Genomic DNA, 57,671 nt, shown 5'->3' on the forward strand with positions numbered 1-57,671 from the left:
ATCGCGGAAGCGCGCGATCTCGTCAAGCTGCGTTCGAAAGACGCTGCTGCCTGGATCGATGTCGAGGCGGCGCGGGGCTGGGCGGTCGGGCTCGTGCTGCTTGCGGATCGCGGTTCGACATTCGGGCCGGACACAACTGCGTTAGGGTGGAGGTGGGATGTCGAGCTCTCTGATGTTCTCGGTCGTCATTTCTTCCTCACACTTCCCGCCGCCGACCAGGACATGCTCCTGAAGCTGAACTTGTTGCCCGAAATCAGCGCCGAGCTAGCGGACGTGATGATAGGTTCGAGCGAGGCGGGAAGGTTGCTCGACAGACTCTACAGGCGGCAGTTGCTCGTCACGCGTACAGAAAGCAGCCGTGATATCTTTCACCTGCATGACCTTTTGCGGGAGTTCCTCGACCGACGTTTCGCGCAGTACGTCTCCAAGGAGGAGCAGAAGTCGTTCAAACGGAGGGCGGCGAAGGTGCTTGTGGAAGCCGGCCGGCATGATGACGCGATACCCCTTGCACTGGATGCTGAGGACTTCGTCTGGGCAAGCGAGCTCATGCTGACCCGCGCGGAGGCCGTGCTGGCGCAAGGACGCCGCGCTACCTTCATCGAATGGACCGGCCGGTTACCAGAAACGTTGATGAACGGCTGGCATTTCTATTGGCTTGGTGTAGCCCATATGCCGGATGACGCTGCGGCGGAGCGCTGGCTTTCAAGGGCATGGCAGGCGTTTGGTCGGACCGACGATCTGAGCGGCCTTTGTCTCACGGTATCACGTGCGGTGCTGGTCAAGACAGACAGTTGGCGGACCTACGAAGGTCTTTCCGTGTGGACCCGTCGAGCGTCCGAGATCATCGAACGCGGCCTTCCGGAACTTCCGCCGGTAGAAGCGATGCTCGTGCGCATCGGCATGGTGCGTGCTCTGAACTTCGCCGAGGAATACTATCGCAGCAGCACAGCCGGACAGGTGCTTGAAGCCCAACTCCTGGAGCGGTTGACCAGAAATCCCGAGCAGGATCCGAGCTTATTGCGGTTGCTTGCGAGCGAATCGCTGATCGAGCATTCGGTGTCGACCATGGATGCCGATCTGTTCACAAAAGCTGTCGACAGCGTCGTTGATGATTTAAGCGACAAGAACGTGCTGCCATGGGTTCTCGGCATGTGGCTGGTCGCCTTTGGAGCCAAGAGCGGCCGCTATTTTCCCTACAAGAGAAGGGACTTTCCCTATCCGTCGGCCGAAGCCGCGCTGCGAGCGGCGATCGCGATCGGCGAGCGCGATTCCCTCAGAAGCGTGGAATTCGGGGGACTTTATCATCTTCAGATGCAGATGAAGTTCCGTAGCGATTTTGCCGAATTCCACAAAGTGGTCGGGCGTCTGGCCGAGATCGCCGACAGCCGTTTCACCACGCAGGTAGCCGTTGTCGCCGACTGCCACGCGACCTTATACGCGAGGCAAGGCGACTTCACGGCAGCCTACCGGGAGTGCGAGCGCTTCATGGCGGCCATCGAGGCCGCGAACGAGCCGATGGTCGAGCGCTGGCCACATTACATTACAAAGTTCCAGGTGCTCCTTGCGGACAGGAAGCCGCAGGACGCCGCTGCTCTGCTAGTGGACCTTCTGCCGCGGCTGGACGGCGGTGCTCGCAAGCGGACCGAGATATGCATCTTGGCCGCGACGGCGCTGGAGAGTTTTTGGGACGACGATCCGCACTATGGCGACCGTCTGAAGGCCTTCCTGGACGAACTCCGCAGCACGAACTGGCCGATGGTGCTTCTCAACCTTCCTGAGCTGCTCGGCGAACTGCTTGGCGATGCGCTGGAGCGCGGCATCGAGCCCGAGCTCTGCCGGTCGCTGATCCGGGAACGCCTGCTGGAAGTGCCGCGGCAGCGGCCCGCGGCCTGGCCATGGCCGCTCAAGGTCTACGTTCTCGGAGGCTTTCGGCTCGAACTCGATGGAAATCCTCTCCATCTCGGTGCCAAGCCACCGACGAAAGCCCTCGACATTCTGCGGGCGCTGGCGATCTCGAAAAATAACACCTGCTCGCTGGAGACTCTTCAGGACTGGCTGTGGCCCGATCTCGACGGCGATAAGGCGCGTGCGGCATGCGAGCAGGCACTTCATCGGCTTCGCAAGCTGCTGGGACGGACGGACCTCATCGTGCAGCGCGAAGGCAAGCTTCGCGTGGCATTGGACAAGGTCTGGGTCGACCTCGCCGACTGGGAAGCACGGCTCAAGGCTGTCGCGACAGCCAATGGAGAGGCGGTTGGAATACGTCCGGACGCGGAGGCGCTCTTCCTGGCATTCCCCGGTCCTTTGTTCCTGCACGAGCGAGTCAGTTCTTGGTCGCTCGCTGCCGCTGAGAAAGTGCGTCGCGATCTGATCGATCTCGGGTTGAGGCTTGGCCAGCGGCTGGAGACGACCAACAACTCCCATGGGGCGCGTTCCATATATCTTAGGACGTTGGACTTTTATCCGGATGCCGGCCCCATCTGCAAAGCGCTGATCAAGGAGCGACTGGCGCGCCATGATTTCGAAGGCGCGGTTGACGACTACGCACGCTACGAGCGGGCACTGCGTGCTGCCGGAGAGACAGCGGCGGCCGAAATACGCGCCCTGGTCGAACCCTACCTCATACGGCAGACAGGCTGACAACGATGCGCATCGCCTTTTAGCCAAACCCGACCTCATCTTCCTCTAGACCATGATGTTTGCGGCCAGGACAAGGGCTGCGAGGATCAGAACGACGCCCGCGATCGCGTCCATCCGTTTGCGGTAGATCGGGTGGTCGAAGCAGCGGGACAGGCTTACGCCGGCCAGGCTCCAGCCATAGAACTTGATCGCGGAAGCCGCGAGGAACCCGGCTCCGAATCCCGCCTGTTCCTCGCTGCCGTAGCTGAAGGAGAGAACGCCGACGAGAAACATCGCCTCGAGCCAGACCAGCGGATTGAGCCAGGTGACGACAAGCATCGAACCGATCGCTTGGAACCGCGACTTGCAATGTGCCGTGACAACCTGCGTCCTGGATGTCCGGCTAATTTTGTGCAGGGTTCTCGCCCCCGACCATGCGAGAAATCCGGCGCATACCGCCTGCAGAATACCGGAGAGCGTCGGATGGTGCGTCAGCAGCGTTCCAAACCCACCAATGCCCATAGTAACCAGCGCGATTTCAGAGACGTAGCCGGTGGAAGCGACTGCAAAGGGGTGGCTGCGCGTTAAGCCCGCCCGGATAAGCGTGAGGTTCTGCGGACCGAGGGAAAAGATGAGCCCGAGGCCGAACACGAAGCCGGATGCCACTGCCGGCGACAACAAACCGTCGGCGGTCATCGGCCGGTATCCCTGCGCCACCGGACAGGCAGCCTGGTGTGCTGCCGCTCAACAGACCCTGGCCTTCCCGTTCGCGGACCCTTCTGCATCTCTTGCCTCCCACCCGTTCGGTTTACCGAGGCTCGCGCACCGGCAGACGTTACAAACGCGGCCGGATCGCTCGCCTCACGATGCGGCGCAATGTGGAAGGCAAGCGCATATGGATCACTTACGGAACAAGCGGGCATTCCAAGGCACGCCAGGCGGAAGTCGGCGATCTGCACGTAGCCTCTAGCACCAACCGTCTCAACGCGACGCACCGCCCGGAATATCTCCTCAGCCACTTTTGGAAGGCGCGGAGTGCGGCGGCCCCTACGCCATCAGCGGCAAGGATCGCTATAGCTGCACCAACCGCAAGAAGCGCCTGCCGATCGACGAACTGGACGGACAGCGCTGCACGAACAGCAAGACGATCAAACGCCAGGAGCTTGGGGACCGCGTCCTCAACTGCCTACCGGCGGCATTCTTTTCGAAGGCCTCGTAGCCATAACGCGTTTCCGCTGCAATGCCGTAGCGCTTGAAGTCATCGGGCATGGCAAAGTTCGGATCGGTGGAACCGAAATATCCGTTGAAGTTTTCCTCGCAGGTCAGGTAGGTGCCCCACGGCGTCTTGCCGGCGCCGCAGTTATTGAAGGTCCGAGACGGCCGGTGCCGTTCGGATCGGGTTTGGATGAGATCCGAGCCGGCGGCCGGACCAGAGATTTTCGTCGGCGTTACATGGGTAATGCGGCGGTTGAACGGGCTGTCGAGGACGATCTCCCAGCCGTTGTTCCCTTCGGTGACTTCCATGACGGTGACGCCCTGCAGGTTCTGCAGGATCTTCACATCATCGGCGCAAAGGGCTCCGAGTTTCCTCAAAGCCCTTTGATATTACTCGTAAGCTTTGGTTGCGGGGGCCCGAATACACCGAGACTTGTAGGCGGTCGGTCCGAGCGCGTCTGAGGCGTAAGGCGATTTATGGAACACCTGGAACTAGGCCGACACGCCGCTCAAGCTCGGTTTTTTCCGTCTAGGTTGACGCCACGATGAAAAGCGGAGGGAATGGAAATAGAGCGGTACCATAATCTTGTACTCGATAATGCTGTTGGAGCTGCGAAGATCTGCAGGTATCGCGCGCAGATCGAAACAGTTCAGTCAAGCCAACCGCCGTCGAATGCATCCGTCAACAGCGCGCGAACGGCCGGTTCGGTGACAGGCGCCGGATTCCAATAGGGATTGGACACCGCCTGGGCGGCGGCTTCGCCTATACGCTCGCCCGGCATTCCGATTGCAGCAAGAGACAGCGGCGCACCGATCTCCCGGGTGAGGTTCCGGAGTCCGGTTGCGGCATTGTCCACACTCAGCGCCCGCGCCACTTTTGCGGCCGCTTCGGGTGCAGCCTGCATGTTGTAACGCATCGCGTAAGGCAGGATCACGCTGTGGGTTTCGGCATGCGGCAGGTCGAACATGCCGCCCAGCGTGTGGCAAAGCTTGTGATGAAGCGCCATGCCGACGCAACCCAGGCAGATGCCGCAGAGCCATGCACCATAGAGAGCATCTGAGCGGGCCTCAACGTTCAGGCTATCACGGACAATCTGCGGCAGCGCTCGCGCCAGCGCGCGGATCCCGTCCTCTGCCATCAGATTGGTCACCGGGTTGCGGTCGCAGGCGTAGAGTGCCTCGACCGCATGTGCAATCGCGTTGAGGCCGCTGACCGCTGATAAATGCACCGGAAGTTCCAGTGTGAGCGAGACGTCGTAGATAACCGTTTCCGGCAGTACGCGCATGTCACGGAGCGTGACTTTGCGGCCATCTTCGGTCTGCCCGAGAATGGGCGTCATTTCCGACCCCGCATAAGTCGTCGGCACGATGAGCTGCGGCAGATCCGTGCGAAGCGCGATTGCCTTCGAAAGGCCGGTTGTCGAGCCGCCGCCGATTGCGATCAGACCATCGGCACCGGTTTTCTCGACATACTTCATTGCCTCCTGCGTAACCTCGACAGGCGTATGCATGACCGCGCCCGAAAAGATCACGGCCTGTGTCCCGATCAGGTCCGCTACCCTTTCCGCCTCGCTGTTCTGATGAGGCGTGGAAAGGACCAGCGGCCGGGACATGCCGAGCCGCTTCACCTCATCGGCAAGCTGTTTGAGCGTGTCGGTACCGAAAATCACGCGCGTTGCCAATCCGTTGTAAACGAAGTCCTTCATCTCAGGTCTCAGCCCTTTTTGTCAGCACGAAGTCCCAGTCAACCTGCCAATAGGGGGCCTTGAGGCCCTCGTCCTCACCCACGCCGTCCTCCTGCCGCGTCCGGAAATCGGCAATGAGACTCTCCTTCACCCCGAACACTGCATCCTGATCCAGATATTGGCAATCCGGGGGGAAGATGTGGGTGACAACGGGATCGTAACCCTCGGCGCTGACGATGAAATGGATATGCGCCGCGCGGTTCGGATGCCGGCCGAGGCGCCCCAGCAGCTTGCCCACCGGCCCGTCGTCGGGGATCGGATAATAGCGCGGTTTGACGGAACGAAACCGATAGCCGCCCTCCCCGTCCGTAGTGAAGACGCCGCGCAGATTCCAATCCGGCTGCGTGCCTTTCTGCTGGACGTCGTAGAAGCCGTCGTCATTGGTCTGCCAGACGTCGATCAACGCGCCTTCGATCGGATTTCCATCGGTGTCCCTGACAAAGCCACCGACCACGAGCGGCTCACCTTTGCCGTCGAGACAGATGTTCGTCCCCCGCGCATAACGCGGTGCCTCCGGCACGTAGAACGGACCGAGAATGGTGTTCTCCGTCGCGCCCGAGGGGCGTCGATGGTTGATCGCATCGACCAGCATGGACACACCGAGCACATCCGAGAGCAGGATGAACTCCTGCCGCCACTCATTGCACATCTGGCCGGTCCTGGTGAGGAACTCGATCGCCGCCAGCCATTCCTCATGCGTCGGCTCGATCTCCTTCACCGCGGCATGAAGATGACGCACGATGGCCGACATGATCTCACGCAGGCGGGGATCGATATCCCCGCCCATACGCGTATTGACGGCCTCGACCGAGTTTTCCTCGGTGAAAAGCGGATAGTTCGTCGCGACCATCTTGCCCTCCCTCATATCCCGAAGAGTAGCTTGGCATTGGTCCGGCCGATTTTCGCCCGATCGGCCTCCGAAATCGTCGTGGTATCGAACCAATCGGCGGCGTGATCGATGTTCTCGAAGGGCCAGTCGGTCGAGAAGAGGATCCGGTCGGCGCCGATTTCCAGCATTGCATCGATGAGCGTCTGGGTACGGAAATTCCCTGATGTCGTGATGTAGAAATTCTCGTTGAAATAGTCGGCGATGCGGCGCTTGGCCGGATATTTCGGCGGCACCTTGACCCAGGCATTGCGGTGGTCGATGCGCCACATCATGTAGGGAAGGCCTTCGCCCATATGGCCGAGGATGATCCTGAGATTGGGATGCTCGTCGAACAGGCCCGATCCCATCAGGCGCAATGCATGGACCGCCGTTTCCTGGGCAAAGGCCCAGGTCGGGCCCATCAGCCAGGGGTGGCCCTCATAGATCCGGCTGTCCTGCGGCAGGGGATTGCGCGGATGCAGGTAGAACGGCACATTGAGGGCGGCGACCGTCGCCCAGAAGTCGCGATATTGCGGCAGGTCGTAATAGAGAAGCGCATCGGTATCCGCGCGCTGGCTGAAACCGTTGACCAGCGCGCCGACGAAGCCCAGCTCCTTGACGCAGCGCTCAAGTTCCCGGGCGGCCGCCTCGGGGTCCTGCAGCGGCAGGGCAGCAAAGGCACGAAAGCGGTCAGGACGCTTGGCACATTCTTCGGCTAGCGCATCATTGGCGCGGCGGGCGATATCGATGGCGCGTCCCGTCTCGGCGATGGCCTGAACCGCCGGCGCGTTAAGCGACAGGATCATGGTTTCGATGCCGTGCGCGTCCATCAGTTTCAGGCGCTTGTCCTGAATGTCGAGCAGCCGCGACTGAAGCTCGGTCCAGTAATCGCCCGGTACGAACCCGGCCGAATCCATCAGCGTTTCCGGAATGGCGAAATGTTCCTCGAGCGCGATTTTGCCTTGCATGTCTCTCTCCCCGTTCTTGTTTCAGTATTGGCCCTTCGGCTCGAGGCCGAGCATATGCTGGCCGACCATTGTGCCGACGGCATCCCAGTTCATGCTGATATGGCGGCCGACGGCATTGGCATCCCGCCAGGCCCGTTGCACCGGATTGTCCATGTTGAGGCCAAGTCCGCCGGTGGACGCGTTAAGCGCCTCCACGGCTCGCAGCGCCAGGTTGACCGCAAAGGATTGGCCGCGGCGGCTCAGCAATCTGTCCTCGATCGTGAATTCGCTGCCTGAACCTGCCAGTTCCTCGGCCCGCGCCACGTCACGCAGCAGGATCTCGCGTGCCGCATCGACGCTGGCCGCGGCTTCCGCCACCCGGAGCTGGATCGTCGCAAATTCCGCCATGCGGCTGTTACCGCCGGCGACCGCCCCGCGAGTGACTCGGGCGCCGGTGGACGCGACATAGCTCTCCAGTGCGCCCTTTGCCGCGCCGACGGCGGCGGAGGCGAGGCAGGACGGAATGCCGGTCAGAAGCGGCATGTTGAAAAGACCGGTTTGGGCATAGAACCTTGCGCCCGGCGTGCGACCGCTTGTGGCATCCGGGAATGTGAGCACGCGATATTTCGGCACGGTAACATTGCTGAGGATCAGGGTCTTGGACCCCGTTCCCGCCAGCCCCGCCACATCCCAGGTGTCCTCGATTTCATATTGCGTCGCGGGCACGAGCAGGAAGGCGGGAACCGGCTTCCGCTCGCCCTCGGCGGGGAGGATGGCGGCGCAGAGCGACCAGTCGGCATTCTCGCAGCCGCTGGCAAAAGCCCAGCGGCCGTTCAGCCGATAACCGTCTTCGGCGGCCTCAGCCATGGAGGTCGGCGCATAGGAACCGCAGAGAAGCGCATCCGGGTTTTCGCCCCAGACATCATCCTGCGCGGCCTTGGGAAACATGGCGAGCAGCCATTGATGTGCCGACAGAAGGCCCGCGACCCACCCAGTCGAGGCGCAGGCCGAGGCAAGTTCGATATTGGCGTCGACAAGCTCTGAAAAGGGCTTCGGCACGCCACCATAGGCGGCCGGCTTGACCGCATCGAAATAGCCGGCCTCGCGTAGCGCTGCGATATTTTCCGCCGGCACCCGGCGCGCCCTTTCGGTCGCCAATGCCCGGTCCCTGAATGCCGGCAGAAGCGGCAGGACCCGGTCCTTCAGGGAACCGCCGCGCATGATGCGGGCCAGGTTTTCCCCGCCGCTTTCGATGAACTCGAGTTTCATGATCTCCTCCTTCGTCTTCCGCGATCAGGCTGCCGGCTGCGAAACGCAGTAGCGGGCGTCCTCGTAGATCAGCGGTATGGTGCTGGGGGCCACGGTCGCGTGAACGACCTGACCAATGAAAAGCGTGTGGGTGCCATAAGGCACGGCAGCCATGCGGCGGCAGACGACATTGGCGTTCGCACCGTCGAGAAGCTGCATGCCGGCCTCGTGCCGCCGCCAGTTCGCCAGTCCGAAGCGCGCATGCGGCTCGACTTTGCCGGCGAATGCCTCAGACAGCGGCCGCTGAGCGTGACTGAGCACATTCACCGCGAAATCCGGCTGACACAGCAGCATTTCGTGCAGGAGGGTCCTGTTGTTGAGGCAGATCACCAGCGACGGCGGATCCATGGAAACGGAGGTGACTGCCGTGACTGTCATGCCATGGTCGATACCGTCCTTTACCGCCGTGATCACGGTGACCGTCGCTGGAAATTTTCGCATCGCGGCACGAAAATTCGCGCCGACCACTCCATCGGATAAAATCTGCATGATCTCTCTCCCATTCCTTTTTTCCAACTATTTGCATTTGCAATTATTGTCAATGCAAATATTTTCTTAGCCGTAATGGACGAGACCGTAATCGGACAACCGGTCGACGCATTTGAGGTCCCCGCCGAAGATAATTTTAATCGGCATCAGATTTTCTCTTGCAATATTTGCATTTGCAATCTTTTATTGTTGTAGGCATCGGGCGGGAGAGGACTGTCGGACAAGCGTGCCTTGCGCGCCGTTCACAAACCCGATGACGAAGGGGGAGTCTTTGATTTTTGGGCTTCAGCCTTTTTTCAAAGCGAGATCACGGAGGAGGAGCCATGTCTTCGCAGGAAATGAGCGCCATGGTGGCGCAAACCAAAAGTACGGCAAGTGTCATTGCCATGTGCGGCTTCATGATAATGTTCGACGGCTATGACTTAGTCGTCTTCGGTGTCATTGCACCCGCGCTGCTCACGCAGGTGGAATGGGCCCTGGATCCGTCTCTCGTCGGCCGCGCCGCCGCCTTGACCCTGTTCGGCATGCTGCTCGGTGCTGCAATCGCCGGCACTCTCGCCGATCGCATTGGCCGGAAGAAAGTCGTTCTCGGTAGCCTCGCCAGCTTTTCCGTCATGATGATCGCAAGCGGGCTTGCTCCGAACTTCCCGGTCTTCGCAGGCACGCGCTTCCTGAGCGGGCTCGGGCTTGGCGCGCTTCTGCCGACAGTGACCGCACTCATTCTCGAATTCTCACCCACCAAACGAAAGGCGCTGGCCAACTCGCTGTCCTTTATGGGCTATCTGCTGGGCGGCATTCTCTCGGGTATTCTTGGCATGCTGATCCTGCAGCATTACGGCTGGCGTCCCCTGATGATCATCGGCGGCGCGCCTTTGCTGGCACTGCCGTTCCTGATCAAGTCACTGCCTGAGTCGCCCGACTGGCTCGCCGCCAAAGGCCGCCGTGCCGAGGCTGACGCAATCTGCGATACTTTCGGCCTGGAACGGGTTCTGCACCAGCCGACCACCTCTGGAAAGCAGGGTATCCTGGCGCTGTTTGCGGAAGGGCGGCTTGCGCTGACGCTGAACGCCTGGGGGATTCATTTCTGCTCCCTGCTGCTGACCTTCGGCATGGTGAACTGGCTGCCAACCATCATGAACAAGATGGGTTACGACATCAGTTCGGCGCTGCTGTTTGCGATCATGCTCAATGTCGGCGCCGCCATCGGTATCGTCATTGCCGGCCGGATTGCCGATAGGGGCCATGTGAAGATGACTGTCGCCGTATTGTTCGCGATCGGCGCCGCAACGATCTACATGCTTACGCTGAAGCAGGGCGTTCTCATGTACGCACTTGTCGCTCTTGCCGGCGCCGGTACAATCGGAACCCAAATCCTCTCGAATGTTCTGGTCGGCCGCTTCTATCCTGTCCAGATCCGCGGAACGGGCCTCGGCTTTTCGCTCGCGGTCGGCCGGCTGGGTGGTATCGCCGGACCGCTGATCGGTGGCGCCGTGCTGCAGCGAGGGCTCGCACCGGAGTGGAACTTCTACATCTTCTCGATAACGGCAGTGGTTGGCTGCGTTTTGACGGCCCTCACCTTCCTGCATGTGACGACCGAGAAGGGAAGTGTCATCGCGCACTGACCGGCAGGAATACCCGCGATCATAGCCGGCCTCGATGAGGCCGGCTTTCATTTGCCCGGACGAACGCGACATTTGATTGCACATGCCCTCGGCTACGGCTATTCAGTGCAGATGCAATAATTGCGAGCGAAAATGTCCTATCGATTTACCGGATCTCTTCCCTATCTTCTCAATCGCGTCGGCGTGCGCATGGGCGAGCTTTTTTTGGAACGGCTGCACGATTTTGACGTTACCTTGCCCATGTACCGCGTCCTGGCCATCCTGAAGCAGGAGGGCCCGCAAAGGCTGACAGATCTGAGCCCCATGGTTACGGTCGAAATCTCCACCCTGTCGCGTCTGGTCACAGTGATGAAGAAGAAAGGACTGGTGTCGCGCACCCGGCCCGACGACGGGCGCACGGTTTCGATCATGCTTACGCCCTCGGGCGATGCGCTCGTGCAGAAGTTGATGCCGCTCGCAGCAGAGTTCGAGGCGGTCGGCGTCGAGACATTCAGCGAGGCTGAAGTGGCCTGGCTGAAATCGGCGCTGAAGATCATCCATACCAACCTGGACAAGCTCGAAGCACGCTGACGTGCCGAGGTGGAAACTATCCTAGGCCGGTCCGATGGCGGGAGGCGGCGCGAGGGCAGGCAGGGCACCACCTTCGGCGCTTAGTTTGCCTACGCCCTTTCCGCTGAGCCAACCCGCGAGGTCGCGGGCGGTCCCCCTGACGATTATTGCTGGCGCCTGGCCCATGATCAGTGGGGCGGCCCGATCGGTCGCGACCAGCGCGAACCCGGAAGCCGTCGCGAGGCCTGGTCGAGGATCAGGAAATCGACGAAATCCGCCGGCATATCCGCAAACCGGCCGCCAGAATTCAGATCGATGGCAAGAAGCCAGAGCTTGCGAGCCCGCGTCAGTGGCGTATCGCGCAGTTGGGTCTTTCGTCCTGTGGTGTCGGCCACCGAGCGGCCCCAGTCTTCATTGCTCAAATCGCGCCATTCGACATTGAGATGAACCGCAGAATGGTCGAAGAGATAACGCAATGCCCGCGAGGGCTGGGTAATGCCGAATTCGAGATCGTCGGCGGCAACGTCGAGATTGCGCGGAAAAGGTCCGGCCTCGCCGGCCCTTCCCCAAGCCACGAATTCGCTCAGGAGACGCGCATGGTAACCGGCATAAGCGACAAGCCGCCGCCGGCTGAACCCTTCCACGACGCTAGGTTCGTCAAGAGCGCGATCGGAGAGATCGTTGAGCAAGCGGGCGAAATAGGCCGTGCCGCGTCGAGCCCAGTCCAGCGCTTGCGAGGGCGCGAGCGCTGCGTCATGTCGCGCGCCGCTGCCCTGCCTTTCGCGCAATGCGATCCGGGCCTCCTCCAGCGTCTGGCTCATGTTTCGGCCATTTCGACATGGCTACGCATGAAATTCAGTCGCTCCATGATCGGCGCATCGGAAAAGCGGAACAGGTCGAATTGCGTTTCGGCTTGAAGCGACCAGGGAATCCAGGACGGGATCACGAAAATATCTCCGATATCCAGCTTATGCGTAACACCGCCGATCACGGCCGCGCCCTTACCGTCGAAGACCTGGAACACGGTCGAGCCCACCTCGCGGCGCGGCGGCGTGTCGGTGCCCGCGCGCAAGCGGTGGAATTCGCAGCGGATGGTCGACATGACATCGCCTCCGGTCGTGGGGTTGACGTAGCGGATGGCAGCATGACCTTGCTCGACGGTCGCGGGCTGGCCTTCTTCCTCAAGAAGCAGCTGCTCTGTCAGCGCGCGGTCCGTATGTTCCCAGCGATAGGCGCCGATCGGCGAAGCAACCGTATCCCGCAGGCCCGACAGCGGGCGAAGGCCCGGATGGCACCAGAGCCGCTCTCCCCGCGAGAAGCGCGGCGTCGCGTAGTCCGTCACCCGGTCGGAACCGAATTCGAAGAAGCCTACATCGTTCTGTTGCGCAAACGGAATATCGAGCCCGTCGATCCAGGCCATCGGCTTGTCGGTATCGTTGTGATGGCCGTGAAAATGCCAGCCGGGCGTCAGAAGCAGGTCGCCCCGGCTCATGCGTACGGGATCGCCGTTCACCACCGTCCAGACGCCTTCGCCTTCGACCACGAAGCGGAAGGCGTTTTGCGCATGGCGATGCTCAGGCGCCGTCTCACGCGGGCCGAGATACTGGATCGCGGCCCAGAGCGTGGGGCTGACATAAGCATGTCCACCAAGGCCCGGATTGGCAAGGCCGATGGCCCGCCGTTCGCCGCCACGGCCCACGGGCACCAGGTCCCCCGATGTCTGGGCGAGCGGCAGGAGATCGGCCCATTTCCACACATGCGGGACAGCCTTGGGCTTCGGATGACGCGGCATGAGATCGCCGAGCTGTGTCCAGAGCGGCATCAGATGCATCGCCTCGAAGCCCTCATACAGCGCGCGCAATTCCGGCGTATCATCAGGCTGCATCGCATTGGCCGGCTTGCCGTGGATCTCATCATGCATGGCATATCCTCCGTTTCACGGTCTCAGGCCGCATCGGGTTGCCGGGGCGGCGCGGCGTTGCTGAACGCCGGTATTGTGTCGAGGCGCGCGAAAATCCGTTGGATGGTCGGCCAGGCCGACGTGGCGATCCCGAAGCGCTGATTGTTCCAGACCTGCGCATAAAGGCAGATGTCGGCGAGGCCCGGCACGTCGCCGTGGCAGAAGGCGCCGGTGCGCGGATGGCAAGCCAGCATCGTCTCAAGCGCGTCGAACGTCGTCGCCACCCAATGGGTGAACCATTCCTTCTGGCCATCCTCGCTCGCGCCGAAGCGGTCGGCGAGATAGCCGAGCACGCGCAGATTGTTCAGCGGGTGGATTTCGCAGGCGATCATATAGGCAAGCGCACGCACCCGTGCCCGCCCATCCGGATCGGTGGGCAGCAACGCGGGCGTGGGATGCGTCTCCTCCAGCCATTCGATGATGGCGAGCGATTGCGTCAGAAAGCTTGCGTCTTCCCGCTCCAGAACAGGCACGAGACCCTGGGGGTTCATCGCCAGATATTCGGGCTTTCGCGTATCGCCACGGCGCAGGACATAGGGGACATAATCATAGGCCAACCCCTTGAGATTGAGCGCTGCGCGCAGCCGCGTCGATGTCGAGGAGCGGAAGAAATTGTGGAGCTTGAGGACCATTTTCAGTCCCTCGGCCCGATCGTGGTGGAAATCTCGCCCAGACCCTTGATGCTCACGGTGCAAACATCACCCGGCACCAGCGGACCGACCCCGGCCGGCGTTCCCGTCATGATGAGATCGCCGGGCGCAAGCGCGATCGAATGCGAGAGATAGGAAATGACTTCCGGAACCGACCATATCAGTTCGGCCAGATCCGCATCCTGCTTGACCACGCCATTGACCGCAAGCCGGATCGACCCCTTCGCGGGATGCCCCGTCTCCGATACCGCATGCACCGGGCCGATAATGGCGGAGCGGTCGAACGCCTTGCCGAAATCCCAGGGCCGGCCCACGTCACGCGCGGCCAATTGTAGGTCGCGCCGCGTCAGATCATTGCCGACAGCATAGCCCCAGATGTGATCGAGCGCGTCCGCCTCCGCTATGTTGCATCCACCCTTGCCGATCGCCACGACCAGCTCGGCCTCGTAGTGGAAATTCTCGGTCTGGGGCGGATAGGCCACGGTTTCACCGGAATCGACCACGGCATCCGCCGGCTTGCTGAAGAAGAATGGCGGCTCCCGGTCAGGGTCCTTGCCCATTTCGCGCGCATGCGCCTCATAATTGCGGCCGACGCAGAATATCCTGCGTACCGGAAATCTGGCATCCGATCCGGCGACGGCGACGGTGGGGGTGGCAGGAGCGGGTAGGACCAGGGTCATCTATCTTTCCTTGTTGGTTGCAGTTCTGGCTCCGCGGTGATCCGCGGAGCGTTTGGGCTTTCGCCTATGTTTGCGGCTTCAATCCCGCCCGGCTTCCATGATCTTCTCGCCCAGCAGCACGGGCGCCGTTACATGCGTCGAATGACTGCCGGGCATGCTGACCAGACGGTAGAGCCGAGCTTTTCCGAAAGACGCGGATGGAAGGGTAGCGACTGCGGCAGCGACGCATCTTCCGTGCAGTGCAGGAAGGACTTGCCGATCATGAGCTCCGCCGGGTTCTTCGAGAGCCTGATCCTGTCGTTCATCGTGTTGAAGGGCTGGGCGTTGAGGCTGTCGAAGAGCGACTGCGCCTGCTCCTCCGTTCCGTCGTTGATGAAGGCTTCACGCAGGATCGGATAGGGAAACAAAACTTCGCCGGTCTCGCCGGCAAGCTGCGGAAACAGCGCCTGATAATGCGGCGGGCACATATCGATCAGGCTTTCGCCATTGTTGGGCACGAGGGCGCTGAAATAGACGAGACGACGCACACGTCCCGGACCCAACCGGTCGGCTGCCCCGGTGATGGCAATGCCGCCCCAGCTGTGGCCGACCAGAACCGCGTCCTGAATGTCGTTTTCCTCGAAGAACGCCACGAGGGAGTCGATCGCATCGTCCAGTGTCACGGCCTTGCGGTCGTCTCCCGGCCGGTTGCCCTTCAGCGTCGGGCAGTGGACGGTATGCCCGGCTGCGCGAATGGGCGCGGCGCAAGCCTCAAAATGGCTGCCATCATGACATGCGCCATGGACAAGTACATACGTTCCCATGGTCTCCCCTCCTCTGGTCATACGCTTCAAAGTCCGATTGCAGCATCTTGCCGCACCGGCATCGCAGCCAGTGCCTGGCGATCGATCTTCCCTGTTCCGGTCTTCGGCAGGTCGGCGACATAATCCACGATGCGCGGATATTTGTAGGGCTGCAGCCGCGTCTTCACATAGGCGCGCAACGCATCCGACTGCACTTCAGTCGCGGCGCGCCCCTCCCTCAGCCTGATCACGGCCCGCAGCGTCATTCGGCGGTCTTCGAGTTGATGGGCCATGACCGCGCATTCATGGACATCGGGATGCTCGTTGAGACAGCGTTCAACCTCAAGCGGCCAGACCCATTGGCCCGAAACCTTGATAAGCTCGTCGGCGCGGCCCTGGAAATAATAGTAACCGTCAACCTCGATGAAGCGGTCGCCGGTATAGATCCAGTCGCCCCGCATCGTCTCCTTCGTCTTGTCGGACCGGTTCCAGTAAGACGGAGCGGAAGAATCGCCCCGCACGAACATGACGCCCTCCTCTCCGGGCTCTGGCACCCTGCCATCCGGCGTCTCGAGCCGGATTTCGTAGCCCGGCACCCGCGCGCCGGCCGAACCGATGCGGTGATCGGAAAGGCTGTTCGAGAGGTAGATGTGAAGCAGTTCGGTCGACCCCAGTCCCTCGGTCGGACCATGGCCGGTCAGACTTTTCCAGGCGTCGTAAATATCCTGCGACAGGATTTCCGCCGCCGACATCGATTGCCGGAGCGAACTCAGATCGCGCGTCCCGACATTTTCCGTCCGCGCCAGCGCCGTATAAAGCGTCGGCAATCCGAAGAGCACCGTCGGCCGGTATTTTTCGATCATGTCGAGCACCGCGTCGGGCCTCGGCTGGCCCGGCATCAGAAGCGTAGTCGCGCCGATCGAAAACGGGAATGTGAGGGCGTTGCCGAAGCCATAGGCAAAGAAGATCTTCGGGACGGAGAAGCAAATGTCATCCTCGGCGAGCTTGAGCGCATGCTTGCCAAAGGAGGCCTGCGTATAGGCCATGTCATGGTGGAGGTGGACGATCCCCTTGGGCCTCCCCGTCGAACCCGAGGAATACATCCAGAAGGCCATGTCCTCTGGCCCGGTATCGGCGCAATCGAGCGTGTCGGGCTGCCCAGCAAGAAAGTCCGCCGCCGCGATGCGCCCTTCACCATCCGCCGCGCCATTGACGATCACCACCCGCTCGAGCGTCGTGCCGTGTAGCGCCTCGCCCTCAAAGCGCCTCGCAAGCGCTGCTTCGCACAGCGCGATCTTCGCGCCCGTGTCCTGAAGGAAGAAATTCAGCACATCGGCCGTGGTCTGGGTGTTGAGCAGGACCGGCACGAAGCCAGCTCGGACTGCTCCGAAGAAGGCAGCCGGATAGACAGGCGTGTCGTCGAGGAAGAACGGAATCCGGTCGCCACGCTTAAGCCCAGCGGCGATGAAGGCATTCCCCCAGCGTGCCGCCTCGGCCACCAACTCGGCATAGGTCAGCGATCCCGCCGGGCCGATCAGCGCAAGCTTGTCCGGATTGCGGAAGAGATTGTCCCAGAGGATTGAAGAACAATTCGGATGGTCCTCCCGCCTGAAGCCGACCTCCGTAGCACCCGCGTTATCGTGGCCGACGGGATCGACGATATTGCCGCCGCCCTTCTCCGCATCGTATCTTGCCATGAAGCCGGGAGCCATCCGGCGCAGCCTGTCCATATCGACACGGCCCGAGCGCATCAGATAGTCGAGCCCGAAATCGACCGGCGACAGATCCATCTTGGCGGCAAAATTCTCATACCATGTGGCGGACGTGTTGGCGGCATCGACGATCTTCCTGGCAATCGGCTGGCGCTCCGCCTGATAGGCAGCCAATGCCTCTTCGACATCGTCGTGAGACGAGAGTGCCCGGACAAGCGCGATGGCATCCTCCATGGCAAGCCGCGTGCCGGAGCCGATGGAGAAGTGGGCGGTATGAGCGGCATCCCCGAGAAGCACGTGACGGCCGACTACCCAGTTTTCGCACCAGAGACGAGGAAACTGCCGCCAGGTGGACTTATTGGTGATCAGCGGCGCGCCATCAAGAAGATCGGCGAAGATCGCCTCGCAGGCCCGCGCGCTCTCGGCCTCGTCCATGGCCGCAAAGCCATAGGCCTGGAATGTGGCGTCGTCGCATTCGACGATGAAGGTACTGCGATCGGGCTGATAGCGGTAGTGATGCGCATTGAACGCACCCCTCTGCATTTTCACGAAAGTCTGGGTCAGGGTGTCGAAAGGCCGTTCCGTGCCGAACCAGGCAAAATGATTGCTGAAATGCTCGATCGTCGGCGCAAAGTCCGCCTGGTTGGACCGCCGCACCAGCGAGTTCAGCCCGTCGGCGCCGATGATCAGGTCGGCCTGCACTTCGTCCAGCGATTCGATCAGATGTGAAAAACGGATTTCGACGCCGAGGGCTTCTGCGCGCTTGCGCAGGACCTCGATCAGTTCCAGCCGCCCGATGGCCGAGAAACCGACGCCATCGAGGACGGCCTGCCCACCGGGAAGGTTCAAGGTCATGTTGCGCCAGCGCTCCATGGCGGGCGTGACGAGATCATGCGTTTCCGGATCATCCGCCTTCAGGAAATCCAGCGCCTGATCGGAAAAGACTACACCGAATCCGAAGGTCGCACCTTCAGGATTCTGTTCCGTCACGCGGAGGCGCAGATGCGGCATGGCACGCCGCAAGAGGATTGCGGTGTAGAGCCCCGCAGGGCCTCCCCCCAGTATCTCCACGCTGGACAGTTGCGACATGTTTCCTCCCAAAGTCACTCGACAGTTCCCGATCCTGATGATAGATATTTTTCCACACAGTGCAACTAGTTTCATACAGTGGAAAAATGAGAAGCGTACATGTGCTTGAATATTCGGTGAGTTTTGGCGACTGCGATCCGGCGGGGATCGTTTTCTACCCCCGGACCTACGCTTGGTTTGACCGCGCCTTCCACGACTGGTTGCGTAACTTTGGGGGCCATGGAAAAATCTGCCAAACCCTCGGCGCGGTCGGCATCGGCCTCCTGGAAGCAAAGGCACAGTTCCGCAGGCCTATGCGCGACGGCGACCGGCTTCGCATCGCGCTTTCCATCGAGGAGTGGGGCCGCAAAACCCTGCGGCTCGGCTATGAGATCACGGTAGCAGGCGAGGTCGCGGCTGTGGGCGGCGAGGTCCGGGGCCTGTTCAAGCCGGCGGGCGATGCTATTGTCGCCAGCGAAATAGAGGTACTGCGCATATTACTAGGTGAAGATGGATAAGGACGACGAAAGCGATCGCCAGTCCGGCGGCATCCAGTCGCTGGACGCGGCGTTGAAGCTCTTGAGCGCGATGGGCGGCTATCTGCGTCCGATGTCGCTGTCGGAACTCGCGCGCGACTGCGGCATGCCACCGAGCAAGGTGCACCGCTATCTGACGTCATTCCTAAACGCGGGCCTGGTCGTTCAGGCTGGCAAGTCCGGCAAATACGATCTCGGTGAAGGCGCGATCGCGCTCGGTCTTGCGGCGCTCGCCCGGCATGACTTCGTCAATCGTGCGTCCGACGCTCTTCCGGAGCTCTGCCTCGAATCCGGCCTGACCGTGCTTCTGTCGGTCTGGGGCACGCATGGTGCGACCGTCGTCCGCTGGGAGCGCGCCGCCACGCCCACGGTCACGTCGATGGGCCTCGGCACCATCCTGCCGCTTCTTAACTCCGCGACCGGACGGGCCTTTCTCACCTGGGCTCCGCCGGCGCCGCTTCAGGCGATCCGCGAAGCGGAACTACGCGCCGCACGCAAGGCATCATCCACCGTGAACAGCCAATTGCGAACGGAGCAGGACATCGACAGAATGACCGAGACGTTCCGAATGCGTGGATTCTCATCAGTGGAAGGACGCTTCATTCCCGGCCTCGTTGCGATTGCCGCACCCATCCTCGATTGGCAGGGTAGAGCCCAATGCGTGATCACCCTCATAGGCACGGACCCCGCAGTGACGGAGCCGGGTTCCGATGCTGTGCGGAAGCTCATAGGATTCTGCGAGAAACTATCCTTTTCGCCGATAATCACCGGCTGACGGGCCGCCCCAAATACGCCTTCCGGGGCCGCGACGGCGTGATCCAGGCCCTGGCGCCGGCACACATCGTCGAAAGCGGTTCTGCCGACAGAACGACTGCTTGCCTATATTGCAGTCTCCAAATACCCTGGCGGTCTTCGCTTTACCGGCAGGAGGCGATCTACCTGCGCGACGGCATCCAATCAGCCGGTCGTTGATAGTGCAGTGGATGGGGCATCTGAGCGGCAGCGTATCGTGTGGGATCGCAGTTTCGGCCGCTACAGCCTATAGCGTGGTTGCGGGGGGCAGGATTTAATTATTACTTGCGCTCGCCGCAAGTAATAATGGTTGCAGGCTTTGAGACGCGAAAACTCCCTTGTTTATCAACGCATTTCAGAGCGCATCTCAACGTTTAGCAGCGATGCCAGCCGTTCTTGGAGGGTCGGAGGGCGTCAATCGTGCCGCTGGTCCGCGTAGAGCGCCTCGATCCTTGCAATCTCGTCTTCTGTCAGCGCGGCGAATTCCTTCTCCCGCGCCCGCTTCGAGAGCGTCCCGCCATTCTGATGCAGGAAGCGGAAAAGAAGATCGAGCAGACGATCCGGCATGTCGATCATAAGCGACAGGCCGGCCCTGAACCCGTCATAGGCCCTCAGGAACCTGGCCTCCTCCGGCAGATCTACATCGATCGTACGCGCCACGCATTGGAAGAGAAACTCCGCATGCGGCGTCGCATCAAAATAGCGGTAGAAATCCGCGGTGTCGTTCAACACCTCGACATTTCCCCGGTCGGTCGGCCTCCAGAGGACATGGGCCAGCAAACGCCGCGAGTAGCTTTCTAGTACGCGGCGATACTCATCGATGCGGTCGAGGATGACGGCTGAGACAGGAAAGACCAGCCCGGGCGGATTGAAACCACGCTCGGCAAGCACATGATGGATGAGATAGCGGTGCAGGCGGCCGTTCCCGTCCTCGAAAGGATGGATATAGGCGAATCCGAAGGCGAGCGCGGCAGCGGCAAGGACCGGATCGAGATGCCGGGCCGGCCCCTGATCGAATGCGGTCAACCCGTCGATCAGGTCCGGCAGGTCCTCATGCCGGGCGCTGATATGGTCGGGGATCGGAGCACCGCTCACGCGGTCATGCTCACCGACGAACCCGCCTTCCTGACGCAGGCCGAGGTGAACGAAGCGGGCATCCCCAATGACGATGCGCTGCAATCGCTCCAGTTCCATGCGGTCCACTGGGCGGCGCCCCGCCTCGCCAATAACCTGGCCCCAACGCTGGATGCGGTCTTGAGGCGGGTCTTCGCCCTCGATCTGGAAACTGGATCGCGAGTCCTTGAGCAGGAGGAATGCGGCGGTGCGGGCCAGAAGGTCTGCCGGAACCTCAGCGATCACGCGACGGGCTTCCTCGCCCAGATTCCGGGCGACGAAGTCATCCAGCTCCGGCGTGCGGAAAATCATCGGACACCAGGCACGTGTTCCGGGCAGATTGTTTTTCACACGATGGCGTGAAGAGGTCTCACCCTCCGATGTCCATTGCTGTTCAGGATCGACGACAAGGGCATAGGTGCCGCGGGTGGCGTTGGGCAGATCGAGCGGCTGATCGAGCAGCCATTCGTAGAGGAACCAGAGCCGTCGCGCATAGGCCCCGGTCGGGGCCGCGCGAACGATCTCGACGATGGCTTCCGGACCCGTCGCGCGAAAGAGCATTTTCAGGACAGCGAGATCCAGCCCCTCGTAGCGCAACGCAAAGGTCAGGTGGCCGGTCAGACTGGCTTCGGGCTCATGGCGGGGCGTATAGAGTTTCCAGCCCTCCGCCTGATAGACCTTATGTCGGGGGCCAATCGCAGCGAGGGTGATGGGGATCGGCACGGCCAGATCGAAGGCGTCAATCAGAGCGGCATAACCGGCCGGGATAGCCGTTTTCGGCAGCCAGCGGCCGTGAAGAACGCTGACTGGCCCTGAAAACGGCTTCTTCTGTCCCTGTTCCATGATTTTCGATGCTCGCGCCTGAGAATCCATACTAGGGAAAGCATCACCTGAAAAACAATTATAGGCAATGAATTTTGATGACTATGGCGCACGTGCGTGATTTTTGATTCTCGCACGCTTGATAGGTCTCACGGTAATAGCAGCAGGCCGGTCGGGGATTTCATCTTAACTTGCAGCAACCATGGGTGCCCTGCCTATGCGGGTATTGCTGGCGGCTAGGAACCGTCTCGGGCTTTTCACACCCCCCATCTGCAGGGAGACCCCGCAGCGCGCCCCTGAGAGGGAGGTGGCTTTACAAGATCGGACAGGCGAAGTGACTGCGAGGCTACCCCAGTCGTCCCATCCCATTGAGTTGCTCCGCCAAGCGGTCCTTGAGGGGACACGCGGTATCGCCCATTCGGCGATACATCATGAAACGAACATCTGGTAACAACGGCATGACAGGGATGAAGTGGCCGTCGATCGTAGTGCCTTAGCGCACTGGAGCGCAGTATTCGGCTATTGTGGGATACTGTAGCGTAGGAATTGGTAGCGTAGGAATTGGTTGCGGGGGCTCGCAACCAACGATTCCTGCGATTGGTCCAGCGGTGCATACGCTGCGATGCCTTGAACGGAAACTCACTGCCGACCGTTATCGATAAGGTTCGCCTAGAGGGACCTAACCGGATAGCCCGCTCGGTACTGACGGAGAACCTCGCCATTCTCGCCTATATCGCGCACGAAAGCCGCACGCTCATCCCCAGGGAAGGCGTTACGTGCTGGCGCGCGCTTGAGGCTCTTTCCTTCATGGCTTCCGAAATCCATGGAACCAAAGCCATTCTTCAAAAATTTCCCTGAGCCAGAAAAGGAGAGAGCTCGCGAAACTCGAACCAAACACTTTGCCTCCATTGCCGACCATTCGGGGAGCGCGCATCCGGTCTCGCGCGCGAAGAACTTCGCAAAATTGGTGGCCTCGCCGAAACCCAAGCGTTCGGCAATGAGGTAGATTGGCAGGTCAGCGTGATCTTCGCCAGCATGTCCGCTCCTCATCGTATTACAACCGCCTGATGAAAGCGATCGATGATCCTATGTCCGGAAGCCGAAGGGCCATAATTTCATCATCGATCGGCGATCGAGAGGACCAGCGGTAGCTCGTCATATGAGCGTCACCGGCGGCTAGTTTGGCTTATCTGCGCGTTCGAGTTACCGAATGCCCTTGAATCTGTACATTCAGAAATCCCGTTTCTAGGCTCATGCAAATAATGCGGCCTAATCCCGCGCCAGTCAGCGAGGTATCGTCGTTGCATGAACGGCGACGCTGAAGATCAACAGTTGGCTGATCGCTTGACCGCAGCATTTTCCGTGAACCCCCGCTGCCAGCGACGGTGCTGACGCGCGCAACTCCATCGTCCTTCAGGGATTTCACAGCCTGCTTATTCAGGGAGAACACGCATGATAAAAATTCTGGCTTTTGTCGCCTCCACTGCTCTGGTTCTTCTGTCAACCATAGCTCCCGCCGCTGCGGAGGGAGATGCAGCCCTGGGGCAAAAAGCGTTTCAGCGCTGTTCCGCCTGCCATTCGACCACAGACCAGAAAAAGGTGGGGCCCGGTCTCGGCGGCGTCGTTGGGCGCGCCGCCGGCTCTGTGGAGGGCGTCCGCTATTCGGCGGCCATGAAGGCGTCCGGATTGGTGTGGGACGAGGCGACCTTGGATCGATTTCTCGCAGCTCCCCGCGATGTGGTGCCGAAGACCACAATGGCCGTGAGCGTGCCCAAGCCTGAGGATCGGCAGAACATCATCGCTTATCTGAAATCGATATCGCAGTAGGTTGCCTGGCTCTTTGCGGCTTGGCGGCGGCCCGCCTAATGCATTGGGGAAAAACACTGAACCTGCTCCGGGTCCGCGCGATCTACTCCGCTTTCGCAACGCATTCAGAAACCGCGTTTCTAAAGTCATGCAGTGCGCTTCATCTAATCCGGCGTTGCCGAACAAGCTATCGTCGTTGCGGAGAGCGGGCTCCCGACCGAAAGCACCATGGCTCCGGAGGTCGGTGTCGGCAGTCGAGACTGCTGGTACTCGCGGCCGGCTGACCCCCGGGCACCGAGCATATTCATAGGAAGTATAGGAGAACCGACCAGCCATGATCACACTGAATATCAACGGCCGTCAGCACGAGGTCGATGCCGATCCGGAAACCCCCATACTTTGGGTCCTGCGCGACACGCTCGGCATGACCGGTACCAAGTTCGGATGTGGCGCCGCGCTTTGCGGTGCTTGCACCGTGCATCTCGACGGAGAGGCCGTCCGCTCCTGCAGCACCCCTCTCTCCGCTGCCGAGGGCATGAATATCACCACGATCGAAAAAACGACCGACGGCAGCGACCGCGTCGGCGCCGCCGTGCATGCGGCTTGGGTCAAGCACGACGTGGCTCAGTGCGGTTATTGTCAGAGCGGTCAGATCATGAGCGCCACGGCGTTCCTTGCATCCCTGCCAAAGGGCAAGCAGCCGACTGCCGCGGAGATTGATACCGCAATGGAAGGCAACATTTGTCGCTGCGGCACTTATGTCCGTATCCGCGCCGCCATAGCCGACGCTGCCAGCACTCTCGTCTAAAGGAGACGCCATATGTTGCCAAACACAGACTATAGCGAATTGCCTCGTGCACTGCAGCACATGCTGGAACGAGGCCGTTCAACAGTGGTCCAAGCGATGCCACGCCGAAGCTTTCTGAAGCTGACGGGGTCTCTCGGCTTGGCTGTCGGCGTTTTCCCTCACTTGGCCGCCGCGCAGGCCACCGGCACGACTGAGGCAGGTCTGAAGCCGACCGAGCAGCCCTCTGCATTTGTTCAGATTGCGCCCAATGGCGAGGTTACGGTCACAATCAACCGGCTGGAATTCGGTCAGGGCGTCCAAACGGCGTTGCCCATGATCCTTGCCGAAGAACTCGATGCGGACTGGAGCCTGGTCCGCAGCCAGCTCGGCACCAATGACACGGCCTATGTCGATCCGGCCTTCGGCATGCACCTCACCGGCGGTTCGAACACGATTAAGAACAGCTTTACGCAGTATCGCGAACTGGGTGCGCGCGTTCGTGCCATGCTGCTTGCCGCCGCGGCGGACCGCTGGAACGTGGATGTTGCCACGCTGCGAACCGAGGCCGGTGCGGTTCTCGCCTCCGACGGACGCAAGCTCGGTTATGGAGAGCTTGCGGAGGCGGCCATGGCCTTGCCGGTGCCGCAGAAGATTGCGTTGAAGGATCCGAAGGATTTCCGCATTATCGGCAAGCCCACACAGCGATTGGACGCAAAAGCCAAGAGCAGCGGCCAACAGAGTTTTGGCATCGACTTCAAATTATCGGGACAATTGACGGCCGTGGTGGCTCGCCCTCCGGTCTTCGGCGCCAAAATTGCCTCCCTTGACGACAGTGCAGCGCGCGCCATCAAAGGCGTGAAGGCCGTCCTGCGCGTGCCGCTGGATCGTGGCGCAGAGGGCGTGGCGGTAGTGGCCGATGGATATTGGCAGGCGTCACAGGGCCGGGATGCCCTCAAGCTTGAGTGGGACACATCGAAGGTCGAAAAGGTCGACAGCGAACAGTTACTTGCACAATACCGCGAGATGGCCGCTCGCCCCGGCCCGCACCAGTTCGATGCCGACATGGCGCCATTGGAAACCGCACCGCTCAGTCTGGAAGCTGAATTCGTGTTCCCGTATCTCGCCCACGCGGCGATGGAACCGCTGAACTGCACGGTTCAGCTTTCCGACGATCGCGCCGAGATCTGGATGGGGAGTCAAAGTGCCGGGCTCGATGCCGGCGCTGCCGCAACCGTGCTCGGCCTCAAGCCGGAACAGGTCGTGGTTAACGTGCAGACGTCGGGCGGCGGGTTCGGCCGGCGCTTTTCGAGCAGCAGCGACACCATCGTCGAGGCCTGCCAGATAGCAAAGGCTGCCAAGGCGGCGGGGCTCGACGCGCCGGTTCGAACGCTTTGGAGTCGCGGGGACGATATGAAGGGCGGTTACTACCGTCCGCTGCACCTGCACCGTGCCCGCATCGGCTTTGACAAAGAAGGCAACGTGCTGGCATGGGATCACAGCATCGTCGGCCAGTCGATATTGACGGGAACCGTGTTCGAGCAATTCATGGTGAAGAACGGCATCGATGCCGCCACGACCGAAGGGATGCGGAACCCCTACCCGCTTCCCATGCGGCTGACAGTGCATCATCCTGTTGTCAACGTGCCGGTTTTGTGGTGGCGCAGCGTTGGCTCCACCCACACGGCTTTCGTGATGGAAACCTTGCTTGACGATATAGCGCGTGCAACCGACCAGGACCCGGTCGCCTATCGTATGAAGATGTTCGGCAACGACCATCCTCGTCATCGCGATGCACTGCAACTCGCCGTAGACAAGAGTGGTTACGGCTCCAAGACCTTGGCCGAAGGTAGGGCCTGGGGCGTAGCCGTGCATGAATCCTTTGCGTCGGTGGTCGCCTACGTGGTGGAAGCCTCCGCTGTCGATGGGCAGCCGAAGCTGCATCGGGTCACGGCCGGGGTTCACTGCAATCTGGCCGTCAACCCTCGAACCGTTGAAGCACAGGTCCAGGGCGCGGCGATCATGGGCTTGTCGACATGCCTTGAGGGCTCGGAAATCACGTTTAAGGACGGTGTTGTGGAGCAAAGCAATTTCAGCGAATTCACGGTGGCAAGGATTACTGATGTGCCGGAGTTCGATGTCCACATCGTTCCAAGCGCGGATGCTCCGACAGGCATGGGCGAGCCCGGCTTGCCACCCCTGGCGCCTGCATTTGCCAATGCCATCTCGCGTCTGACAGGCAAGCCGGTGCGACAGTTGCCTTTCAACCTCGCTTAGACGCAGATTTGACGGGCTTAATCCGGTCCTGTGCGCCGCTGAATGTAGCGTGCCGCACCGGGCCGAGATGCGCTTCAATTGGGTGGCGTCTCTAGCATCGAGGACTGAAGCGATTCTGGAATCAGCGATCAGGAGCCGCTGATCTCGCGGATTTCCGAAGATCAGGAAAGGCAGGACCTCATATCTATCGGGAACCGCCCAATTCGGATGAGGCCCCACAACTCATCGCCACTACCAACCTCAGGCGCAGGTATCGACGAGTTCCATCTGCATCTCGTTCATTTCGCCCGCCGTGAATCGTGATCTTCGCAAAGGCAGTCTCGATCTCCCGTAAACCAGAGCGCGAAAGATCGACACGTAGAGCGCCCAAATTCTCCTTCAGGTGACCGACGTTGCGGGTGCCTGGAATGGGAACGATGAACGGCTTCTGCGCTAGCAACCAAGCGAGCGCAATCTGCGATGGCATTGCATCCTTTTTTACGGCGAACTCCTTCAGAAGCACGACGACAGGCATGTTGGCAGCCATGTTTTCAGGGGTGAACCGCTCGAAGGTAGCGCGAATGTCCGTCTTCTGATCGAGCTGCGTGCCACCATCCATCTTTCCTGTCAGATAGCCCATGCTGATCGGCCCCCACGGGACAAAGCCGATGCCCAGCTCTTCGCATGCGGCGAGAACGCCGGTTTTCTCCGGGTCTCGTTCCATCAGTGAGTATTCGGTCTGGACCGCCGAGACCACCTGGACGGTGCGCGCCTTCCGGATCGGGGCCACGCTTGGTTCGGAAAGCCCGAAATGCAGCACTTTGCCTTGCTGAATGAGTTCCTTGACGGTGCCCGCAACGTCTTCGATCGGCACATTCGGATCGACGCGATGCTGATAGAGGAGATCGATACGATCGGTTTTGAGATGCTTCAACGAGGCTCCACAACCCGCCTGATGCGTTCAGGGCGGCTGTCCAAACCGATGGTGCCGTCGATCGCAAAACCGAACTTCGTTGCGATTTTGACTTCATTGCGGATTGGCGCAAGAGCCTCGCCGACCAGTTCCTCGCTGGTATAGGGACCGTAGACCTCAGCGGTGTCGAAGAGCGTCACGCCGTTTTCGTAAGCGGTGCGAAGGGTTTTGATCCCTTCGGAGATATCGGCCGAAGGACTATAATTGGCGCTGATGCTCATCGCACCCGCACCGAGTTCAGAAACCTCAAGCGTTCCGAGTTTGCGCGTTTCCATGTTCGATCCTATCTTCTGATTGGTTGCTTTTGCCTGCCTCGAAGAGGCGGCCAAGATCATCGGAGCGGACGGCAAGGCAGCGCTTGCAATGGCGGTCGCCTTCAGAAAGTCTCGCCGGCCGATACCGGGTTGGCTGGGAGTTCGTTGCTTGTTGTTGTTGTCGTTCATGGTCAATCTCCTGAAGGTTGGCCTCGGCCGCAGGGGCCGCGGCCCGTAAGACGGCGAGGTCTTGAACGGTGAAAGCGCCTTGGCTCTCGATGACCCGGACGGAGATAGTGACCGAACCCCATCGGATTAGGCTGCATTCACTGCATGACTTTAGAAGTGGGATTTCTGAATGGCTGGGCGGAGCGCTAGCCTTTGAAGCGGAGCGCCTCGACGAGCAGCGCGAACGCAGCCGTATGCTGACGTCGGCTCGGGTAATAGAGATGATAGCCGGAGAACGGCTGGCACCAGTCGTCAAGAACGCGGATCAGCCGGCCGTCTTCGATGTACTGCGAGACCTGGCTTTCAAATGTGTAGGCAAGCGCCAACCCGTCCAAAGCAGCGGCCTCCAGCATTTCGCCGTCGTTAATGATCAAAGGGCCGTTCATCCTGACTTGAAGCTCTTCCCCGTCGCGCTCGAACTCCCAGGCATACAGCCCTCCCCCGGTGGTCTGCCGATAGCTTACCCCCCGATGCTCGCCGAGATCACGGGGTGTCTGCGGGATTTTGCGGTTCGCGAAGTAGGATGGCGATCCGACGACGGCCATGCGGAGATCGGGGCTAATCCTGACGGCCACCATGTCTTTCTGGACCTGTTCGCCGACGCGGATACCGGCGTCGAACCGGCTGGCCACGATATCGGTCAGGCCCTCATCAACACTAATCTCCACGTCGATATCGGGATACTCCGCCAAGAACTTCGTGATGACAGGCCAGAGCACGGTTCGGGCGGCATGCCGGAATGTCGTGATGCGGATAGTGCCGGCCGGTTTGTCGCGAAGTGCGGTGACGGCGGCGATCTCGCTTTCGATGTGTGCAAAGGCCGGGCGAAGGCTTCGCAGCATGCGCTCGCCGGCATCGGTCAGTGACAGGCTTCGTGTGGTGCGGGAGATCAGCCGCACCCCCAGCTTCTGCTCCAGCATCCTGACCGAGTAGCTGACAGCGGACTGTGAAAGGCCGAGTTTGGCGGAGGCGCGCGTGAAACTACCGGCCTCGGCGACTGCGATGAAGGCTGCAAGTTCGCTGAAGTCACCGTGTCTCATTTATCAACCCCATTTCTAACTTCATGCAGATTATAGCGGCTAATCATCGTTTGTCTTCATCGCTATCTGTCACTCACAAACCCCTGAAACGGCTAGCAAGAGACACAATTGCTCATGGAAGCCACCCGCAAAATCTTTGAACCGTTCGTCTTCGCCAATGTGCTCACGCTTCGAAACCGGGTCGTCATGGCCCCAATGACGACGTGGTCAGCGAATGACGATGGAACTGTCTCGGATGAGGAAGTTTCATATTATCGACGCAGGGTAAACGGCGTCGGCCTCGCTCTGACGGGCTGCACGCATGTCTTGCCCAATGGCATCGGCTTCACGGGCGAATTCGCTTCTTATGACGACAGCTTCACGCCAAGTCTGCGGCGCCTGGCGGAAGCCGCCAAGAGCGGCGGCGCGCCAGCGATTCTTCAGATATTCCACGCTGGGAACAAGGCTGTGCCGGAGCTTATCCCGGACAGGGACGTGGTCAGCGCCAGTGCGCTCGAAGTTCCTCCTGGCCCGTTCAATCCAGGCGGGGTCACTACACGAGCTCTGAGCCATGACGAAATCCTCGATGTGATTTCCGCATTCGGCGAAGCAACGCGCCGCGCCATCGAAGCGGGCTTCGATGGCATCGAACTCCATGGTGCCCATGGCTTCCTGATCCAGAACTTCTTCTCGCCGCTCTACAACCAGCGCAACGACGAATGGGGAGGCACGCTGGAAAACCGGATGCGGCTGCCGCTCGCCGTAGTCCGCGAAGTGAAACGGGTGATAACCACATGCGCGACGCGCCCGTTCCTTTTGGGATACCGGGTTTCGCCCGAGGAACCGGAACAAGGCGGCCTTCGCATAAACGATACCTACGCGCTTATCGAGCAGCTCATCGATGGCGGGGTGGACTACCTCCATGCATCGCTGTCGAATGCACTCGAAGCCAAGCCGGTCGAAGCTAGCGGTGATCGGACCATCGCCGAGCTGATCGCCGCCAGAGTTGCGGGGCGCGTTCCAGTCCTTGCCGCTGGTCAGGTCAGAACGCCTCAACAGGCGGAGCGTGCCCTCGATCTCGGCCTTTCACTTGTGGCTGTCGGCCAATGGCTGGTGATCAACCCGGATTGGGTCGAACTTTCACAGAGCGGCAAGGACAATCTGATCGAGACAGAGATCAGGACCACGACGATCCCGGAAATCGCGCTTCCCGCCAAGCTCTGGGGCGTCATCGAGGCAGCCGCCGGCTGGTTCAAGATCAACGATGATCATGAGGCGCGGCGGCGGAAGGCCACCGCATAGAGCGTCGTACACAACTCACAATCAAGGAGAATGCGATGAGCAAGATTTGGATGATCACAGGCGCCGGGCGCGGCATGGGGCTCGATTTCGCCAAGGCAGTCCTGGCTGCCGGCGACAAACTCGTCGCGACCGGCCGAAATCCGCAGCGCGTTGCCGAGGCCATCGGTCAATCGGAAAACCTGCTGGTCGTCACGCTTGACGTGACAAAGCCTGCCGATGCGGACTCTGCTGTCAAAGCGGCCCTTGAACGCTTTGGTCGCATCGACGTGCTGGTCAACAATGCCGCGAACTTCTACGCAGGCTATTTTGAGGAATTGACGCCGGCCCAGATGGATCTACAGCTGGCCAGCAATCTCATCGGCCCCATGAACGTCACACGGGCCGTACTGCCGGTGATGCGCAAGCAGGGATCCGGCAAGATCATTTCGATCTCGTCGACGGCCGGCTTGCTTGGCTTTGAATTCTGCAGCGCCTATTCTGCCTCGAAGTTCGCCCTCGATGGCTGGATGGAATCGCTGCAGCCGGAAGTGGCGCCGTTTGGTATTGAAACGATGGTCGTCAATCCGGGCTTCTTCCGCACCGAGCTGCTGACCGACGAATCCACCCAATACGCCCCGCAGTCTATGAGCGCCTACGATGAACGGCGGGCTCAGCACCTCGCCTTCTGGAAGTCCGCCAATGGCCAGCAAAGCGGCGACCCCGCGAAGCTTGCCCAAGCGCTGATCACGCTTGTCAATCAACCGGAGCTGCCCCGCCGGTTCATTGCCGGAGCTGATGCTATAGGTATGGTGGAGCAGAAAATCGCGCTGCTTCAGCAGCAGATCGATGCCTACCGGGAACTTTCAAGTTCGCTTGCCTTCGACCTGAAGGCTTAGGTTTTCCTTCGCGGGGCGTCAGGAACGCCCCGCACGCCGCGATATTTTCAGATGGTGCAACAGGCTTCCATGCGCGCTATTTGGCGTTGCGTTCGCCTAGTGGTCGCCACTATGCTCATCCTCGCGATGTCAGGGACGCGTCAGCCAGTCGGCAAAAATGCGGGCGAGTCGCCGCTGGCTGCCGGATTTGGGATAGGCGAGATAATGACCGATATAGCGGTTATCGCGACAGATCCGCTGGAGAGGGCGGACCAGCTTACCGCTTTCCAGTTCGCGCCTGGCCAGCACGTCGGATTCGAGCGCGATGCCGAGCCCGTTAACGGCAGCATCGACCGCTAGGAAGCTGCGATCAAAGCTCATCGACGGAGAAGGTGGCGGTCCGAGGTCGTTGGCTTCGAACCAGTCGATCCACTGTATGCGCTTGAGATCGCTTCTGATCAGCGGCTGGTGGATCAGGTCGCGCGGGGATTTGATCTGTCGCGCGAGTTCGGGCGCGCAAAGCGGCGAGACGATCTCTTCGGAAAGCGGGATGACGATCAGGTCTTCGCGATTCAACGGTTCGCCGTAGACGACGTCGGCATCGAAGAGCCCATCGACGAAGCGGGCATAGTTCGTGCTGGCGGCCACCCGGACCTCTATCCCAGGATTCTCCTTGAGAAACTGCGGCAGGCGCGGTGACAGCACCTGCGCCGCAAAACTGGGAGCGCAGTGGAGGCGCAGCAATTGCGCCTTGTTGGATGAAATCTGCTCAACACCGCGCCGCAATTCCTCAAACGCGTTCGAAGCATGGTTCAACAGTGTCTGCCCGGCGAGAGTCAGCGAAACTCTGCGCGTCGTGCGCTCGAAGAGAGCCACGCCAAGATCGCGTTCCAACCGCACAATCGCATGGCTGACCGCGCTCGGCGAGAGGTTAAGTTCTTCGGCTGCCGCCCGGAACGAACCGAGCCGGGCGGCGGCCTCGAAAATGCGCATGGCGGACAGTGAGGTCATCTGCAGCATGGGATTAGTGAAACAGATTCACCCATAGATGTAAACTTCACGTTTGTCGCGGCGATCCTCTTCCGTCAGAAATCTCGTCATGGATGGTGATCCATTCGGCGGTATTGCCAGATGCCGGGGAGGCATCGGGAGGAGAACGAGATGCTGTTAAAGGGAAAGACCGCGGTCATTTCGGGCGCGGCGAGCAAACGTGGTATTGGCCGGGCTACGGCGGAGCTTTTTGCATCACATGGCGCACGCGTCGCCATTCTCGACATCAACGCCGAGGAGGCGAAGGCAGCCGCGGGCGACCTAACGCCCGTCGACCAGGGTGATCATATTGGCCTGCGCTGCGACGTTGCCGATCGTGCCTCCTGCGCATCCGCAGCCGGCGAGGTTCTCGCGGCCTTTGGCGTGGCGAATATCCTCATCAACAATGCCGGCATCACCCAGCCGGTAAAGACGCTCGAAATCTCCGACGCGGACTGGCAGCGCATTGTCGCCGTAAACATGACAGGCGTCCTCAATCTCAGCCAGGTCTTCATCCCCAATATGCGCGATAACGGCGGGGGGGCGATTGCCTGCATGTCGTCAGTTTCGGCGCAGCGCGGCGGGGGCATTTTTGGCGGCCCGCACTATTCCGCCGCCAAGGCCGGCGTCCTCGGCCTCGCCAAGGCCATGGCGCGGGAGTTCGGTCCAAACGGCATTCGCGTCAATTGCGTGACGCCCGGTCTCATCCAGACCGATATCACCGGCGACAAGCTTTCGGCCGAAATGCGCGCCGATATCATAAAGGGCATCCCGCTCAGCCGGTTGGGCGACGCGGGCGACGTGGCCAACATCTATCTCTTCCTCGCATCCGATCTCTCCGCCTACGTCACCGGCGCGGTCATCGACGTCAATGGCGGCATGCTGATCCACTGATCCGCGCGCGAAGAGTCTGACAAGGATAGGAAGAGAATGGTCCAGATCGGTCACAATATCAGTCTTCCCGAACGGGCCCGGCGCATTCGTCGGCACGCCCTGCGCATGGGCGAGGTTCAGGGCCAGGGCTATATCGCCCAGGCGCTTGGCATTGCTGACGTTCTGGCGGTCGCCTACTTCCATGCGACGACCTACAGGCCGGAAGACCCGGAATGGGAAGGGCGCGACCGCTTCCTGCTGTCGATCGGCCATTACGCCATCGCGCTTTATGCGGCACTGATCGAGGCGAAGATCGTACCGGAGGATGAACTCGAGACCTACGGCACGGATGACAGCCGCCTGCCCATGTCAGGCATGGCCGCCTATACGCCGGGCATGGAAATCACCGGCGGATCGCTTGGCCACGGCCTCGGCATTGCCGTCGGCATGTCGCTCGCGCTCAAGCGCAAGGGCTCACGTTCCTTCGTCTACAACCTGTTTTCCGATGGCGAGCTCGACGAGGGATCGACTTGGGAAGCGGCGATGTCTGCCGGATCCTACAAGCTCGACAACCTGATCGGCATCGTCGACGTCAACCAGATGCAGGCCGACGGTCCGTCGCTCGGCGTCCTCAACTTCGAGCCGCTTGGGCCGAAGTTCGAGGCCTTCGGCTGGTTCGTCCAGCGCGTCGATGGCAACGACATTGATGCGCTCGTCGAAGCCTTCGACAAGGCGCGCCATCATTCTGAGGCGCAGCCCAGAATCATCATCTGCGATACGAAAATGGCCAAGGGCGTGCCTTTCCTTGAAGCGCGTGAGCGCAACCACTTCCTGCGCGTGGAACCGCATGAATGGGCAGAGGCGATCCGGATCATCGACGCGGGAGCAACGGCATGAGACGCTCGAAATACGAACGCCCGACGCATCTGATCGGCAACGCCGACAGGCCACGGCTGACGACGTCGGCGATGATCGCCTCCATTGCCGGAGCCAACCAGCCCACCCGGCCCGCACCCTTCGGCCACGCGCTCTCGGCGCTGGCGGAAAAGGATGACCGCATCGTCGGCCTTTCGGCGGATCTCGCAAAATATACCGACCTGCATGTCTTCCGCGCAGCCCATCCCGACCGCTTCTATCAGATGGGCATGGCCGAGCAGTTGCTGATGATGTCGGCTGCCGGCATGGCGCGCGAAGGCCTGCAGCCCTGGGTCACGACATACGCCGTCTTCGCCTCGCGCCGGGCCTATGACTTCGTCTGCCTGGCGATTGCCGAGGAGATGCTGGACGTCAAGATCGTCTGCGCGCTGCCCGGGCTCACCACCGGCTACGGCCCCAGCCACCAGGCGACCGAAGACATCGCGATGTTCCGCGGCATGCCGAACCTCACCATCGTCGATCCCTGCGACGCGAGCGAGATCGAGCAGGCGGTGCCCGCCATCGCCGCCCATCGGGGTCCGGTCTACATGCGGCTTCTCCGCGGCAACGTGCCGCTCGTGCTCGAGGAGTACGGTTATCGGTTCGAGCTGAGCAAGGCGAAGCTGCTGCGCGACGGCAGGGATACGCTGATCATTTCGTCGGGCCTGATGACGATGCGCGCGCTCGAAGCGGCCGAAGAACTCCGCAAGGACGGTGTCGATGCCGGCGTGCTGCACGTTCCCACGATCAAGCCGCTCGACGAAGCCACGATCCTTGCCGAATGCGCCAAGCAGGGGCGGCTCGTCGTCGTCGCTGAGAACCACACTGTCATCGGCGGTCTCGGAGAGGCGGTCGCCGCCACCTTGATGCGCTCGAACGTACGCCCCGCCGCATTCCGGCAGATCGGGCTACCGGACGCCTTCCTCGAAGCGGGCGCCCTGCCGACCTTGCACGACATGTACGGCATATCGACCGCGAAGGTCGCGGCTCGAATCAGGGGGTGGCTAGACAGCTAAGTCACAGGGTCGCCGCGTTGAGGAGCGCGGCGGGCCGCAACAGTTCCAAGTGGAGGAGAAAAGATGAAATTCGAGATCAACAGACGCCAGTTCCTGGCAGCGTCGTCGGCCGTGCTGGCTGCCCCGGCGATCGTCACCATGGTCCGGCCCGCGCGCGCCGGCACGACGCTGACCCTTGGTCACGGCGCCGCACCAGGAAATCCGAGAACAGTCGCCGCGGCGAAGTTCGCGGAATTGGTAGCCGAGAAGACGGCCGGCCGCATCAAGGTCAACGTCGCCGGCGCGGAAACGCTCGGCAGCGATTCGGCGATGCTGACAAGCCTGCGCACGGGCGCTCTCGATTTCACCGCCAACAGCCAGGGAGCCACATCTGCGCTCGTTCCTGAACTTGCAGCACTCGGCCTCCCCTTCCTGTTCGAGAACACAGCGAAGGCGATGACGGTTCTCAACGGCCCGGTTGGCGGCGAGCTCGTCAAGCGCTTCGAAGCCGTCGGCGTGGTGCCGCTTGACTGGTGGGACAATGGCATCCGCCACCTCACCAACTCCAAGCGCAAGGTCGCCGCACCCGCCGACGTGAGCGGCATGAAAATCCGCACGCCGGCCGACCCGATGACGATGGACATTTTCAAGGCCCTGGGTGCCGCGACAGAGCAGATCGCCTTCGGCGAGCTCTATGTCGCCCTGCAGCAGGGCGTGGTCGACGGACAGGAGAATCCGCTCGCCAATATAGACAGTTCCAAGCTCTACGAAGTCAACAAACACATCAGCCTGACCGGTCATAAGTGGGAATCGACGCCGTTCCTGATGTCGCAGGTCGCTCAGGCGCGACTGGGCGGTGACCTTGAGGCGGTAAAGGCGGCTGCGAAGGAAGCCGGTGAGCTCCAGCGCAAGCTTTCCGCCGACAAGGACGCCGGGGTGCTCGCAGCGTTCCGGAGCAATGCAGCAATCGAGGTCACCGAAGTGGACCGGCAAGCCTTCGCCAAGGTAACCGCTTCGGTCGCCGAGACCTGGAAGCAGAAGCCTTTCGGAGATTTTGTCGCCCAGATCGAATCCGCCACCAAAGGCTGAGGCCTTTCTCAACGGGAGCACCCCATGAAAAGCCTCTCAAGTCTCATAGAAGCCGCGGCGCGGGCCATCGTCTGGTTTGCGCGGCAGGTCGTCATCTTCAGCGGGATAGCGCTGATGGTCTTCATGACGGCGAACGTCTTTGCCCGCTATGTGCTGACCGGGGGAGGCTTTTCTTTCGCTCAGGAGCTGCCGGTGCTGATCTTTCCATGGTTCATCCTGGGCGGCATCGTGCTCGCCGCCCATTCCGGCGGCCATATGGCCGTCGAATGGATCTACGACAAGCTGCAAGGCGGTGCCTGTTCCACCGCCTTCGTCCTCGCCAATGCCGTCAGTGCCGGAGCTTTTCTGGTGCTCGGTTATCAGGCCTACCGGGTCGGCGAGATCGCTGGGATCGAACACAGCCCGGTCTTCCAGCTGCCCAATAGCATGGGGTATTTCGCTCTCGCCATAGGTTCCGTGCTCGTGGCGATCGTTACGCTCGGCGTTGTCCTGCGCGTGCTGCGCCTCGGTTGGGAGTACCGGACGAACACCGAGAGTGGTGAGGTGGCGCTATGACCATCTTGATGATCATCGTCTTCTGCGTGCTGATGATGATGGCGGTGCCGGTCGGCTACGCCCTTATCATCTCTGCCGGCGTCGCGGTCCTGTTCAACGGCTATCTGCCGCTGTCGATCGTCGCGCAGCAGATCTATGACCAGACCCAATCCTTTCCGATGCTCGCGTTGCCGTTCTTCATGCTGGCCGGCACGCTGATGCTCGGCGGTGAGCTCGGCCGGCAACTGCTGGAGCTGGCATCGCATACGATGCAGCGCTGGCGTGGCGGACCCCTGTCGACCACCGTCGTTTCGTCCGTCGTGTTCGGCGGCGTGTCCGGCTCGGCGGTGGCCAACGCCAGTGCGCTCGGCTCCGTGCTCATCCCGTGGCAGAAAAAGCATGGTTTTCCACCCGCGCTTTGCGCCGCCAACAATGCCACGTCGGCCGTCATCGACGTCCTGATCCCGCCGTCGATTCCGATGATCCTCTTTTCGCTGGTGAGCGGCGTCAGCGTCGCCAACCTCTTCGTCGCCGGCATCCTGCCGGGCATCCTGATGGCCGCGAGTTTCGTCTTCGTCTGCTGGTTCATTTCGGTGAGACGGGGTTATGCCGCACAGGCCGCGCGAACCAGCAGGCGGCAACTGGCGACGCTGGCGCTGAAGAGCCTGCCCGCCGTGCTCCTCCCGGTTCTGATCATCCTCTTCCTGCGGTTCGGCCTGGCCACGCCGACGGAAGTTGCCGTCCTGTCGGTCGTCTATTCGCTCGCCCTCAGCCTGGTCTACTATCGCGACCTGACGTGGAAGCGATTTTGCGACAACGTGGTCGAGGCGGGCATGGCGACCGGCGTTGTGATGCTGGTGATCATGGGCAGCGCAGCCGTCGGCTGGGTGCTGACCTTCGACCAGGCGCCGCAGCAGATGGCCGACTGGGTCGCCGCCAACATTTCGAGCCCGATCGTCATCATCCTGATGATGAACATCCTCATGCTCATTGTCGGCATGCCGCTCGACATGCCGCCGGCCATCCTGCTGCTTGGACCAATCTTCGTACCGCTTGCCGACGCGATCGGGCTGGACCGGGTTCAGCTCGGTCTGATGATGGTAATCAATCTCGGCATCGGACTTTACACGCCGCCGATCGGCACGACGCTCTTCATCTCGTCGTCGATCGCAAAATCATCGCTCGGCGAGACGACGCGGGAACTCTGGCCCTTCTTCACCATGGCAATGGCACTCCTGCTTGCGGTGAGCTTCATACCGGCGCTCACGCTCTATTGAGGACCGCGAACCATGACCGACGACCAGAAATACATCGTCTCAGTTCGATCCCTCACCAAGGCCTATGGCGCGACGTCGGTGCTGAAAGGGGTCGATTTCTCGGTGGCACGGGGGGAAATCCACGCGCTCCTCGGCGGCAACGGCGCGGGCAAGTCGACCCTCATCCGCATCATCACGGGAACGGCCACGAAGGACGGTGGCGAACTCGTCTTCCGCGACGCCTCGGGCAACCTCCTCAGCGAGACGGACTGTCGCCACAAGGTCGCCGCGGTCCATCAGGAACTGGCGCTTCTCCCGAATTTGACCGTCGCGGAGAACATCGCGCTGCCACACTTCCGCAAGGGCTCTCGCTTCTACGATCGGCGTCTGGCGACAAGGCAAGCGCATGACGCCTTGTCGATGATCGACCGGGACTTCGCCGCGGTCGCCCTGAACCGCCTCGTCGGCGATCTCAGCCTGCACGAGGGGCAAATGGTGGAGATCGCGCGAGCGCTGTCTTCGGGCGCCGAACTCATCCTGCTTGACGAGCCCACCGCCAATCTCACCGCAATCGAGACCGAGCGGCTGTTCGGCGTCCTGCGGCGGCTGACGCGGGACAATGGCCTCTCGGTCGTCTTTGTCTCGCACCGCATGAAGGAAATCCGCCAGATCGCCAACGTCTGCTCGATCATCCGGGACGGCAGGACGGTGGTGAGGAGCGTGCCGACGGCCGACCTGACTGACCTCGCGATCGTCGAGCATATGGGCCAGGCCCACGCTATGGCCGCTCCGCGGGTCACCAGGGTCGCGACGCAACAGTCTATGGCAGGAGAACCGCTGACCATCGCCGAAGACGGCTTCTCCGTGGTGCTGCAGCCGGGGACTATCCTCGGCGTTGCCGGTGCCCCGGCGGGCCCCGAGACGCTGATCGCCGCCCTCGTCGGTGCGGCCCACGCCAAGCGCTGGACGGTGACGCGCGCGGGATGGCCAGGCCGTTTCCGCTCCCCGCGTGAGGCTGCGCGCCTCGGCGCGGGTTTCGTGACAGGTGACCGGTCGCATCGCGGCATCCTTCATTCCTTGCCGATCATCGACAACGTGCTCGCATCGCGTCGCGTGACACGGGGTTCGCTCTTCGCCAACAAGCACGAAGGGGTTGAGTGCCTCGACCTGATGCAGGCGCTCAAGATGAAGGCGGGCTCGCTCTGGCACCTGCCGAATACGCTGAGTGGCGGCACTCAGCAGAAGCTGCTTCTCGCGCGCTGGCTGAACGTACCCTCCCGCCTTCTGGTCCTCGAGGAACCCACGCGTGGCGTCGATATCGGCACCAAGCGGGAAATCTACCAACTGATCCGCGACATGGCGGCAACCGGAACCGCGATCGTCTGGTGGTCGACGGAAAATGCGGAACTGCTTGAAGTTTGCGACCGCGTGCTGCCCTTCGACACTGGAGGACGCTCGTCGGGTGTGATCGAACGCGACCAACTCAGCGAGGACAGGCTCGCGATACTGACAGGAATGGCGGCATGACGAAAACCACTATGGACCAAGCCGGGGCAAGTATCGAAATGCGACCGGCAATCCGGACCCGGGAAAGTCTCCTTTCCACTTACCGGACGGAATTGGCGATCGCCGGGGCAATCGTCCTTCTTGTGCTGGCGGTCGGAACCCAGGTGCCGCAGGCGCTGAGCTGGGGCAATTTCGCTAACATCACCCAGGCGGGCGCACCGCTGATCATCATGTCGCTCGGCGTCCTTCTCGTGGTGATCACCGGCGGAATCGACCTTTCCGTCGGATCCGTCTTTTCGCTGACGGGCATGGTCACGGCGCGGGCCATGGCCATGGGCTTCGGCGGCGTGAGCGCCGCCCTCTTCGGGCTCGGCGTCGGCCTTGTCTTCGGCTCGATCAACGGCTTCCTCGTCACGGTGGCGGGTCTTGCGCCTTTTGTGGTGACGCTGATCACCTTCGCTGTCGCCGGCTCGCTTGCCTTCATCGTCACCAATGGACGATCGATGCCAATCGGCGATCCGGATTTCTGGCTCCTGAATAGCGGCAGCATGATACCCGGCATGCCGAACTACATCCTGTTCTGCATCGTGCTGCTCGTCGTCATCGAAATATTTCTCAAGAAGATGGTCGCGGGGCGCTGGTTCTACGCCGTTGGCAGCAGCGCGGCAGCCGCGCGTCTTCTTGGAATTCCCGTCAAGCGGACGCAATTCTTCGCCTATGTCGCCTCATCGCTTCTCGCGTCCTTCTCCGGTTTGCTGACCATCTCCTACATTCTCAACGCGGAATCGACGGCCGGCTCGAGCCTCATGCTCCAGGCGATCGCCGCGGTCGTGATCGGCGGGGCCAGCCTGCTCGGCGGCACGGGAACGGCGGTGGGCGCTGTCTTTGGAGCCCTGATGATCACAGTCATCCAGAACGGCGTCAATCTCATCGGCATCAACAGCTTCTGGCAGGGGTCGGTCACCGGCCTCGCCATCCTGATCGCGGTCCTGATCGATCGCTTCAGCAAATCGCGGCGCGGTGCCGTGTGATCCGTCCCGGGGAAACCTGGACGTCAAGAGGAGGAAGAAGGCATGAAGAAGAGACTCAACGGGTGGCTGGCCATTGCGGCGAGCGTCGCACTGGCGGCATTGTCGAGCGTTGCGCATGCGGAGGAAAAGAAGACGGTCGCCTATCTGGCGCCCTCGCTGGACATTTCCTACTGGCAATGGGTCGGCTTCGGCGTGAAGCAGAAGGCGGAAGACCTGGGCATGGACTATGTCGAATTCACCTCGGAGAATTCGCCGGCCAAGCAGATGGACAATGCGCGTACGGCCGTGACCAAAGGCGTCGATGCGATCGTCATCGGTCCTGTGAGCTCGACCAGCACGCCGCCACTGCTCGCCTACCTGAAATCCCAGAACATCCCGATCGCCTTCGCCGGCATCGGCCCGCAGCCCGGCCAGACGGACTACACGTCCTCCGTCACCGCTAACAACTACGAGACCGGTAAGGCAGAGGGCAGCTTCGTCTGCGCGCTCGCGAAAGAGCGCGGCGGGAACAAGGTCGGCATGCTGTCCCTGCCTCAGGACCGTGAGAACGCCCAGAAATATCTCAAGGGCGCGCAGGAAGCCTTTGCGGCCGACGGCTGCGAACTCGTTCAGATGCTCGAGACGCGCGGTCTGACCGTGAACGAAGCCGTGACGCAGGCCAATGACATGCTGACGGCCCATCCCGACATCAAGGCGATCTATGGCATGTATGACGAGGCCGGCACCGGCGCGGCGAAGGTTCTTGAGACCCGTGGCCTGACCGGAAAGATCGGCATCGCGGTCGCCGACGGCAGCCCGGCGACCATTGCGCTTTTGAAGGCCAACGCCATCCAGGGCATCTTCTTCCAGGAAGCGGTCGGCCAAGGCATTGACGGCACGCAGCAAGTGTTCAATGCACTGACAAACGCAAAGATCGAGAAGGATCTTGCTCTCGTCATGCCGCTCGTGACTGCCGACAAGATCGATACGCCCGAGGCGAAGGCCGTGATCGCACGCGTCTTCCCGCCGAGCAACTGACCAGGAAAAGGCGGGAACGGCCGGGATCGTCGTTCCCGCAACCCCGAGGAGGAACCATGTCCGACATCGCCATTATCGACCCCCATTTCCACCTCTGGGATCTGGAGACAAACTACTATCCTTGGCTTTCCGACGGCGTGAAGCCATCCGCCTTCGGGGACTATACCGCTATCAACAAGACCTATCTGATCGGAGATTTTCTCGCCGACGCGAAAAACCAGAACCTCGTCAAGGCGGTCCACCTCGATGTCGGGTTCGACCCGAAGGACCCGGCCGATGAGACCAAGTGGCTGCAGGGTATCGCCGACGTGCATGGGTTCCCCCACGGCATCGTCGGCTATGCCGACTTGCGCAAGCCGGATGTCGGCGACCTGCTCGACGAGCATATGCAATACGCCAATTTCCGTGGCATCCGCCAGTCGATGAACTATCACACCGACACCGCCAAGACCTACCTGGCCGAGCCCGAGGTGAGCCGAACGCCGGAATGGCGTCGGGGCTTCAAGGAACTGGCGCGCCGGGGCCTTAGCTTCGACCTCCAGCTCTACTACTGGCAGATGGAGGAGTTTCTCGAACTCGCACGAGAATTTCCCGACGTCCAGATCATTCTCAACCATACCGGCATGCAGGTCGATGGCCCCGCGCATTTCGACGGCTGGCGCAAGGCCATGCATACGCTGGCGCAAGCGCCAAACGTCGCCTGCAAGATCTCAGGGCTCGGCATGGGTGACTGGACGTGGACCACTGAGAGCATCCGCCCCTATGTCGAGGAGGCGATTGGCGCCTTCGGCGTTGAGCGGGCGATGTTCGCCTCGAATTTCCCCGTCGACAAGCTGTTCTCGAGCTATGACGCAATATGGAACGCCTTCAACGAGATCGCCGCCGGCTACTCGGCCTCGGAACGCTCGGCACTGTTCCACGACAACGCTGGCCGACTATATCGATTGTAGCAGAGTCGGCTGTACCGATCGCGAGGTGGGCTCTTCCCGTGTCGCAATTGGTTGCGGGGTGCGCCTCACTCGATTTGCACCTGCGGAAGTATGTGTTTGATTTTGTTGAAGAGCCGAGTCATCACGGCGACCTATCGCCAAAACGAGAAACTCGGTAACCTATTGTGCCGCCAAGCTTTTTTCGCGTTATGTTGGTTGCGGGGGCTCGCAACCAACGATTCCTGCGATTGGTCACCCATGGCCCGCGGATCGCTCTTACCTGTCCGAATCGTCCAGCAAGGCATCCAGCAACATATGCCGGACTTCCGCGAATGGATTGACCACCGTTACACCGCCCCAGGTGAAGCCTTCCTGCATGTCTTCCGAAAGAAGCAGTCGGGACCCCGCTTGCGAAGACGCCGATAAGATCACCGCGTCCCAAATACCGAATCTGTGAGACGTCGCCAGATCAACGGCCGTTTGCATGACCTCTCCGGATGTCTCGACGACGGAGAATGCGTCACGCCAGCTGAGCAAGGCTTCACGCGCCTCGTCCCTTGACCTGCCCGCCTTACGCACAAGGACGTTGAAAAGCTCCCCGAGCACCTGAACCGGTATAACGGTGGCATCCGCCGGTAAGCGCCTCAAAAGGGAAAGGGCCATATCCTGCCTGTCCGCTCCATTCACGCCTTCCGCGTAAGCGAGAAGATTGGTATCGAGCGCGACCTTCACCGATCATCCTCATACAGTTCATCTCGTGTCCACGGTTCGGCATTCACAACTGACTGCCGTTCAAGACGGGACAAAAGAGCATTGCGAGCACCAGTCGCCACATTTTCGCGCCTGTCCGCAGGAATGATCCGTGCCACGGGTCGTCCATGACTTGTAACGACATAACTATGCCCTTCCCTGACGCTGCGCAGGATGAGAGAGAATTTGCGATTTGCATCGGCTGCCGAAACAGCTTCCTCCATTGTCGCCTCCATAAAGTAGTTATATTAACTACACTAGTCGCAAAGCAGCGCCTCTGCAAGAGCCTTTTCGATAGCTACCTGCAACGAATAGACCTCTTTGCTTTCCGCCTGGCACCGCCGTCAGAGGTGGAGCGCAGACGCTCGCTAGGCTGCGGCATTTGCGAACACGGCCACGTCGTCGCCGATGGCGACGAAGGTCGCGGCGAATTCGACATAGTGCCGGGCGAGCGCAAGGTCGCCGATCAGGATGCCGGCAGCCTTGCCGTGCGACTGGTTCAGGAGCGGCCTTCTCCACTTTGGCCCGCATTTGCGGCGCGCCCGGATTGCCGAGGTACCCCATGTTGGCGGCAAGATCGGCCGTGCTGGTTATCCGGAGTGGGAGAATTTGCAAGCGCCAGTGTTTGCGGGGTCCCGATTGAACAGAGACTTGTAACTATTAGCCTCTTACGAACCTCAGCTAACATGTCCGGTTTTGGGGCCACCTCCGGACCTTCGCTAATGATGTCTCCAAGGTCCGCTTATCGACCCCCGTTGCCGCCACTGGGTTTGCTCGCGCTATGGCGCAAGTGGACTGCATTCCGGTCATTCCTGAGTTTGATCACAAAGCTGTCTGGGAATAAACTGGCTGAGGAAAGCCCGTGATCATGAAACCAATGAATGAAGAGCACCTCGCGGTCCTGCGCAGGCACATGGTCGAGTTGATTGCAATCCATGTTGAGCTTGCGAGCGAAGAGCTTGGCAGGGCGGCGCTCGATGAGCGGGTGATGGCTGCGATGCAGCGGGTGCCGCGGCATCTCTTCGTGCCAGCCCCGCTTGCGCCGTATGCCTACCAGGACATGCCGCTGCCGATCGGCTTCGATAAAACCATCTCGCAGCCCTTCATCGTCGCTCTCATGACCGATCTCCTCGCTCCCCAACCGCACGAGGCAGTGCTCGAGATCGGCACCGGCTTGGGCTACCAATCCGCAATCCTCGCGGAGCTCGCCGGGCAGGTCTGGAGCGTCGAAATCATCGAGGAATTCGCAAGCCGTGCCGAGGCTCTGCTGCCGGGCCTGGGCTTTATTAATGTCGGCATTCGTGTCGGAGACGGGTCCCGCGGCTGGCCTGAGCACGCCCCGTTCGACAAGATACTGGTCACGGTGGCGGCCGAGCGGTCGCCGCCGGCATTGCTTGAGCAGCTCAAGCCCGACGGACGCCTGGTTATGCCGTTGGGATCTGAAAAAGAACAGTTCCTAACTGTCATTGACAAAGAAACGGCAGGGCAACTCAAGATTCGCAAACTCATCGCGGTTCAGTTTAGTCTGCTCGAAACGGTCTAACGCGACGTCGGACATCGGGCGCGACCGCACCTCTCCGATCGTACACAGAAGTCAAATTCTGCCGGTCTGCACCGTTGGCGGACGTGAAAGTTCGACCCGTCTCGCCTGCCTTCACCGTCGGCTGATCGAGCGTCAGGGTCATCGGACCTCCGCCTTCGCCGCCCTCCGTCATCTTCACTGTGTCGCGGCAAAAGAGAGGACACGGACGAGCAAGCAACGGCCAGAGCCGCAAACGCCTAAAACCTATATCGCATATTTTCACCTCAATGGAGCAGCCTGGCGACCTGCGTAGCAGGCAGACCTGACAGCTGCCTGAACAAGAGTGAAGGGCGGTGCAGTAGACAACGGTAATTCGATCGTGATTCGGGGGGCTTCTGCGGACGGTCGGTCATTGCCGATCATCTCCCCAGATACGGATCGGGGTGACTGCGGCTGTGGCTGCTCCGGTAGCGATTGCTCGCCTCCATGTAGCTCTAACGTCATCGGTCAAGCTCCTGCTACTGGCGGCAAGGATCCCAGCGACTCTCGCCAACAGCGCCGATCGGACAAATCGAAACGACATCGTCTTTCGCTTTACGTGGACACCGGAAACGCTAGATGTGCCTTTCGCGCCTTCGCGATACAATGGTGCGATGGGTGATCTGCTGACTGTCAATGCATCACGAGCCTCCGGAATCTTTTTAGTGCAAGAAACCAGAGGCTAGCACGCATCGTTGCCGGTTTTTCATGACATCCCGTTCGACAATTTAACACGAGTCAAACGGGCAACATTCCAGTCCAACCGGAAGCAAGTGATCAGGCGCGTGTGTCACGTGAGACTGTTGCATCGAGATTGGCAATCTGACGCTGTATCACGTGATAGCGTTGGACGGGTAACATGCCATCGTTCCGAGCCGCCTGGAGGGCTTCATTGCGGACCATGGCTTCCTCCGAACGGAGATCCCGAACTTCCGCGGGGCTGAGCAGCCCACGCCGGTGGTCAGCCACGATACGACCATCGACGGCATGGATCTCGCCGAGGACCGTGTCCAACCGGGTGTCCGAGACGAAGAGGGGGATCGGATCCACAAGGGGGTCGTCGTGGTGGAACTCGTGTTGATACCAATGATCGCGATCATCCCAATGATCGCGATGGTCAAACCCGCCGGCGCGCGAGTCATGTGAATCGTGGGAAGCAGAACCCGCGGGAGCGGCATAAGCGGCTGCGAGAGGGGCAGACATGAGGATGGCGGTGAGCGCCGTTGTAACGATCAAAGAGCGCATTTTTTGCATCTCCTGAAATGTGGAGGCCGACTTCTTGTCGTCCTCCTGCTGGCAGGTCGTCCAGTTCCGTCGCGTCACGGTGGTCATCCATCGCCGGCGGTTCTCGGCCTGCATAGAGCCTAGCGCCTTGCCGTCGCGAGGTGTAATTAATAAAAGATAATCTTTCCGGCACTGGACATTCCGCAATCCGGCCAACTTCGTCGCGATAACTCGCGTGCCGCAGAACGTGTCGTATATAGGCGCCGCCTTATTGCAACAAGTCGGCTGGACTAGGATCAAGTTGACGAAACTGCTGCATTGCAGTCCGGTGCGTATGGCCTTCCGCGAACCAGCATTGAACCGATACATGAACAAGATGACATCCGGTGTCAGCACTACCGTCGTGGAATTCGCGCAGGGATCCGGACGTGTTGCGCTGGAATGGCCAGGCCGCCCATCGGGCACTGGCGAAGATCTACGACGGAACATTCGCGGGCGTTGATGGCTGCAACGACGGCAGCGCCTTCTGCGGCGTCCAACCGCCACCCAAAGCCTGAAATAGGCTGCTGACCGCCAGCAGCTTCGACAGCCGCACCTGCACCAAGGTATTCTCGGCGGTAAAGAGCGTCTGCTGCGTCTGCAATACGGTGATCTGATTGACGGTGCCGGCGCGCAACTGGGTTTCCGCTACGTCGAAGGCCCGGCGGGAACTGGTAACGACTTTGGTTTGCAACCCCTCCTGCAGGGTGAATTGCTGAAGGGCAACCAGCGCTTTTTCGACGTCGGCGAATGCCGACAGTACGGCCTTGCGATAGGCCTGCAGGTTCTCCAGCTGCACGCCCTTTGCCTGCTTGAGCTGGCTCTCCAGCAGGAAGCCATCGAAGATCGGCTGCGTCATGTTTGCAGCAAGAGTGTAGAACCAGGCCCCCGGCCCGAACAGCGACGCGAGCGCCGCACTTTGGAAGCCGGTTTGACCCGTCAACGGGATTTGCGGGAAGAACGCCGCGCGCGCCGCTTCCACACTGAAGTTGGAGGAGGCAAGCTGTGCCTCGGCCTGCCGAATATCCGGGCGCTGGTTGAGCAGTTCCGATGGCAAGCCCGGAGTGACGCGCGGAACGGCGATTTGCGTGGTCGATCCGCCGAGCACCTTAAAATTGACAGGCGCACGCGCCACCAGCACAGCTAACGCCGCGATGTTCTGCCGCAACGTCACCTCGAGCGGAGGAATCGATGCACGCTGCGTCGACACCAGCGCCTCCTGCTGCGACAGATCAAGTTGCGATGCTGTTCCGGCGTTGAACTGCTGCTTGATGAGACCAAGGATGCGCTCGGCCGCGCCAAGATCATGGCGGGCGATGCGCAATTGATCCTGGGCGGCCAAAATCTGGAAATAAGTGTTCGCGACCGTCACCATCGTCGTCAGCGTCACCACTTCGCGATTGTAGCGAGCGACGGTTGCACTTTCTTCGGCGGCATAGAGCGAGGCGCGGTTCTTTCCCCAAAAATCGACCATATAACTCCCGGTGAGCCCTAGATTGAACTGCGAAGACATGCCGGCACCTCCTGGGTCACGGACCCGCTCTGCCATCGCCGTTCCGGTGACTGTCGGCAGCAGCGCAGCCCCCGAAACCCCGACCTGGGCGTCCGCTTGGGCGATCTGGGCGATGGCGGCCGCGACATCGAGATTACGGGTCTGCGCGTCCTCCATCAGCGAAGTCAGCTCTTGGGAGCGAAAACCCCGCCACCACTCCAGCGCCGGAACGGCGGCATCGGGCGCGCGCGTCTGTTGCTCGCGATATTTGTCGGGGATATTAAGACCGAGTTCGGGATGCTCGGTGGCGAGAGTGCAGCCGGACATTCCCGTGCCTAACACAAGCGCGGCGAGAGCGGGCCTGGTGGCAAAAGACAGCGACTTCAACGAAATGTAACGCATCTGGTGCCCTTCTGAGCTGTAAAAATTGAGTTGTATCCAAAGGTCTCAAATCCCCTTGAGAAGACCGCAATGCCAGCATTTTGAACCGCCCCGCACGCCATCATTCGCCCGGTGGAAATGCCGAGCCGCTCGCGGACGGCGTTACGCTGGCGCGCCGACACCAAAGCCTCAATCGGTCCACATACAGATAAATTACCGGTGTTGTATAAAGCGTCAGGATCTGGCTGAGGATGAGGCCGCCAACGATCGCGATGCCGAGCGGCCGCCGCAACTCGCTGCCCTCCCCCGTGCCGATCACAAGCGGCACCGCGCCTAGCAAGGCGGCCGCAGTCGTCATCATGATCGGCCTGAAGCGCAGCAAACAGGCTTCGTAGATCGCTTCGACGGACGTTAGCCCCCGCGTGCGCTCTGCGTCGAGCGCGAAATCGATCATCATGATCGCATTCTTCTTCACAATGCCGATCAGCAGGATGACGCCGATCAAGGCCATGATGCTGAACTCGGTGTGGAACGCCATCAACGCCAGTAGCGCACCGACGCCCGCAGACGGCAAGGTCGAGAGAATCGTGACCGGGTGGAAGAAACTTTCGTAAAGAATGCCGAGCACGATGTAGATCGTCACCATCGCAGCCAAGATAAGATAGGGCTGATTTCTGAGCGAATCCTGGAAAACCTTGGCGGTGCCCTGAAAGGAACCATGGATCGTCGCCGGTACGCCGATCCGGTTCATCGTCGCCTCGATCGCGGCAACGGCCATGCTCAGCGAGACATTGGGCGCAAGGTTGAACGAGATCGTGTTCGCGACCAGCAGGCCCTGATGGTTAACGGCGAGCGGAGTTGATCCTTGCGCGAAATGAGCAACGCCCGACAACGGAACCATCGGCTCTTGGTCGGTACTGACCGCCGAGCCGGTTGACGAGGCGCTGCGGCCGGTGGCGCCAATCGAATTGGTGGCGAGATTGCGTTCTTCATCCGCGGCAACCGTGTTGATCGAGGACGCTTGCCCCGCGGCCACGAAAGTACCCGCCACCGCATTGGTCGCCTGCGACCCGCCGACCGAGCCACCCGCCGCGCTGACGTAAACATCCTTCAGCGTCTCGGGATTTTGCCAAAACCGCGGCGCAACCTCCATGATGACGTGGTACTGATTGCGGGCGGCGTAGATGGTCGAGACCTGGCGCTGCCCAAACGCGTCATAGAGCGTATTGTCGATTTGGTTGACCGTGATCCCAAGCCTGGCAGCGGTGTCCCGATCGATCACCAGGTCGGATTCGAGTCCCTTGTTCTGCTGATCGCTGTTGACGTCGGCGAGAACCGGCACGCTCTGAAGCGCGGCCGCGATCTTCGGGCTCCATTCATTGAGCTCTTCGAACGTCGAGCCCTGCAGTGTGTACTGATACTGCGCATTGCTGGAGCGCCCGCCGGCGCGAATATCCTGCACAGCCTGCAGAAACAGCGTGGCCCCCGGCACCACGGCGAGCTCTCGCCGCAGACGGCCAATGACCCGATCGGCGGAGATCTTGCGCTCGATGAGCGGCCGCAATGACACAAAGACATTGCCGGAGTTGGTCTGCCCGTTGCCAGTGAAGCCGACTACCGTCTCGACTGCGGGATCCTTTTTGACGATGGAGACGAATTGCGCGAGCTTCTGCTGCATCAATTGAAACGAAATGCTCTGATCTGCCTGGATCGACCCGACCAGCCGTCCGGTATCCTGCTGCGGAAAGAACCCCTTCGGGATGATATCGTAGAGATAAAAATTCAGGCCCAGGACTGCAGCCAGGATCAGCATCACCGATCGCGGATGGCGCAACGCAACGGCAAGGGTCCGGCGGTAGCCGTTCAGCAATGCTTCAAAGTAGCGCTCGCCCGCCTGATATATCCGTCCATGCGGGCCATGATCCTTGCGGAGCAATACCGCGCACATCATAGGCGTGGTCGAAAGCGAAACCGCCAATGAGATCAGTATTGCGACCGAGATGGTGACGGCAAATTCTCGAAACAGCCGGCCAATGATACCGCCCATCAACAGGACAGGGATGAAAACCGCAATGAGCGACACGCTCATCGACAGCACAGTGAAACCGACCTCCTTCGCGCCGACCAGCGCGGCGTCCAATCGTGACATTCCCGCCTCGATATGGCGCGTGACGTTTTCGAGCACGACAATGGCGTCGTCCACGACGAAGCCGGTCGCCACCGTGAGCGCCATCAGCGAGAGATTGTCGAGGCTGTAGCCCATGAGGTACATGGCCGCGAAGGTTGCGACCAGCGAGACCGAGACGGCCACTACAGGCACGAGGGTGGCCAGCCAGCTTCGCAGGAATGCGAACACCACCATGATCACCAGCAAGATGGCGATGATCAGCGTGCGCTCGACATCCCGTAGCGACGACCGGATGGTCGTCGAGCGGTCGACGGCGACGTCGATATCGATCGCGGGAGAAACAGAGGCGCGCAGCTGTGGCAGCTGCGCCTTCACGCGGTCGACGATGCCGATGATGTTGGCGCCGGGTTGCCTGAATAGAGTTACCAGGATGGACGGCTTGCCGTTGGCGAGGCCGTCGTTTCGGAGATTCTCGACTGAGTCCGTAACTTCGCCGACGTCCGCAAGGCGCACCGCGGCCCCGTTGCGGTAGGCAATGATCAGCGACTTGTAATCCTCCGATCGGATGGCCTGATCGTTGGCATAAATCTGATATCGCTGCGGCCCGACATCGATTGCACCTTTTGGGCTGTGCGCATTGGCGCTAGCGAGCGCCGCGCGCACGTCCTCCAGACCGATGCCGTATTTGTAGAGCGCCTGAGGAATGAGTTCGACTCTGACCGCGGGCAGCGAACCCCCGCCTACGATGACCTCGCCTACCCCCTCGACCTGGGACAGCTTCTGCGCCAAGACCGTGGAGGCGGCATCATAGAGCATGCCGCGCCTCAGAGTATCGGATGTTAGGCTCAGGATCAGGATCGGGGCGTCTGCCGGGTTGACCTTGCGGTAGGTGGGATTGGCGCGCAGGCTCACCGGCAAATCGGCGCGCGCCGCGTTGATGGCAGCCTGAACGTCGCGTGCGGCGCCATTAATGTCCCGATTGAGGCCGAACTGCAGATTGATGCGCGTGGAGCCCACCGAGCTCGATGAGGTCATTTCGGTAACATCGGCAATTTGACCGAGATGCCGCTCTAGCGGACTGGCGACCGTGGTTGCCACGTCCTGAGGGCTCCCGCCGGGCAATATTGCCTGCACCGAAATGGTCGGGAAATCGACGTCCGGCAACGGCGATACCGGCAGCTTGAGAAATGCGATGGCTCCCGCAACCGCTAATCCTAATGTCAGAAGCGTCGTGGCTACGGGCCGGCGAATGAAGGGGGTCGACAGGCTCACGTCCTCAGTTCCCCTCGCCCGCCCGGCCCATCTCGGCCGACGGCGCGGAAAAGCGCGCTGCGAGCCGGTCGAACCAGAGATAGATTACCGGCGTCGTGAACAGCGTCAGCAACTGGCTGACCAGCAGACCACCGACAATGGTGATGCCGAGCGGATGCCGCAGTTCGGAGCCTGCGCCTGGCCCCAGTATCAGCGGCAACGCGCCGAGCACCGCAGCCAGTGTAGTCATGAGGATCGGACGGAACCGCAGCAGGCACGCCTGATGGATCGCTTCTCGCGGAGATTTGCCCTCGTTGCGCTCGGCATTGAGCGCAAAGTCGATCATCATGATGGCATTCTTCTTCACGATGCCGATCAGCAGGATGACGCCGATGATCGCGACGATCGTCAGATCGTCGCCCGCGGCCATCAGCGCCAGTAGCGCGCCTATGCCGGCCGACGGTAATGTTGACAGAATGGTCAAGGGGTGGATGAAGCTCTCATAGAGCACACCCAGCACGATGTACACGGTGACAATTGCGGCGAGGATCAGCAAAAGTTGATTGGATAAAGACGCCTGGAACGCCTGCGCTGCACCCTGGAAGCTGCTGATCACGCTCTGCGGCAGACCGATGTCCGCTTGCGCCTGCTTGATCGCGGTCATGGCCTCACCGAGCGAGGCGCCCGGCGCCAGGTTGAAGGATATGGTGGATGCCGGAAACTGTCCGAGATGCGACACCTGCAGCGGCGCTGTTTCCTCGCGCATCGTGGCGACGACGGACAGCGGCACTAGCGCAGTGCCGACGGAGGATGGAAGATAAATTGCCGATAGCGACTGCAGCGATCTCTGCTGGGAGGGATCCGCCTCGAGGATAACGCGATACTGATTGGAGTTGGTGAAGATCGTGGAGACGATGCGCTGGCCGTATGAATCGTAAAGTGCGTTGTCGATCGTCGCCGGCGTAATGCCAAACCGCGCCGCCTGATCGCGGTCGACGTCGACGAAGACGGACAGGCCATGCTCGGAGGCATCGCTGGTGACGTCCGCCAGTTCCGGGAGTTGGCGCAGCCTTTCGACTAACTTCGGCGTCCATTGGGCGAGCTGCGCCGAATCAGCATCCTGAAGAATGAACTGATACTGCGTACGGCTGACCGTTCCCTCGATGGTCAAATCCTGAACCGGCTGCATATAAAGCGTGATGCCACCCAGCGATCCGGTGCTGCTCTTCAAGCGCTGCATGACGGTCGTGATATCGGACTTACGCTGATCGCGCGGTTTCAGATTGATCAGAATTCGGCCGTTGTTGGCGGTGGTGTTTGTGCCGTCGACGCCGATAAACGAGGACAAGCTCTCAACATCCGGATCCTGGAGGATCACGCCAGCGAGCTGCTGCTGCCGCTCCGCCATGGTGGCATAGGACACCGACTGCGGAGCCTCAGAAATCGCCTGAATGACTCCAGTGTCCTGCAGCGGAAAGAATCCCTTGGCAATGACGACATACAGCAGACCCGTCAGTGCGAATGTCGCCAATGCCACCAACAGGACGAAGGTCTGGCGGTCGAGCATCCAGTTGAGCACGCGGCCGTAGGTCGCGATGATGCCGCCAAACGCCCGACGGCTATAGCGCTGGAACGCATTCTCGTGGGCCTCGCCTGCGTGCTTCAACAATTTGGCGCAGGCCATCGGCACAAGCGTGAGCGAGACCACCGCGGAAATGAGAATCGTGACCGACAGGGTGACGGCGAACTCCCGGAACAGCCGGCCGACCACGTCACCCATGAACAACAGCGGAATCAGTACCGCTATCAGGGATACCGTGAGCGAGATGATGGTGAAGCCGATCTGCTCGGAGCCGCGAAGCGCGGCCTGCAGCGGCGGGACGCCGTCCTCGACGTAGCGGGAGATGTTCTCGATCACCACGATGGCGTCATCGACCACGAAACCGGTGGCGATTGTGAGAGCCATCAGGGACAGATTGTTCAGGGTGAATCCGAACAGGTACATGCAGCCGAGCGTCCCGACCAGCGACAGCGGGACCGATAGGCTCGGGATCAGGGTTGCGCGCGCGCTGCGCAGGAACGCGAAGATCACCAGCACCACCAGGATGACGGCGAGCACCAGTTCGTATTCCACGTCCTGCACAGAGGCGCGGATGGTGGTCGTTCTGTCGGTGAGAACGGTAACATCGACCGCGGCAGGCAGAGTGGCCTGCAGTTGTGGCAACAGCGCCTTGATCCCGTCGACCACGGAAATGACGTTGGCGCCGGGCTGTCGCTGAATGTTCAGGATAATGGCGGGCGTCTTGTTCATCCAGGCGCCGAGCTTGTCGTTCTGGGGGCCGTCGACGACGTCGCCGATATCGCTTAATCGGACCGGCGAGCCGTTCTTGTAGGCGATGACGAGCGACTTGTAGTCGGCGGCATTCCGGATCTGATCATTGGCATTGATGGTGTAGGCGCGCATCGGCCCATCGAAATTTCCCTTCGGCGAATTGGAATTGGCGTTGCCGAGGGTCGTGCGCAGGTCGTCGATGTTGAGGCCGTAGGCCGCGAGTTTGCGGATATCGGCCCGGACGCGTACCGCCGGCCGCTGGCCACCGCTGATGTTGACAAGTCCGACGCCGGGAAGCTGGGAGATCTTCTGCGCCAGACGGGTGTCGACGAAGTCCTCCACCTGCGTGAGCGGCATCGTGGCAGACGTCAACCCAAGTGTCAGAATCGGCGCATCGGCGGGATTCACTTTGGCATAGATCGGCGGCGCTGGCAGATCTGCGGGCAATAGATTGCCTGCCGCATTGATAGCGGCCTGCACCTCCTGTTCAGCGACATCGAGCGAAATACTCAAGCCAAACTGGAGTGTGATGACCGATGCCCCGGCCGAACTTACCGAACTCATCTCGTTGAGGTTGGGCATCTGCCCCAACTGCACCTCCAGGGGGGCGGTGACTGACGATGTCATCACATCTGGGCTTGCGCCAGGATAGAAGGTCTGCACCTGGATGGTTGGATAGTCCACTTCCGGCAACGCTGCGACTGGCAAGAATCGAAATGCGACCATGCCGGATAGCATGACTGCGATCATCAGCAGCGTGGTTGCTACCGGCCGCAGTATGAACGGCTGCGACGGATTCATTGCTTTTTTCCGCTTTCCGAGCGCTTCTTGCCGTCGGACCCGTCGTGGTCGGGCGACTTGCTGACATCGGCTTCCGTTCGCACGTTGATTCTGGCGCCGTCGCGCAGCTTGTCGGCACCGTCGACCACGATTCGGTCGCCCGGTGCCAGTCCAGATAGGACCTCGATATGGTCACCGTCCGTCACCCCAAGACTGACCTTGCGGACCGACACGGTGTTGTCCGCATTGATGAGATAAACGTAAGGTCCGGGAACACCGCGCAGAACGCCTGCGGTCGGCACTACAACAACGTCCTTGTGAGTGTCGACCAGCAGTCGGATGTTCACGAACTGGTTCGGATACAGGTTTCTGGTATCGTTAGGGAATTGCGCCCGCAGCTTGATCGTCCCAGTGGTGGGATCGATCTGGCTATCAAAGGTTTGCAGGATGCCATCGGCGAGACTGTTGGCGCCGCTGCGATCATAGGCGGTCGCGGGCAGCGTCGCGCCGGCCTCCAGCCGCTTGGAAATCGCCTGCAGATTGTCCTCGGGCAACGTGAACAGCACGCTGATAGGCTGCAGCTGAGTGATGACAACGAGGCCGTTAGGATCGCCCGGCGTGACATAGTTGCCCTGATCCACCTGGCGCAGTCCAACTCGGCCATCGAGCGGCGACAGGATCTGGCAATATTGCAGATTCACTTCGGCGGCCTTGACCGCGGCGCGGTCGGCTTCCACCGTACCTTGGTCCTGCGCTACCAAGGCCACCTGGGTGTCCAGCGTTTGGTGCGGAATGGCGTTCTGCGCCGCCAAACCTCGATAGCGGGTAAGATCGACCTGCGCACCATTCAGCAGTGCTTCGTCGCGCGTCAGATTTCCGGTTGCCTGTGCGAGGGCGGCCTCGTAGGGCCGCGGATCGATTTCCGCGAGCAGATCGCCTTTCTTGACTTCCTGCCCTTCCTTGAAATCGATCTTCATCAAATAGCCACTGCTCTGAGCTTTGACGGTGACCGTCGCAAGCGAGGTGACCGCGCCAAGCGCGTTGAGATTGATGGCGATGTCGCTCCTGCCGACAACTTCGGGGACGATCGACATCGCCCCGGCCGTGCGCCTATTGCTCGCCGGCTCCGGCTCACCACCTTGCCGGGTCCACCAGACCAGCGCTCCGATCAGCAGCAGCGCCACCAGAACGGTGAGCGACGTCGCGCGTTTGCGTAATTTTTGCGCCATGGTCTGTGGCGCTCCGGGAAACTCTGCCTCCTTGAGATGCTTCAACGACTGGTCCATAACTCACCATCGATCTCATCGTCGGCCGACTTGAAGCGCGGCGCTTTCGAACCATTTGCTTATTGCTCCACCGATTGATCGCACCGGGGACATTTGTAGAGGAACCGTTCCGCGATAAGAAAGCTTTCGTGACGGCCATCGCATCCCTGCGCTCGGAGTGTGTCCGAAGATGATGCGATGCATTATTTGAGCATTAGTGGCGCGGCGTGTCCCGTTAATAATCGGTAAGCCTCGCTCGGAGGGTTCGGAGATCCCGACGAGCGGTTATTGAAAAACGAGACAATGTTTGAGGCAACTAGCCTGAGCCTAGTAACGCTCGCGCTGACTCAACGAGGGATGAACCGCACCGGGCGCCGTTTCAACGAGCTTCTGAAGGCGCGACTGAGTCCGTCAGACGCCGCACCAATGCGATACTTCCACATCGCGAGGCGGCGCTCCGCCGATACCGCGCTCGAGAACGTCAATATACCGGTGCGGGCAGGACAGATGAGATGGCGAACTCAAAAAGATTATTGCGCAAGTTCTATCAACAATCGATCGCCCACCAAGACCATGAAAAAACTGTAACTTGTCTCTGATCTCATTGAGAGCGAGACTTCTCTCGCGCTGGATCGATGAGGTGATGGATATGTCAGACTTGGAGTTGCTAGTCAGACGCCGGATGCAGCAAGTATGCGCCAAAGGAACATCCGCAGTGCAAATACCCGGATCGTGCAAGAAACCTTCAACAGCATGGACGTCGCCCAATCTAACGCCCCCCACACGGCTTCTCGCAGTCGAGAGCAAAGAGCAGGTTGAGGTTAAACGCAGGCCCAGCTCGTGAATGTATTTCGACCTGCGGCCGGAAATCGCGTTGATGACAGATGTCGTCTCAGCGCGGGCTTCAATAGCTGCCCCATGCCTTCGAGGTTGTCATGCCAACCGCCATCAATCCCCACTCCGCTATTGTCCTCATCGCCGGCGGCAGCTCCGTCATAGTCAACGGTCGCAGCCGGGTAGAAGCTCGACCGCGCCGAGCACGATCACCCCTGCCTTCAGACATTCGTCAACGACATAGGCGGGCCCAAAGAACGAGACGTACCGGCCGTCTTCATCCGCTGGAGGACTTTGGCTCCAACGTCCTCATCAAGCACGCGGGCATCCAGCACCGCATCTCTCTGGCGGAGGGCAACGCCCTAGTTGGTGCACCTCAACCACTTGCTTGTGCCAATCATCCTTACCCACGCACGGCCGAGCATGATCGTCGATGGGTGCGCACATTCCGCGGCCGATTGCCCTATCTGCTGCGCCTGCAAAAAGGCGCCTCTGACCCGTGAGATCGCTGTGGTGCCGAAAGCCGATGCCAGCCGTTGCGGCGGCCCGGCGAAAGGCGGGCACCAAAGCTTCTTCCCCGTGCCGACCAAAAGATATCCGTTGTCCAACAGCCTAAAGGTAGGCTTTGCCATGGCCGAACCAGAACTTTCCAAAAAACCCCGCCACCCCGCGAGCCGTACTGGTTCCGGCCTTCTTGTCCTTTTGTTGGCGGTCACCGGCGCCGGCACACTGTGGTTCAGACATGACGATCAGACCATTGCCGCCATTCCGCCGCCGGACCCGGCAGTTCCCGTGCATGTCGAAACGGTCATGAGGACGGACGTTCCGATTTACCTTTCGGGGCTCGGAACGGTCCAGGCTTTCAACACCGTAACCGTAAAAACCCAGGTCGACGGAACATTGCAGGACGTCCGCTTCCGGGAAGGCCAGGCGGTTAGGAAAGGCGATGTTCTGGCGGTAGTCGACCCCCGTCCGTTCCAGGATACGTATAACGAGGCTCTGGCCAAGCTCAACCAGGACCAGGTCAATCTTGCGAATGCCAAAGTGACCCTCGATCGGGACGTAAAAATCGTTGGCCAGAGCATCACGCAGCAGACGCTGGACAACCAGCGCGCCACTTATAACCAGCTGGCGGCGCAGGTGGAGCAGGACCAGGCTGCAAAAAGCGATGCGGCCACGCAGCTATCGTATACGCAGATCACGTCTCCTCTGGATGGGCGCACCGGCATTCGGCTGGTCGATCAGGGCAATATTGTGCACGCCACTGATACGACCGGATTGGTCGTTATCACGCAGACCCAGCCGATTTCGGTGATATCGACTCTGCCCGAGGACGACCTTCCGGGATTACAGGCCGCATTGAACGGCGGCACAGTCGCGGTCACCGCGTTGACGAAGGATGGCACCAAACTCGGTGATGGAACATTGACTTTGATCGATAACGAGATCGATCAGACCACCGGCACCGTTCGCCTGAAGTCCAGCTTCCCCAACAAAAGTGAAACCC

General features: G+C 60.9%; 45 protein-coding genes and 6 pseudogenes (2 of these 51 running past the window's edge). 24 read left to right on the forward strand and 27 right to left on the reverse strand.

What is annotated here, in order from left to right:
• Nucleotides 1-2,640, forward strand: the 3' portion of a protein-coding gene (locus ISN39_RS14800) for a hypothetical protein (protein ID WP_194728027.1). The gene continues 606 nt to the left of window position 1, outside the view; the window shows 2,640 of its 3,246 coding nt (coding positions 607-3,246); its start codon lies beyond the left edge, outside the window; it ends in the stop codon at nucleotides 2,638-2,640.
• Between the two features lie 45 nt (nucleotides 2,641-2,685).
• Here the strand turns inward: ISN39_RS14800 and ISN39_RS14805 are convergent, their stop codons facing one another.
• The 7 genes and pseudogenes from ISN39_RS14805 to ISN39_RS14835 all read right to left on the reverse strand — a co-directional run bounded on the left by ISN39_RS14805 (nucleotide 2,686) and on the right by ISN39_RS14835 (nucleotide 9,191).
• The gene (locus ISN39_RS14805) at nucleotides 2,686-3,315 is read right to left on the reverse strand and encodes a LysE family transporter (protein WP_194728028.1); all 630 of its coding nucleotides are present in this window, start codon (nucleotides 3,313-3,315) and stop codon (nucleotides 2,686-2,688) included.
• Nucleotides 3,316-3,822: 507 nt separating this feature from the next.
• Nucleotides 3,823-4,188: pseudogene (locus tag ISN39_RS14810) on the reverse strand (alkaline phosphatase PhoX); the annotation flags it as partial.
• Nucleotides 4,189-4,484: 296 nt separating this feature from the next.
• Nucleotides 4,485-5,540, reverse strand: a complete 1,056-nt coding sequence (locus ISN39_RS14815; protein WP_194728030.1) for a maleylacetate reductase — start codon at nucleotides 5,538-5,540, stop codon at nucleotides 4,485-4,487.
• A 1-nt stretch (nucleotide 5,541) separates the two neighbouring features.
• Nucleotides 5,542-6,429 (reverse strand): intradiol ring-cleavage dioxygenase, encoded by an 888-nt coding sequence (locus tag ISN39_RS14820; protein ID WP_194728031.1) that lies wholly within the window; start codon nucleotides 6,427-6,429, stop codon nucleotides 5,542-5,544.
• An 11-nt stretch (nucleotides 6,430-6,440) separates the two neighbouring features.
• A complete protein-coding gene (tsdA, locus tag ISN39_RS14825) occupies nucleotides 6,441-7,415 on the reverse strand; it encodes a gamma-resorcylate decarboxylase (protein ID WP_194728032.1) in 975 nt (324 codons plus the stop codon).
• A 21-nt stretch (nucleotides 7,416-7,436) separates the two neighbouring features.
• Nucleotides 7,437-8,615 carry a flavin-dependent monooxygenase gene (locus ISN39_RS14830; RefSeq protein ID WP_194730223.1) on the reverse strand — a complete coding sequence of 393 codons (1,179 nt, stop codon included), beginning with the start codon at nucleotides 8,613-8,615 and terminating at the stop codon, nucleotides 7,437-7,439.
• A gap of 72 nt (nucleotides 8,616-8,687) precedes the next feature.
• A complete protein-coding gene (locus ISN39_RS14835; RefSeq protein ID WP_194728033.1) occupies nucleotides 8,688-9,191 on the reverse strand; it encodes a flavin reductase family protein in 504 nt (167 codons plus the stop codon).
• Between the two features lie 323 nt (nucleotides 9,192-9,514).
• Between ISN39_RS14835 and ISN39_RS14840 the strand changes: the two genes are divergently transcribed.
• Both ISN39_RS14840 and ISN39_RS14845 read left to right on the forward strand, forming a co-directional pair.
• Nucleotides 9,515-10,813: an aromatic acid/H+ symport family MFS transporter gene (locus tag ISN39_RS14840; protein WP_194728034.1), complete on the forward strand. Its 1,299-nt coding sequence runs from the start codon at nucleotides 9,515-9,517 to the stop codon at nucleotides 10,811-10,813.
• A gap of 132 nt (nucleotides 10,814-10,945) precedes the next feature.
• Nucleotides 10,946-11,383 carry a MarR family transcriptional regulator gene (locus ISN39_RS14845; RefSeq protein ID WP_097582091.1) on the forward strand — a complete coding sequence of 146 codons (438 nt, stop codon included), beginning with the start codon at nucleotides 10,946-10,948 and terminating at the stop codon, nucleotides 11,381-11,383.
• 167 nt (nucleotides 11,384-11,550) lie between these two features.
• On the opposite strand, the gene ISN39_RS14850 is transcribed toward ISN39_RS14845, so the two are convergent.
• The 7 genes and pseudogenes from ISN39_RS14850 to ISN39_RS36420 form a co-directional block, all read right to left on the reverse strand.
• The gene (locus tag ISN39_RS14850) at nucleotides 11,551-12,183 is read right to left on the reverse strand and encodes a maleylpyruvate isomerase N-terminal domain-containing protein (protein WP_194728035.1); all 633 of its coding nucleotides are present in this window, start codon (nucleotides 12,181-12,183) and stop codon (nucleotides 11,551-11,553) included.
• The gene (locus tag ISN39_RS14855) at nucleotides 12,180-13,283 is read right to left on the reverse strand and encodes a cupin domain-containing protein (RefSeq protein WP_194728036.1); all 1,104 of its coding nucleotides are present in this window, start codon (nucleotides 13,281-13,283) and stop codon (nucleotides 12,180-12,182) included. Before ISN39_RS14855 ends, ISN39_RS14850 begins: the two co-directional genes overlap by 4 nt.
• A gap of 23 nt (nucleotides 13,284-13,306) precedes the next feature.
• Complete coding sequence (maiA, locus tag ISN39_RS14860; RefSeq protein WP_194728037.1) at nucleotides 13,307-13,954, reverse strand: maleylacetoacetate isomerase; 648 nt, start codon at nucleotides 13,952-13,954, stop codon at nucleotides 13,307-13,309.
• A 2-nt stretch (nucleotides 13,955-13,956) separates the two neighbouring features.
• Entirely contained in the window at nucleotides 13,957-14,652 is a 696-nt protein-coding gene (locus ISN39_RS14865; RefSeq protein ID WP_194728038.1) for a fumarylacetoacetate hydrolase family protein, read from the reverse strand.
• A gap of 128 nt (nucleotides 14,653-14,780) precedes the next feature.
• A complete protein-coding gene (locus ISN39_RS14870; protein ID WP_246763231.1) occupies nucleotides 14,781-15,455 on the reverse strand; it encodes an alpha/beta hydrolase in 675 nt (224 codons plus the stop codon).
• 26 nt (nucleotides 15,456-15,481) lie between these two features.
• Nucleotides 15,482-17,131 carry a benzoate-CoA ligase family protein gene (locus ISN39_RS36415; RefSeq protein WP_246763343.1) on the reverse strand — a complete coding sequence of 550 codons (1,650 nt, stop codon included), beginning with the start codon at nucleotides 17,129-17,131 and terminating at the stop codon, nucleotides 15,482-15,484.
• A 147-nt stretch (nucleotides 17,132-17,278) separates the two neighbouring features.
• A pseudogene (locus ISN39_RS36420) lies at nucleotides 17,279-18,310 on the reverse strand (FAD-dependent monooxygenase); the annotation flags it as partial.
• Between the two features lie 26 nt (nucleotides 18,311-18,336).
• Between ISN39_RS36420 and ISN39_RS14880 the strand changes: the two are divergent.
• From ISN39_RS14880 to ISN39_RS36425, 3 genes and pseudogenes are all read left to right on the forward strand, one after another.
• Nucleotides 18,337-18,732: an acyl-CoA thioesterase gene (locus ISN39_RS14880; protein WP_246763232.1), complete on the forward strand. Its 396-nt coding sequence runs from the start codon at nucleotides 18,337-18,339 to the stop codon at nucleotides 18,730-18,732.
• Nucleotides 18,725-19,525, forward strand: coding sequence for an IclR family transcriptional regulator (locus tag ISN39_RS14885; protein WP_194728041.1), 801 nt, complete (start codon nucleotides 18,725-18,727; stop codon nucleotides 19,523-19,525). The genes ISN39_RS14880 and ISN39_RS14885 overlap by 8 nt, the downstream gene beginning before the upstream one ends.
• Nucleotides 19,522-19,745: pseudogene (locus tag ISN39_RS36425) on the forward strand (transposase); the annotation flags it as partial. The gene ISN39_RS14885 and the pseudogene ISN39_RS36425, both read left to right, overlap by 4 nt.
• A 211-nt stretch (nucleotides 19,746-19,956) precedes the next feature.
• On the opposite strand, the gene ISN39_RS14890 reads toward ISN39_RS36425, so the two are convergent.
• A complete protein-coding gene (locus tag ISN39_RS14890; RefSeq protein WP_194728042.1) occupies nucleotides 19,957-21,498 on the reverse strand; it encodes a Fic family protein in 1,542 nt (513 codons plus the stop codon).
• Between the two features lie 606 nt (nucleotides 21,499-22,104).
• On the opposite strand from ISN39_RS14890, the gene ISN39_RS14895 reads away from it, so the two are divergent.
• The 4 genes from ISN39_RS14895 to ISN39_RS14910 all read left to right on the forward strand — a co-directional run bounded on the left by ISN39_RS14895 (nucleotide 22,105) and on the right by ISN39_RS14910 (nucleotide 26,344).
• A complete protein-coding gene (locus tag ISN39_RS14895) occupies nucleotides 22,105-22,335 on the forward strand; it encodes a hypothetical protein (protein WP_194728043.1) in 231 nt (76 codons plus the stop codon).
• 594 nt (nucleotides 22,336-22,929) lie between these two features.
• Nucleotides 22,930-23,304 (forward strand): c-type cytochrome, encoded by a 375-nt coding sequence (locus ISN39_RS14900; protein WP_194728044.1) that lies wholly within the window; start codon nucleotides 22,930-22,932, stop codon nucleotides 23,302-23,304.
• Between the two features lie 313 nt (nucleotides 23,305-23,617).
• Nucleotides 23,618-24,091 carry a (2Fe-2S)-binding protein gene (locus ISN39_RS14905; RefSeq protein WP_194728045.1) on the forward strand — a complete coding sequence of 158 codons (474 nt, stop codon included), beginning with the start codon at nucleotides 23,618-23,620 and terminating at the stop codon, nucleotides 24,089-24,091.
• Between the two features lie 12 nt (nucleotides 24,092-24,103).
• Complete coding sequence (locus ISN39_RS14910) at nucleotides 24,104-26,344, forward strand: xanthine dehydrogenase family protein molybdopterin-binding subunit (protein ID WP_194728046.1); 2,241 nt, start codon at nucleotides 24,104-24,106, stop codon at nucleotides 26,342-26,344.
• A 240-nt stretch (nucleotides 26,345-26,584) separates the two neighbouring features.
• Here the strand turns inward: ISN39_RS14910 and ISN39_RS14915 are convergent.
• Together ISN39_RS14915 and ISN39_RS14920 are read right to left on the reverse strand one after the other, a co-directional pair.
• A pseudogene (locus tag ISN39_RS14915) lies at nucleotides 26,585-27,739 on the reverse strand (aldo/keto reductase).
• Between the two features lie 185 nt (nucleotides 27,740-27,924).
• Nucleotides 27,925-28,818, reverse strand: a complete 894-nt coding sequence (locus ISN39_RS14920) for a LysR family transcriptional regulator (RefSeq protein WP_194728047.1) — start codon at nucleotides 28,816-28,818, stop codon at nucleotides 27,925-27,927.
• Nucleotides 28,819-28,926: 108 nt separating this feature from the next.
• Here ISN39_RS14920 and ISN39_RS14925 point away from each other — a divergent pair, with 108 nt between their 5' ends.
• Together ISN39_RS14925 and ISN39_RS14930 are read left to right on the forward strand one after the other, a co-directional pair.
• Nucleotides 28,927-30,099: an NADH-dependent flavin oxidoreductase gene (locus ISN39_RS14925; protein ID WP_194728048.1), complete on the forward strand. Its 1,173-nt coding sequence runs from the start codon at nucleotides 28,927-28,929 to the stop codon at nucleotides 30,097-30,099.
• Nucleotides 30,100-30,134: 35 nt separating this feature from the next.
• Complete coding sequence (locus ISN39_RS14930; RefSeq protein ID WP_194728049.1) at nucleotides 30,135-30,974, forward strand: SDR family oxidoreductase; 840 nt, start codon at nucleotides 30,135-30,137, stop codon at nucleotides 30,972-30,974.
• Between the two features lie 129 nt (nucleotides 30,975-31,103).
• On the opposite strand, the gene ISN39_RS14935 is transcribed toward ISN39_RS14930, so the two are convergent.
• Nucleotides 31,104-31,973, reverse strand: a complete 870-nt coding sequence (locus ISN39_RS14935) for a LysR substrate-binding domain-containing protein (RefSeq protein ID WP_194728050.1) — start codon at nucleotides 31,971-31,973, stop codon at nucleotides 31,104-31,106.
• A gap of 141 nt (nucleotides 31,974-32,114) precedes the next feature.
• Between ISN39_RS14935 and ISN39_RS14940 the strand changes: the two genes are divergently transcribed.
• From ISN39_RS14940 to ISN39_RS14985, 10 genes are all read left to right on the forward strand, one after another.
• Complete coding sequence (locus ISN39_RS14940) at nucleotides 32,115-32,876, forward strand: SDR family NAD(P)-dependent oxidoreductase (RefSeq protein ID WP_194728051.1); 762 nt, start codon at nucleotides 32,115-32,117, stop codon at nucleotides 32,874-32,876.
• Nucleotides 32,877-32,912: 36 nt separating this feature from the next.
• Nucleotides 32,913-33,752, forward strand: coding sequence for a transketolase (locus tag ISN39_RS14945; protein WP_194728052.1), 840 nt, complete (start codon nucleotides 32,913-32,915; stop codon nucleotides 33,750-33,752).
• Complete coding sequence (locus ISN39_RS14950; RefSeq protein WP_194728053.1) at nucleotides 33,749-34,786, forward strand: transketolase family protein; 1,038 nt, start codon at nucleotides 33,749-33,751, stop codon at nucleotides 34,784-34,786. The genes ISN39_RS14945 and ISN39_RS14950 overlap by 4 nt, the downstream gene beginning before the upstream one ends.
• A gap of 63 nt (nucleotides 34,787-34,849) precedes the next feature.
• A complete protein-coding gene (locus ISN39_RS14955) occupies nucleotides 34,850-35,854 on the forward strand; it encodes a TRAP transporter substrate-binding protein (RefSeq protein WP_194728054.1) in 1,005 nt (334 codons plus the stop codon).
• 24 nt (nucleotides 35,855-35,878) lie between these two features.
• Complete coding sequence (locus tag ISN39_RS14960) at nucleotides 35,879-36,409, forward strand: TRAP transporter small permease subunit (RefSeq protein ID WP_194728055.1); 531 nt, start codon at nucleotides 35,879-35,881, stop codon at nucleotides 36,407-36,409.
• Nucleotides 36,406-37,665, forward strand: coding sequence for a TRAP transporter large permease subunit (locus tag ISN39_RS14965; RefSeq protein ID WP_194728056.1), 1,260 nt, complete (start codon nucleotides 36,406-36,408; stop codon nucleotides 37,663-37,665). The genes ISN39_RS14960 and ISN39_RS14965 overlap by 4 nt, the downstream gene beginning before the upstream one ends.
• Nucleotides 37,666-37,677: 12 nt before the next feature.
• A complete protein-coding gene (locus tag ISN39_RS14970) occupies nucleotides 37,678-39,171 on the forward strand; it encodes a sugar ABC transporter ATP-binding protein (protein WP_194728057.1) in 1,494 nt (497 codons plus the stop codon).
• Nucleotides 39,168-40,181: an ABC transporter permease gene (locus tag ISN39_RS14975; RefSeq protein WP_194728058.1), complete on the forward strand. Its 1,014-nt coding sequence runs from the start codon at nucleotides 39,168-39,170 to the stop codon at nucleotides 40,179-40,181. The genes ISN39_RS14970 and ISN39_RS14975 overlap by 4 nt, the downstream gene beginning before the upstream one ends.
• Nucleotides 40,182-40,223: 42 nt before the next feature.
• Complete coding sequence (locus ISN39_RS14980; RefSeq protein WP_194728059.1) at nucleotides 40,224-41,198, forward strand: substrate-binding domain-containing protein; 975 nt, start codon at nucleotides 40,224-40,226, stop codon at nucleotides 41,196-41,198.
• Between the two features lie 56 nt (nucleotides 41,199-41,254).
• The gene (locus tag ISN39_RS14985; RefSeq protein WP_194728060.1) at nucleotides 41,255-42,148 is read left to right on the forward strand and encodes an amidohydrolase; all 894 of its coding nucleotides are present in this window, start codon (nucleotides 41,255-41,257) and stop codon (nucleotides 42,146-42,148) included.
• A gap of 255 nt (nucleotides 42,149-42,403) precedes the next feature.
• On the opposite strand, the gene ISN39_RS14990 is transcribed toward ISN39_RS14985, so the two are convergent.
• From ISN39_RS14990 to ISN39_RS15000, 3 genes and pseudogenes are all read right to left on the reverse strand, one after another.
• Nucleotides 42,404-42,859, reverse strand: coding sequence for a PIN domain-containing protein (locus tag ISN39_RS14990; protein WP_194727991.1), 456 nt, complete (start codon nucleotides 42,857-42,859; stop codon nucleotides 42,404-42,406).
• Nucleotides 42,856-43,101, reverse strand: coding sequence for a type II toxin-antitoxin system prevent-host-death family antitoxin (locus ISN39_RS14995; RefSeq protein ID WP_194727990.1), 246 nt, complete (start codon nucleotides 43,099-43,101; stop codon nucleotides 42,856-42,858). Before ISN39_RS14995 ends, ISN39_RS14990 begins: the two co-directional genes overlap by 4 nt.
• Nucleotides 43,102-43,254: 153 nt before the next feature.
• Nucleotides 43,255-43,459 (reverse strand): annotated as a pseudogene (locus ISN39_RS15000) (aldolase/citrate lyase family protein); the annotation flags it as partial.
• Between the two features lie 286 nt (nucleotides 43,460-43,745).
• Here ISN39_RS15000 and ISN39_RS15005 point away from each other — a divergent pair.
• Nucleotides 43,746-44,420 carry a protein-L-isoaspartate(D-aspartate) O-methyltransferase gene (locus ISN39_RS15005; RefSeq protein ID WP_194730224.1) on the forward strand — a complete coding sequence of 225 codons (675 nt, stop codon included), beginning with the start codon at nucleotides 43,746-43,748 and terminating at the stop codon, nucleotides 44,418-44,420.
• 97 nt (nucleotides 44,421-44,517) lie between these two features.
• Here ISN39_RS15005 and ISN39_RS37895 read toward each other — a convergent pair.
• The 6 genes and pseudogenes from ISN39_RS37895 to ISN39_RS15030 form a co-directional block, all read right to left on the reverse strand.
• Nucleotides 44,518-44,644: pseudogene (locus ISN39_RS37895) on the reverse strand (copper resistance protein); the annotation flags it as partial.
• A 571-nt stretch (nucleotides 44,645-45,215) separates the two neighbouring features.
• On the reverse strand, nucleotides 45,216-46,037 hold the full coding sequence (locus ISN39_RS15010) for a hypothetical protein (RefSeq protein ID WP_194728062.1): 822 nt from the start codon (nucleotides 46,035-46,037) through the stop codon (nucleotides 45,216-45,218).
• Nucleotides 46,038-46,137: 100 nt separating this feature from the next.
• Nucleotides 46,138-47,595 (reverse strand): efflux transporter outer membrane subunit, encoded by a 1,458-nt coding sequence (locus ISN39_RS15015; protein WP_194728063.1) that lies wholly within the window; start codon nucleotides 47,593-47,595, stop codon nucleotides 46,138-46,140.
• Between the two features lie 100 nt (nucleotides 47,596-47,695).
• Nucleotides 47,696-50,974, reverse strand: a complete 3,279-nt coding sequence (locus ISN39_RS15020; protein ID WP_194728064.1) for an efflux RND transporter permease subunit — start codon at nucleotides 50,972-50,974, stop codon at nucleotides 47,696-47,698.
• A 4-nt stretch (nucleotides 50,975-50,978) separates the two neighbouring features.
• Complete coding sequence (locus tag ISN39_RS15025) at nucleotides 50,979-54,086, reverse strand: MdtB/MuxB family multidrug efflux RND transporter permease subunit (RefSeq protein WP_194728065.1); 3,108 nt, start codon at nucleotides 54,084-54,086, stop codon at nucleotides 50,979-50,981.
• Nucleotides 54,083-55,339, reverse strand: coding sequence for an efflux RND transporter periplasmic adaptor subunit (locus tag ISN39_RS15030; RefSeq protein ID WP_246763233.1), 1,257 nt, complete (start codon nucleotides 55,337-55,339; stop codon nucleotides 54,083-54,085). The genes ISN39_RS15025 and ISN39_RS15030 overlap by 4 nt, the downstream gene beginning before the upstream one ends.
• A 1,248-nt stretch (nucleotides 55,340-56,587) precedes the next feature.
• Between ISN39_RS15030 and ISN39_RS15035 the strand changes: the two genes are divergently transcribed.
• Nucleotides 56,588-57,671 carry the 5' portion of an efflux RND transporter periplasmic adaptor subunit gene (locus ISN39_RS15035; protein ID WP_246763234.1) on the forward strand. Its footprint extends 308 nt past the window's final position, so the window shows 1,084 of its 1,392 coding nt (coding positions 1-1,084); the start codon lies at nucleotides 56,588-56,590; the stop codon falls past the right edge of the window.

This window comes from Rhizobium sp. 007 (genome assembly GCF_015353075.1).
Taxonomy (GTDB): domain Bacteria; phylum Pseudomonadota; class Alphaproteobacteria; order Rhizobiales; family Rhizobiaceae; genus Rhizobium.

Bases quoted from the DNA above. Each gene is read 5' to 3' on its own strand.
- ISN39_RS14900 (WP_194728044.1), top strand. From the start codon at position 22,930: ATGATAAAAATTCTGGCTTTTGTCGCCTCCACTGCTCTGGTTCTTCTG.
- ISN39_RS14865 (WP_194728038.1), bottom strand. From the start codon at position 14,652: ATGACCCTGGTCCTACCCGCTCCTGCCACCCCCACCGTCGCCGTCGCC.
- ISN39_RS14910 (WP_194728046.1), top strand. From the start codon at position 24,104: ATGTTGCCAAACACAGACTATAGCGAATTGCCTCGTGCACTGCAGCAC.
- ISN39_RS14920 (WP_194728047.1), bottom strand. From the start codon at position 28,818: ATGAGACACGGTGACTTCAGCGAACTTGCAGCCTTCATCGCAGTCGCC.
- ISN39_RS14805 (WP_194728028.1), bottom strand. From the start codon at position 3,315: ATGACCGCCGACGGTTTGTTGTCGCCGGCAGTGGCATCCGGCTTCGTG.
- ISN39_RS14815 (WP_194728030.1), bottom strand. From the start codon at position 5,540: ATGAAGGACTTCGTTTACAACGGATTGGCAACGCGCGTGATTTTCGGT.
- ISN39_RS14960 (WP_194728055.1), top strand. From the start codon at position 35,879: ATGAAAAGCCTCTCAAGTCTCATAGAAGCCGCGGCGCGGGCCATCGTC.
- ISN39_RS14930 (WP_194728049.1), top strand. From the start codon at position 30,135: ATGAGCAAGATTTGGATGATCACAGGCGCCGGGCGCGGCATGGGGCTC.
- ISN39_RS14885 (WP_194728041.1), top strand. From the start codon at position 18,725: ATGGATAAGGACGACGAAAGCGATCGCCAGTCCGGCGGCATCCAGTCG.
- ISN39_RS36415 (WP_246763343.1), bottom strand. From the start codon at position 17,131: ATGGCAAGATACGATGCGGAGAAGGGCGGCGGCAATATCGTCGATCCC.
- ISN39_RS14970 (WP_194728057.1), top strand. From the start codon at position 37,678: ATGACCGACGACCAGAAATACATCGTCTCAGTTCGATCCCTCACCAAG.
- ISN39_RS14935 (WP_194728050.1), bottom strand. From the start codon at position 31,973: ATGCTGCAGATGACCTCACTGTCCGCCATGCGCATTTTCGAGGCCGCC.
- ISN39_RS14845 (WP_097582091.1), top strand. From the start codon at position 10,946: ATGTCCTATCGATTTACCGGATCTCTTCCCTATCTTCTCAATCGCGTC.
- ISN39_RS14945 (WP_194728052.1), top strand. From the start codon at position 32,913: ATGGTCCAGATCGGTCACAATATCAGTCTTCCCGAACGGGCCCGGCGC.
- ISN39_RS14835 (WP_194728033.1), bottom strand. From the start codon at position 9,191: ATGCAGATTTTATCCGATGGAGTGGTCGGCGCGAATTTTCGTGCCGCG.
- ISN39_RS14855 (WP_194728036.1), bottom strand. From the start codon at position 13,283: ATGCATGATGAGATCCACGGCAAGCCGGCCAATGCGATGCAGCCTGAT.
- ISN39_RS14985 (WP_194728060.1), top strand. From the start codon at position 41,255: ATGTCCGACATCGCCATTATCGACCCCCATTTCCACCTCTGGGATCTG.
- tsdA (WP_194728032.1), bottom strand. From the start codon at position 7,415: ATGCAAGGCAAAATCGCGCTCGAGGAACATTTCGCCATTCCGGAAACG.
- ISN39_RS14980 (WP_194728059.1), top strand. From the start codon at position 40,224: ATGAAGAAGAGACTCAACGGGTGGCTGGCCATTGCGGCGAGCGTCGCA.
- ISN39_RS14890 (WP_194728042.1), bottom strand. From the start codon at position 21,498: ATGGAACAGGGACAGAAGAAGCCGTTTTCAGGGCCAGTCAGCGTTCTT.
- ISN39_RS14850 (WP_194728035.1), bottom strand. From the start codon at position 12,183: ATGAGCCAGACGCTGGAGGAGGCCCGGATCGCATTGCGCGAAAGGCAG.
- ISN39_RS14975 (WP_194728058.1), top strand. From the start codon at position 39,168: ATGACGAAAACCACTATGGACCAAGCCGGGGCAAGTATCGAAATGCGA.
- ISN39_RS14820 (WP_194728031.1), bottom strand. From the start codon at position 6,429: ATGGTCGCGACGAACTATCCGCTTTTCACCGAGGAAAACTCGGTCGAG.
- ISN39_RS14995 (WP_194727990.1), bottom strand. From the start codon at position 43,101: ATGGAGGAAGCTGTTTCGGCAGCCGATGCAAATCGCAAATTCTCTCTC.
- ISN39_RS14905 (WP_194728045.1), top strand. From the start codon at position 23,618: ATGATCACACTGAATATCAACGGCCGTCAGCACGAGGTCGATGCCGAT.
- ISN39_RS14940 (WP_194728051.1), top strand. From the start codon at position 32,115: ATGCTGTTAAAGGGAAAGACCGCGGTCATTTCGGGCGCGGCGAGCAAA.
- ISN39_RS14840 (WP_194728034.1), top strand. From the start codon at position 9,515: ATGTCTTCGCAGGAAATGAGCGCCATGGTGGCGCAAACCAAAAGTACG.
- ISN39_RS14950 (WP_194728053.1), top strand. From the start codon at position 33,749: ATGAGACGCTCGAAATACGAACGCCCGACGCATCTGATCGGCAACGCC.
- maiA (WP_194728037.1), bottom strand. From the start codon at position 13,954: ATGGTCCTCAAGCTCCACAATTTCTTCCGCTCCTCGACATCGACGCGG.
- ISN39_RS14870 (WP_246763231.1), bottom strand. From the start codon at position 15,455: ATGGGAACGTATGTACTTGTCCATGGCGCATGTCATGATGGCAGCCAT.
- ISN39_RS14955 (WP_194728054.1), top strand. From the start codon at position 34,850: ATGAAATTCGAGATCAACAGACGCCAGTTCCTGGCAGCGTCGTCGGCC.
- ISN39_RS15005 (WP_194730224.1), top strand. From the start codon at position 43,746: ATGAAACCAATGAATGAAGAGCACCTCGCGGTCCTGCGCAGGCACATG.
- ISN39_RS15015 (WP_194728063.1), bottom strand. From the start codon at position 47,595: ATGCGTTACATTTCGTTGAAGTCGCTGTCTTTTGCCACCAGGCCCGCT.
- ISN39_RS14965 (WP_194728056.1), top strand. From the start codon at position 36,406: ATGACCATCTTGATGATCATCGTCTTCTGCGTGCTGATGATGATGGCG.
- ISN39_RS15025 (WP_194728065.1), bottom strand. From the start codon at position 54,086: ATGAATCCGTCGCAGCCGTTCATACTGCGGCCGGTAGCAACCACGCTG.
- ISN39_RS14830 (WP_194730223.1), bottom strand. From the start codon at position 8,615: ATGCGCGGCGGTTCCCTGAAGGACCGGGTCCTGCCGCTTCTGCCGGCA.